This window comes from Rhizobium sp. SRI_017 (assembly GCF_057586295.1).
Genome location: NZ_JBYCZP010000013.1, coordinates 1 through 57,671, shown reverse-complemented (window position 1 = coordinate 57,671; position 57,671 = coordinate 1). Strand labels below are relative to the sequence as shown.

Genomic DNA, 57,671 nt, shown 5'->3' with positions numbered 1-57,671 from the left:
GCGCATGGCCACCCGTCGGCCAGCCGCCAGAGGCGGATTTCCGAACTGCTCGAAATGGTGCAGTTGCCGGCCAACTTTGCCGAGCGCTACCCGCACGAACTGTCGGGCGGCCAGAAACAGCGCGTGGCGATTGCCCGCGCGCTGGCCGTGGCGCCGAAACTCGTCGTGCTCGATGAGCCGACATCGGCGCTCGATGTGTCGGTCCAGGCCCGCGTCATCGACCTGCTGGTCGATCTCGGCCGCAAGCTCGACTTGACCTTCCTGTTCATCTCGCACGACCTCAGCCTGATGCGGAATTTCGCCGGCCAGGTGGGCGTGCTCTATCGCGGCAAGATCGTCGAGACCGGACCGACGTTCGAGGTCTTCGTCAATCCGCAACATGATTACACGCGTCTGCTCCTCGCCTCCGTTCCGGTCATTTCGGAAGAGGAAGAAGCGATGCGACCAAAAATTCCGCTGATCGACGGTGAGATTCCAACGGCCGAGAAACTCACGGAACTTCGAGAAGCGTCGAATGCCAAAAAGGCTTCAAGTGAGGAATATCAAGGATGATTAGAATTGGGATCGACGTCGGCGGCACCAATACCGACGCAGTCGTGATGGACGGCAACACCGTCGTTGCCGGCGTGAAGTCGGCCACCACGGCAGATGTGATGACCGGCGTGGTCAACGCCCTGAAGGACGTTCTCGCCGAATCGAAGATGGATGCGAGCGCGATCGATGTCGTGATGATCGGCACCACGCATTTCACCAATGCAGTCGTGCAGCGCCGCGATCTTGCACAGACCGCGGCCGTGCGCCTCGGCCTGCCGGCGACGGCCTCGTTGCCGCCGATGGTCGATTGGCCGGAGGACCTCAAGAAGGCGATCGGCAACCACACCTATCTCGCTCACGGCGGCAATGAGTTCGACGGGCGCGTGATCTCGCCGCTCAACGAAGAAGAGTTGCTCGGCATCGCCAAGGATATCCAGTCCAAGGGCATCAACACGATCGCCATCACCTCCGTCTTCTCACCGGTTTCGAGCGATTTCGAGAAGCAGGCCGGCGAGATTTTCGCTCGTGCGATCCCCGGCGCCCATATCACGCTGTCGAACGAGATCGGCCGTATCGGCCTGCTCGAGCGCGAGAATGCAGCGATCATGAATGCCTGCCTGCGCGATCTCTCGGCCCATGTCATTGCGGCTTTCCGCAAGGCAATCTCCGAGACCGGCATTCGCGGCCGTTTCTTCCTGACCCAGAATGACGGCACGCTGATGGATGCGGCCTTCGCCGAAAAGTTCCCGGTCCTGACCTTCGCCTCCGGCCCGACCAATTCAATGCGAGGCGCCGCCTTCCTGTCAGGCGTGCACGACGCCATCGTCGTCGATATCGGCGGCACGACCTCCGATGTCGGCTCGCTGCAGAAGGGCTTTCCGCGACAGGCGACTGTTGCTGTCGAAGTCGGTGGCGTGCGTACCAATTTCCGCATGCCCGACGTCTTCTCGATCGGCCTCGGCGGCGGCTCGCTCGTCGTCGATGGCGATGCCGGCATGAAGGTCGGCCCGACTTCGGTGGGTTACCGGATCAAGAGTGAAGCGCTGATCTTCGGCGGATCGACATTGACCACGACCGACGTGGCGGTGGCCGCCGGCGGCTTCGATCTCGGCGACAAGACAAAGGTGTCCCATCTCGGCCGGGACCTGATCGACCGGACGCAGGCGAAAATTCTCGCCATGCTGGAAGATTGCGTCGAGCGCTCACGCCTCTCGCCTGACCCGCTGCCCGTCATCGTCGTTGGTGGTGGATCGATCCTCGTGAGCGGCCCGATCGGCGGCCTCGAAGTCATCAAACCGAACCATTTCGGCGTCGCCAATGCCGTCGGGGCGGCCATCGCCCAGGTCTCCGGCGAGATCGACCGCGTCTATGCGCTGGCCGAGATCGGCCGCGACCAGGCGCTCGACGATGCCAAGTCGCGCGCCATCGACGCCGCCGTCGCCGCTGGCGCACTGCGCTCCAGCGTCGAGATCGTCGATGTCGAGGACGTGCCGCTTGCCTATCTTCCCGGCAATGCGACGCGCGTGCGCGTCAAGGCCGTTGGTGAACTGCATGTTGCCGGAGCCAAAAATGCCGCGTGATTTCAAGATATTGGAAGAAGCCGACCTGCAGCCGCTCGCGCTCGGCGCGGCGCTACTGGGCACGGGCGGCGGCGGCAATCCGTATATCGGCATGCTGCGCACCCGCGAACTGATCCGCAAGGGCGCTAGGATCGAGATCATGCCGCTCGAAGCATTGCCCGAGGATGCCTGGGTCGGCGAGGTTGGCGGCATCGGTGCGCCCGTCGTCGGCGTCGAGAAGGTCGAGGAAGGCGGCGAATGCCACCGCGCCATGATGGCGGTCGAGGAGACCGCGGGCGTCAAGATGTCGGCCGTCATCTCGGCCGAGATCGGCGGCGCCAATTCCATGGAGCCGATCATCGTTGCGGGGCTCGCCGGCCTGCCTGTCGTGGATGGTGACGGCATGGGCCGCGCCTTCCCCGAAGTGCAGATGACCACCTTCTTCATCTATGGCGCCAAGCCCGCGCCGGCGGCGATCGCCGACGACAAGGGCAATGTCGTGGTGTTCAAGGAGATGGTCGACATGTTCTGGCTGGAACGCTTCGCCCGCGATGTCTCTGTTGGAATGGGGGCAGGGGCCGGCTTCGCGGTGGCGCCGATGCGCGGCGATTTCATCCGCAAGACGGCAGTGCCGGGCACTGTCAGCCAGGCGATCAGCATCGGTAAGACCGTGCTGAATGCCCGCGCCAAACACCAGAACGTGGTCGAGCGGATCGTCGAGGAGACGGGCGCCAAGCTGTTCTTCACCGGCAAGATCACCGACATCGAGCGCAAGCTGGTTGGTGGATTCGCGCGGGGCAAGGCAAAAATATCAGGTGTCGGCGACTGGGCCGGCTCGGAAGCCGAGATCGCCATCCAGAACGAGAATCTCGTGCTCTGGGTCGATGGCGTGCCCGTGATCATGGTGCCCGACCTGATCATGAATCTCGAGCTAGAGACCGGCGAGCCGATCACGACGGAAATGCTGCGCTACGGTCAGCGGGTGGCGGTGATCGGCCTTCCCGTCCACGACCTGATGAAGACGCCGCGGGCGCTCGAAATCGTCGGCCCGGCCGCTTTCGGCTATCCCGACCTCACCTTCAAACCGCTCTGACGAGGATTATCATGCAGATCCTGCGCACAGTCTATGCCGAAGACCTCGAAGACATTGCCATCGGCGGCGCGATCCTCGGCACCGGCGGTGGCGGCGATCCCTATGTCGGCAAGCTGATGGCCCAGCAGGCGATCCGTAAGCATGGCCCGGTGAAGATCATCGATGTCGAGGAACTCCCCGACGACGCGCTGGTCGTGCCCGTCTGCATGATGGGCGCGCCGACCGTGATGACCGAGAAACTGCCACAGGGCGACGAGCTGATGACCGCCTTCCGACAGCTCGAGCAGCTGCTCGGCCGCAAGATCGACGCGGTGCTCTGCGGCGAGGCAGGCGGCGTGAACTCGACGACGCCGTTCGTGGTCGCGGCCGCCAGCGGTCTGCCGCTGGTCGATGGCGACGGCATGGGCCGCGCCTATCCCGAGCTGCAGATGGTGACATTCACCATGCATGGCGTCTCGGCGACGCCGATGGTGCTCTGCGACGACAAGGGTAATTCGATCGTGCTCGAAACGGTCTCCAATGCCTGGACCGAGCGGCTCGCCCGTGCTGCGACCGTGGAGATGGGTGGTTCGGCCCTGCTCGCCTTCTACCCCATGGATGGCAAGACGGCGAAGAAGGCGGTGGTGCGCGGCACGCTGAGCCTGTGCGCCAATCTCGGCCTCGCACTCCGCGAGGCGCGTGCGGCCCATGCCGAGCCGGTCGATGCCATTGTCGAGATGCTCGGCGCCAAGATCATCTTCCACGGCCGGGTCAAGGATATCGACCGCCGCACCATCGGCGGCTTTGCCCGCGGCAGCGCCTGGTTCGATGGGGTCGAGAACTGGAAGGGCCATTCGTTCAAGCTCGACTTCCAGAACGAGTTCCTGATGGCCGAGCGCGACGGCGAGATCCTGGTGACCACGCCCGAACTGATCACGCTGCTCGAAGCCGACAGCGGCAATCCGGTCACCGCGGACTCGCTGAAATACGGCCTCAGGCTCGTGGCGCTTGCCTTCCCCTGCAATCCGCAATGGCGCTCGCCAGAAGGCATCGCCCTCGTCGGTCCCCGCTATTTCGGCTATGACGTGGATTATCGGCCGTTCGATTTCACTTGAATAAGAGAGGCGCGGCAGAGTTTCCGCCGCGCCCTTATGTCTTACAGGCCCAGATGCGGGACCACTTCGAAATAGCCACGCCACATCATTTCGAGCGCGACATAGAGGATGACGGCGAGACCGACATAAGCGATCCAGCGGTGCTTCTGCAGCAGGTTGGCGATGAAGCTTGCGGCGATGCCCATGAGAGCGACCGACAGGATCAGGCCGAAGATCAGGATCTCAGGATGCTCGCGGGCCGCGCCGGCGACAGCCAGCACGTTATCGAGCGACATCGAAACGTCGGCGATGACGATCTGCCAGACCGCCTGACCAAAGCTCTTGCGTGGCGCGCTTCCGGCCACTGTCCCGTCCTTGTTGAGGTCCGCATCCTGCAAGGCCTCGTTGGCTTCGGCCTCCTGCGCATGCGGCGTCCGCAACTCGCGCCACATCTTCCAGCAGACCCAGAGCAGCAGCACGCCACCGGCAAGCAGCAGTCCGACGATCTGGAGAAGCTGTGTGGTTGCCGCCGCGAAACCAATGCGCAGCACCGTCGCCGCGATGATGCCGATCAGGATGACCTTGGAGCGCTGCGCCTTTGGCAAACCCGCAGCCGCAAGGCCGATGACAATTGCATTGTCACCCGCCAGGACCAGGTCGATCATGATAACCTGCAGGAGGGCGGACAAAGCCTCCTGCGTGAAGAATTCACCCATATGCACTCGCTCCCTTAAGCGAGGGCGCCGAGCTTTCTAAGGACCTGCCGGGGAAGCATGTGCCGAAGCACAGAGGCAACGCGACCGAGAAATGGCTTGAATCCAGTAGAACCAGGCACCCGTGTTGAACTTCCCAGTCCGACATCGCAGCTTTGGGAGCTGCCAGAGGGGCCCGGCCCTGGTGGGTGTCTCCTAGCCTGATCGCGGCCGGCGATCAAGGGCCGATCGAAAATTTGCCAACTCGCCATGACATTATCTCAATCCTTCAGGAGCTCCCTGGCGGTTCTCTCGTCGGTGATGAGGCCTTGGATTCTGTGGCTGTGCAGTACGGCGCGGATCGCATCGGTTTTCGCGGGGCCGCCTGCGATCGCGACGATCCTGTCCTTGCCCGTGTCGGAGAAGGAGGCGCTCAGCGTCCGCGCGGTCACCGATGTCTCGAGCATCCGGCCCTTCCGGTCGAAGAAATGGCCGAGCACTTCGCCCACGCCGCCGAGGCCCGCGATCTCGTCGATTTCCTCCGGCTGCAACATCCCGGTCTTCACGAGATGCGCCTGCGGGTCGACGGTGCCGATGCCCACCACCTTCAGCGAGGCACCGCGGGCGAGGTTGAAAACCTCGCTGACCCCGCGCTGGCTGAGAAGTACCTCGCGATCCTCCTCGGTATTGGCGAAGAAAGGAACGGGCATGACATAGGCCTGTGTCGCGGTCTTCTCGGCGAGGCGATGCATGACGTCATAGGGATTGGCGGCATAGTGCCGGGTCAGGCCGCCGAGCAGCGAGACGAATTTGATGCCGCTCGCATTCAGTCGTGGCAGGTGGTGCACGGCGGCCGAAAGCGTGCGGCCATGGCCCAGCCCGATGACGGGCGACTCGCCGAGCTCAATCTCGCGTTTCAGGAACGCCGCCCCGGCATGGCCGAGTGTCGTGAGCGCGAGAGGGTCGTCGTCGATATCGGGCGCAACCTCGCAATAGGTCAGGCCATAGCGGTTGGAGAGTTCAACCTCGAGATTGGCGCATTCGGCGATCACGCCGTCGATGCTGACCTTCACCACGCCCTCGGCCACCGCCTTGGTGATCAGGCGATGCGCCTTGACCGACGGAATGCCGAGCCGTTTGGCGACGGCGGATTGCGTGAAGCCGCCGACGTAATGCAGCCAGGCCGCCCTGATGGCGAGGGACTCTTCATTCTCGGTCATGTCAGCATCCTGCGGTCAACATTCTGTCCCCATCCTGGTTGGAACTTGCAAGGCGTCTTGTCCCTGAGTCAGCCGACCTTCAGATCGGCTGCACCGGTATCGATATGCGGCGCCCAGAAAGCGACGCTTTCGGCAATCTGCGCGATGACCTGCCGGTCGTTCGGCTCGCGCTCCTTGAAGGAGAGTTCGAGGCAGATCTCGTTGTCGATGGCGCCACCCTCTGCGAAGGCCTTAAGCAACGGCTCGGGATGGATGCGGCCGCGCGCATTGAACTCGGCGGTAAAGGGCCGGTGGCCGCCCTTGTCCATCAGGCTCTGCTTGATGTGGATGATCGGCGAAACCTTCGGCACGGCGCGCGCCCAGGCATAGGGGTCGAAGTCATCGGGATTGTCCGACGTCACGTCGCCGTGGTCGATATCGGCCATCATCCACATCGGCACGGAAAAGTTTACGGCCGTCAACCTCTCCTGCAGTTCCATGCAGGCGGCGATGGTTTCGCCGAATTCGCGGCCGATGCTCATCGGTTCCCAGAAGATGTAGGAGAGACCCGCGGCCTTGGCATGCTCGGCGACTTCGGCCCAGCAGTCGATCGCGATCTTGATCAGTTCCTCACGCCGCGCTGGGTCGTCGTAATCCTTGTAGGTGAAGATCGCAAACTGCGTGCCGACCGAGTGGCCGCCGAGATCGCCTGTGATGTCGGCGAAGGTCTTGAACCAGTCGATATAGTAGCGCCGGACATCAGGGTCGGGATGACCGAAATGGTTGAGGCGGCCGTAGGGGCCGGTCATGCCCGACGTGACACGGACGCCGGTGCGATTGAGCGCGGCCTTCAACTGGCGGGTCAAGCGGCGGATCGTCTGGGCCTGCCAACTCGGATTGATGAATTCATGGGTGAGTTGCAGGTCGCGAAGTCTCAGGTCTCGCGCGACCATGTCGATCAGATCATCGGGATCGGCGAAGCGGTTGACGAGCGGATTGGTGTTGAGAGACAGCGTGAGCGCCATGTCTTCCTCCGGGAAATTCGGTTGGCGGATCAGGCGGCTTGCTGGAAGGACTGCTGGAACCAGGCTTCGAATTCAGCCTTCTGCGCGTCCGTCATGCGCAGGCGTTCCTTGGTCCGGCGCCAGATCACATCCTCCGCCGTCTGCGCCCATTCCTTGCGGACTAGATAGTGAACCTCGGCCTCGTAGAGATAGCCGCCGAAATGGCGGCCGAGGCCGGCGAGTGATGTGGCATCGCCGATCACATCCTTGGTCCGCGCGCCATAGAGCCGGCCATAGTGGGTGGCGAGATCGCGTGGTATCCAGGGATAGGCTGACCGCAGCGTATCGAAGAAGGTGACGTAGTCGGCGTTTGGGATTTCGCCGCCGGGCAGGGTTGCATTGGCCGTCCAGTCGCCCTTCATCTGCGGAAAGAAGCCGGCAAGGCGCTGGATGGCGTGTTCCGAGAGCTTGCGGAAGGTGGTGATCTTGCCGCCGAAGACATTGAGCAGCGGCGCGCCTCCGGTCTCGTCGAGGTCGAAGACGTAGTCGCGAGTGACCGCCGAGGGGTTGCCCTTGCCGTCGTCGAAGAGGGGGCGGACGCCGGAGAAACTCTCGCTCACATCCGAGCGGCGCAGCTTTTCCTTGAAATAACGGTTCACGACCTTGATGAGGTAATCGATCTCGCTCTCGTCGGCGGCGACATTTTCCGGCGCGCCCTCATAGGGGATGTCGGTGGTGCCGATCAGCGCCATGTTGCCTTCATAGGGGTTGATGAAGATCACCCGCTTGTCGCTGTTCTGGACGAGATAGGCATTCTGCCCCGACCAGAATTTCGGAACGATGATATGGCTGCCCTTGACCAGCCGCACCGAGCGTCGGGAATTGGTGCCGGCGACTCTGCCGATGATGTCGTTGACCCAGGGGCCGCCGGCATTGACCACGGCCCGTGCCGAAACCTTGGTGATGACGCCGGTGCGCATATCGCGCATCTCGATGGCCCATTTGCCGTTCTCGCGGCGGATGCTGGAACAGGCGGTGCGTGTGAGGATCTTCGCGCCGCGCTCGGCGGCATCGACGGCGTTGAGCACGACGAGGCGGGCGTCATCGACCCAGCAATCGGAATATTCGAAGCCCTTGGGATAGTCGTCCAGAACTGCAGCGCCCTCGGGGTCGCGCCGCAGGTCGAGCGTGCGAGTGCCGGGCAGGCGCTTGCGGCCACCGAGATTGTCATAGAGAAACAGGCCGAGGCGGACGAGCCAGGCGGGGCGGTCGTTCGGGCTGTGCGGCAGGACGAAGCGCATCGGCCAGATGATATGGCTCGCTGAATTCAGGAGCACCTCACGCTCGATCAGAGCCTCGCGCACCAGCCGGAACTCGTAATATTCGAGATAGCGCAAGCCGCCATGGACAAGCTTGCCGGAGCGCGACGACGTACCCTGCGCAAGGTCATCCTTTTCGCACATGATGACGCTGAGGCCCCGGCCAGCCGCGTCGCGCGCGATGCCGGCGCCATTGATGCCGCCGCCGATCACGAACAGATCACAGGTCTGAGGTTCGGTCATCATCTGCTCCTTCAGGCGTCGAACCGGCTGGGAAGCCGGGCCGCCGCGTTGATCTCCTATCGTGCGGCCAGGATGTCCCATGCAGGGGCGATGCCCCTACGGATATCGGCATAGGCCGCGAAAAGCCGTTCCATGCGTTCAGTGTCGGCCTGTGCCGGCGGTTCGGCGGCGCCAAGCTCGGGCGTCACCCAGTCTTCGATGCAATCATCCATGGTGCGGTAGGCGCCGATTGCCACGGCCGCCATCATCGAAGCGCCAGCCGCGCCCGCTTCCTCGCGCGAGCTGACGCGCACGGCGCCGCCAACGGCCGCCCCCAGCGTGTTGCGCAGCGCTTTGGAGCGCGCAGCACCGCCGCTGACACGGAGTTCATTGGGCAAGTGGCCCATGGCCGCGTAGCAGTCACGCGTTGCCATGCCGAGGCCCTCGACGACGGCGCGGACGAGATCGGGGAAGCGGTGGCGACTGGAAAGGCCGCTGAAGTTGGCCCGCGCCCGCGCATTGACGAAGGGACCGCGCTCGCCGGCTTCCGAGATGTAGGGGTGGTAGACGATATTGCCTGGCTTGCTCGCAGCAAACCAACCGTCGACGCGGGCAATCATGTCGTTGAGGCCAACCTGCGCGCCGAATTCGCCGAGCAGGTCGGCGCCCATCTGCAGCAGCCAGTCGAGATTGATCGTCGCGCCCATATTGGTCTGGACCTGGGTGACGACGCCGGGGATGGGGAGAGCGATGACATAGCCCGTTCGCTCGCTGTTGAGCATTACCTCGCTGACCGGCTTGGCGAGAAGGTGGACGCCAGTCGAACCGATGGCGGAGACCGCCGCGTTGCGGCCCTCGCTGCGGACGCCGGCGCCGAGCGCCGACATCACCATGTCGACATAGCCGAGGCAGACAGGGGTGCCAGCGCGCAAGCCCGAGGCCCGTGCGGCGTCGGATGTCAGTGGATGGGTCGTCTCGGTGCCCTCGATGACCGGGGGCAGCAGCGAGCGGCGATGCGCGAGCCCGAGTGCGTCGAGCACGGTGTCGTCATACTGGCGGGTGCGGAAATTGCCGAAGGTGAAGCTGACTTCCGAGGGATCGGTCGCTCGAATGCCGGTCAGGTTCAGATAGAGCCAGTCCTTGCAATGCATGGCCGTTTCTGCGCCGTCGAGCATTTCGCTATTGTGCTTGTCCATATGGGCGAGCTGCGAGCCCTGCTGGCAGGTGTTGAGGCCGGTGCCGGTCGCCTCGAAACGCCGCCGATCTGCGCCGGTCGCGGAAAGGTGCTCGACAGTCGGCGCCGCACGCGCGTCGAGCCAGAGCCAGGCATCGGTCACCGGTTTGTTGTCTCGGCCGACGAGCCATGTGCCGTCGCCCTGAGCTGTGACAGAGATCGCGGCGGTGCGTCCGGGCAGGTTTTGGACCTTTTCACCGAGTTCGCGTAGCGCGCGGGCGCAGTCGAGCCAGGTCTGTTCGAGCGATTGGGTCACGGCGCCGTCATCGCCTGTATGATAGGAATTGCGCACGGAAGAGCTGGCGATCTGGCGGCCGGACAAAGTGAAAGCGACGGCCTTCATGACCGACGTTCCGGCATCGATGCCGACGATCAGATCCGCGCTGTCAGCCATCCAGTTCCTCCACCTGCTCACGCAACTCGGTTCATCGAGATGGGCGCAGCTTACTCCTCCACAGGCTTGATCGCGATGGACCCCTCCGGTCCTCGCCACCTCTGACGGCGGCAATCTCACAACCCAGCGGAGTTGCGATCAGCAATATATCATAGAGATACCATATGTCTCGCAAAATTTTTCTGTGCCTGAATTTTTTTTCAAATCATATCTTAGTGGACGGCGCGGGCATCTTTCGTTTCGCGAGAGATTGAAGGAGGGGCTGGCTCTGCAGGCGCCGTGAAAGCTCGCCCAAGGGTCGGCGTTGACAAATTCGGATATTAAAGTAACATAAACAATTAGATAATGAACTAATGCGGGCTCGATCAGGACTTTTTCGCAAGCGCAAAAATACTTCGCTCACTCCTTAGCAGTCGCAAAATCTCTACCAGGCTGTGCCCGATCTTGGTCAGGATTGGTGACCTTTCGGCTCTGCATGTCACGACAGGCTGACCAATTACCCAGTTGACAGTTGGTGTTAAATTAACATACATATCGCACTAGTTATCGCGTAGATCGCTGAAATAGCGGTTCCGTGATGTTGTGGGTCGCGAGAGGAGATCGCGTCTGCATTGCGAGGGAGGAGGCCATGAGGACATCAGCCATTTGCCGGGTCGCCCCAGCTGCCACCTCGTTCCGTCCTATCGCGGGTCTGTTGGTCGTGGAGGTTCGCCACCATGGCTGACACCGTCACCGCCGCTTCCTCTCGTCCGAAAAGCTACCGCTGGGTCGGCATTGCCGCCGTCGTCGTGCTGGTCGCCGCGATGGCGCTCGACACCACCGTCGTCCGGATCGGATCCGAGCATGACGTGCGCGAGAAGAAATTCTCGCCGGAGACTTTCGGCGCCGAGCAGTTCCCGATCATAAAGCAGAGCATCGAGACCCGCGCCGTCGACGCCATCGAAATCGCCACCGCGATTGCCGCCGACAAGAAGGCTGCGGGCGAGAAATACGGCGTCAAGACGACGACCGGCCCCGTCATTCCGGTGACGCTGACCGGCGTCGTCGGCGAGCGCAAGTCCAACTACAATGTCGTGGCTGTCGAAGGCTTGCCGCCCGAGGTCACCGTGCGTGTGCAGACCGGCCCGGCGCTGAACGGCACCGATCTCCGTGACGCCACCGGCCAGATCGAATTCGGCCAGTTTACCAACCAGATCGAGTATCAGGATGCCGGTTCGGCGATCAACAACGAGGTCAAGAAGCAGGTTCTCGCAGGCATCGATCCGACGACGCTTACTGGAAAGACTGTATCCGTGGTCGGTGTCTTCAAGCTGGTGAATCCCAAGAACTGGATCGTCACGCCGGTGAGGCTCGACGTCAAATGAACGAGATCGTCGAACCCGGCCGCAAGGGCGAAACGGTGCTCGCTGCCCGCAACGTGGCAAAGTCCTATGGCAGCATTCATGCCCTCAAGGGTGTGAATTTCGACATCCACCGCGGTCAGGTCACGACCCTTTTCGGGGAGAACGGCGCCGGCAAGTCGACGCTGATGAAGATCCTCTCCGGTGTCGTGCAGCCGACCTCGGGCGAGATCATCCTCGATGGAGAGCCTGTCATCTTCGCGTCATCCTCCCAAGCACGCGATCATGGCATCTCCATCATCCACCAGGAGCTCAGTCTCGCGCCCAACATGAATGTTCGCGACAATATATTCATGGGCCGCGAGATCATGACGGCGACAGGCGTCGACTTCGCAGAGGAAGAGCGTCAGACGCGCGCTCTGCTCGCGGAACTGGAAGAGGATATCGATCCGCTGACACTCGTCGAGGATCTCCGTCTCGGCCAGCAGCAGATCGTCGAGATCGCCCGGGCGCTTTCAGTCAATTCGCGCATCCTGATCATGGATGAGCCGACCTCGGCGCTCTCGGCGACGGAGGTCGAAGTCCTGTTCAAAGTCATCCGTGACCTGAAGGACCGGGGCGTTTCCATCGTCTATATCTCGCATCATCTCGAGGAAGCGCTGCAGATCACCAATCATGCGGTGGTGCTGCGCGACGGCGCGATGACCGCCTCTGCCGAGCGCCAGGATATCGACCTCGAATGGATCGTCCGCAACATGGTGGGCGACAATTTCGATCTCGGCTCGCCACCCGATGGCTATGAAAAGGGCGGCGTCGCGCTCTCGATCGAGGGCATCACGGTGCCCGATCCCTCGGGCGCAGCCTATTCCGTCGTCGACAATCTTTCGCTTTCTGTTCGGTCGGGTGAGATCGTCTGCATCTATGGCCTGATGGGTGCGGGTCGCACCGAGCTCCTCGAATGCGTCGCCGGTCGCCTGCGCCCGTCGAAGGGCAGGGTGGTGCTCAAGGGCCGGGACGTGACCGGCCGATCGATCGCCCAATGCATCGACGACGGCCTGGTCCTCGTGCCCGAGGATCGGCAGCGGGATGGATTGGTCCAGACCATGACCGTCGGGCGCAACCTGTCGCTCGCCAGCATCGGCAGCTTCACGAAGCGGATTTTCACGTCCGGTTCCCGTGAGAATACGCTGATCGGGGATGCGATCCGCAAAGTCCATATCAAGACCGACGGTGGCAACGCGCCGATAGGTTCGCTCTCGGGCGGCAACCAGCAGAAGGTGGTCATCGGCAAGATGCTGGCAACCGACCCCGAAGTGATGCTGCTCGACGAGCCCAGCCGCGGCATCGACATCGGTGCCAAGGCGGAAGTGTTCAAGCTCCTGGCGGAGCGCGCCCGGCAGGGACTGGCGGTCATCTACACGACATCGGAAGTCGGCGAATGCCTGAGCATTGCGCACCGCATCGTGGTCATGCGGCGCGGCAAGATCTCGGCCGAGTTCGGACCTGACGTCACCAAGGAACAGATAATGGCGGCTTCGGGCGAAGCGCTGGTTGCGCATTAGCCCGGATGGAGGAGCGCTAGTATGGCAGTGACAACAACAATCGACAGCAAGCCGGCCGTGGCCGGCGGCAAGCGCAGGAAGAGCGTCATCGAACTGCTGTTCGAGGGCCGAGCCTTCTTCGCTCTCATCGTCATTGTCGTCGTTTTCTCCCTGATGTCGCCGAACTACTTCACGGTCAGCAATTTCCTGATCATGGCCTCACATGTGGCCATCTATGGCCTTCTGGCGATCGGCATGCTGCTGGTCATCCTCAATGGAGGCATTGATCTCTCGGTCGGCTCGATTCTGGCGCTCGCCGGTTGCGTGGCCGGGTTCATGATGAAGGGCGTGACGCTCGATTACTTCGGCATAATCCTCTATCCGCCGGTCTGGACGGTCGCGATACTGACCTGCGTCCTGGGCGGCGTAGTCGGTGCCGTCAACGGCGTGCTCATTGCCTATCTCCGCGTGCCGGCCTTCGTGGCGACGCTTGGCGTCCTCTATGTCGCCCGCGGGATCGCTCTCCTGATGACCAATGGCCTGACCTACAACAATCTCGGCGGCCGCCCCGAACTTGGCAATACCGGCTTCGACTGGCTCGGCTTCAACCGCCTCGCCGGCGTGCCGATCGGCGTCATCATGCTGGCCGTCTTCGCTGTTGTCGCGCATATACTGCTGGCGCGCACCGCCTTCGGCCGCTGGCTCTATTCGTCCGGTGGCAATGAACGTGCTGCGGAACTCTCGGGCGTTCCGGTCAAGCGTGTGAAGATCACGGTTTATGTTCTCTCCGGAATCTGCGCGGCAGTCGCCGGCCTGGTCCTGTCCTCCCAGTTGACCTCGGCCGGCCCCACCGCAGGCACCACCTATGAACTGACGGCGATTGCCGCCGTCGTCATCGGTGGTGCCGCTCTTACTGGTGGCCGCGGCACGGTGGTGGGCACCATGCTCGGCGCCTTCGTGATCGGCTTTCTCTCCGACGGTCTCGTGATCATCGGCGTGTCGGCCTACTGGCAGACGGTCTTCACCGGCGCGGTGATCGTGATGGCGGTCCTGCTCAACAGCTTCAAATACGGCCGCCGCTAGAGATAGCGCGACCGAAGGCATCGAACTTTACTGCGATCGGGTGAGGCGGAGCTACGATTGGCTCGGTCGCGGAAAGCATGGCCGTGAGAACGGCAAAACTCAGCTCAACGAAAGGGAGTGAGACTATGTTTAAAAGAGGAATGCGCGTACTTCTCGCCGCCGCAGCCGTCGCACCGCTGCTCATCAGCAGTGCATGGGCCGATGGCCTGATGACGATCATCGTCAACGATCCGGCCAACCCCTACTGGTTCACCGAAGGCGAAGTCGCCAAGGCAACCGCCGAGAAGCTCGGCTACACCGCGACAGTGGCTGCCCACAAGGGCGACACCAATGTCGAGAGTAACCTGATCGACACCGCAATCACCAACAAGGCCGTTGCGATCATCCTCGACCCCGCCAATGCCGACGGTTCGATCGGCGCGGTCAAGAAGGCAGTTGCCGCCGGCATTCCGGTGTTCCTGGTGAACGCTGAAATCAACCAGGAAGGTCTCGCCAAGGCGCAGCTCGTTTCCAACAACGCCCAGGGCGCCGCACTCGGTGCGCAGCAATGGGTCGAGGCTGTTGGCGACAAGGGCAAGTATGTCGAACTTTTCGGCAACCCGGCCGACAACAACGCGGCGACCCGCTCCAACGGCTACGAGACGGTGCTGACCCAGTATCCCGACCTCGTGAAGGCCGCCAAGGAAGTCGCTGATTGGGACCGCACCAAGGGTCACGACAAGATGCAGTCCATGCTGCAGGCCAATCCCGACATCATCGCCGTGATCTCGGGCAATGACGAAATGGCGCTCGGTGCGATCGCTGCCCTCAAGGAAGCCGGCAAGCTCGCCCAGGTGAAGGTGGGTGGTTTCGACGGTTCGCCGGATGCGGTCGCCGCCATCAAGGCCGGGGAGATGCAGTATACCGTCCTCCAACCGGTCGCCGTGTTCTCCGAGGAAGCCGTCAAGCAGGCCGACAGCGTGATCAAGACCGGCAAGACCGGTGCTGACAGTGAGAAGCAGCTCTTCGATTGCCTCCTGATCACCAAGGACAATGTCGACAAGTACACCGCTCCCTTCGTCCTGAGCGAATAAGCCATAAGCGGGGCGCCGTCATCCGGCGCCCCGCCCCTTTGCCACACTGCCCGATCCGCGATACGAGACTGAAAACACTCGATTTCAAGGCAGGGATCACGACGGTGAACAAGAAAGTCGATGTCAAGGAACTGCTTTCCGAAGAGCTGCCCAGCGACTCCAGGCACGCCCGCCAGATGGTCAGGCGCCAGCTGATCGCGGAAACGGTGATCGCGGAAGGCTCCATCCGGATCGAGGATCTGACCGAACGCTTCGGCATCAGCCTGATGACGGCGCATCGCGACGTCGATGAACTGGTCAGCCGAGGGCTGTTCCGCAAGACGCGTGGCATCGTCTCGGCGGCGCCGACCAGCCTGATCGAGTCGAGCGACGTCTATCGCGTGACGCGGCAGGCTGCAGAGAAGAAGGCGATCGCCAGGGCGGCCATGAGTTTCGTGGAGCCCGGTCAGGCGATCTTCCTCGATGACGCGACCACGGTTCACCAGATGGCGGGCATGCTGCCAGGCAAGGTGCCGCTCACCATCATCACCAATTCGCTGGTGATGATCAACGATCTGAAGGACGTGATCGACCTCAATCTCATCTGCCTCGGCGGGCAGTTCCACAATTGGTGCAATGCTTTCATGGGGCATATCACCACGGCCGAGATCAGGGCCTTGCGCGCCGACACTGTCTTCATGTCGCTCTCGGCCATCGTCGACGATGCGGTCTACCACCAGTCACCCGACACGATCGAGGTCAAGCGGGCGATGTTCGAAAGCGCCTCCAGGCGGATCCTGCTTTCGGACCACACCAAATTCGAGCGCCGCGCACTGCATCGCTTCGTGGGGCTCGAGGAATTCGACGTCGTCATCGTCGACGAGGATACGCCCATCGCGCATCTCTCGCGGCTGCGGTCGAAGGGCATCAACGTCGTCGTGGCGGAAGCGGCAAAGGCCAACTAGAGGCAGCGCATTCCTGGCGTTCCTCCGAAGGCCCGTCGCCCGATAGGACAAGGAGAAACGCATGCCCTCGCTGTTAGGAATCGATAGCGGCTTGACAGTGACCAAGGCGGTCGTCTTCGACGCCGATGGCACGGTTCTCTCCGTCGCCCGGCGCCGCGTGCCGCAGCTTATCCCCGAGCCACGTCATGTCGAGCGCGACATGGATGGTCTTTGGGTCGCGACAGCCGATGCGATCAAGGAAGCCGTCAGCAAATCCGGCCGGCCCGCCAACGATATCGTCGGGATCGCCGCGACGGCGCATGGCGACGGCATCTATCTTGTCGACCGTGCCCTCAATCCGCTCGGCCCAGCGATCACGTCGCTCGATACAAGGGCGTTTGGAGTTGCCGCAGACTGGAACGAAGGCGATATCGGCGATCGCTCGCTCGAAATGACAGGCCAGAAGCCACATGCGTCCGCCCCCTCGGCGGTGCTGCGCTGGATCCGCGATCTCCAGCCGGAACGCTATGCCCGCATCGGGCACATATTGGCAGCCAAGGACTGGCTGTGCTTCTGCCTCTGCGGCACTGTTGGCACGGATCGAACCGAGGCCAGCACATCCTTCACCAATGTCCAGACCCAGGACTATGACGAGGAGGCGCTCGGACTTTTCGGTTTGGAGGCACTCACGGCATGCCTGCCGCCGATGGCCGCCTCGACCGAGATTGTCGGAAAAGTGACGCGGCTGGCGGAACTTGAAACCGGCCTCGCCGAAGGCACGCCCGTCATGGCGGGCCTGCATGATGTCACCGCCTCCGCGCTTGGCATGGGCGGCTATCGCGAAGGCGTCGTCGCCGTCATCGCCGGGACCTATTCCATCAACGAGACCGTCTCCCGCGCGCCCAAGATAGACGCGCGCTGGTTCTGCCGAAACGGCATCCTGCCCGGCGAGTGGAACAGCATGTCGATCTCGCCGGCATCGACGGCGAACTACGACTGGTTCCTGGAAAAATTCTTCGCGCTTGAAGCCGGTGAAGCGGAAAAGGCGGGCCAGAGCATCCACGACCTCGTCGCCCGCGAATTCGATGCCGCGAGTGCCCGGCGGTCAAGCGCGGTGTTCCACCCCTATCTCTTCGGCTCCCCCTTTGGCGGGGCGACGAGTGCGAGCATCTTCGGGCTCAATGCCTGGCATGACCGCGGCGATGTCATCCGCGCGGTCTTCGAAGGCATCGCCTTCAATCATCGCATTCATGTCGATGCACTGAGGGACGGCTTTGCGCCGAAGATGGCGCGGTTGACCGGAGGCATATCGCGCAACCCCGCGATGGCCCGTCTCTTTGCTGATATTCTCGGGCTGCCGGTCACAGCCACGGCCACGGAAGAAGCTGCTGCCTGGGGTGCTGCGCTTTGTGCCGGCGCCGGCGCCGGCCTCTTCGCATCCCCAACCGATGATCCCCGCGATCTGGAAAGCATCGAAACGATCTGTCAGCCGGATCCCGGCCGGAGGCAGATCCTCGACCAGAAGTATCAAGTGTTCTTGGACCTTGCCGAAGCCATCAGGCCAATCTGGCCGCGGCTTCAGGATCTGGGTTCGGCCGGACAATGACAGGACAAGTGAAATGAGCATCGAGAACACAGGCGCTGTCGGCGCCGGTGGCCCGGAAAAATTTGACGTCGTCATCCTCGGCGCGGGCATCAATGGCGCCGGCCTGTTCCGTGATCTCTGCCTGCAGGGCCTGAAATGCCTCATCGTCGACAAGGCCGATTTCGGCTCCGGCACCAGCGCTGCACCCTCGCGCCTCATCCATGGCGGCGTCAAATATCTCGAGACGGGTGAACTCCGCCTTGTCGCTGAGTCGACGCTGGAGCGAAACCTGCTCCTCCGCAACGCGCCGCATTGCGTCGAGCCGCTCCCCACCTTCATCCCCTCCTTCTCGCTAATGAAGGGGGCCTGGGCTGCACTGCGCACGCTGTTCGGCTCAACCACAGCGCCAAGAAGCCGCGGTGCACTGCTGATCAAGATCGGGCTCACGATGTATGATCTCTATGGCGCCCGGCATCGGGTGATGCCGAAACACCGCTTCCTGTTCCGCAAGTCGGCGCTCGCCGAGATGCCCGAGGTCACGCCGCGGATCGTCGCCGGCGGTATCTATTACGACGCCAAGATCAGCCGGCCCGAGCGCCTCGTTTGGGAACTGGTCAAGGATGGCCTTGATGCTGCGCCGGACTCCCGAGCCATAAACGCCACTGCACTGGTCGGCCGGGACGGGAGCACCCTTCGGTTCCGCGATGCGGAGGGCGAGAGACAGCACTTCACGGCCGAGTTGGTCGTGAACGCGGCCGGCCCCTGGATCGACCAGGTCAATGCCGGGCTTGGGATAAATCACAAGCTGATCGGTGGCACCAAGGGCTCGCATATCCTGCTGCGACATCCGGAGCTGGTCGAAAGCCTCAAGGGCCGGATGATCTATTTCGAGGCCGATGATGGCCGCATCTGCCTGGTCTACGAATATCTCGGGCTCGCGCTGGTCGGGTCGACCGATACCAAGGCCGATGACCCCGATACGGTGCGATGCGACGAGGACGAGATCGACTATTTCCTGGCCAGCCTCCGTTCGCTCCTGCCGCGCCTCCGCTTCGATCGTGACCAGATCGTCTATGCCTATAGCGGCATCCGCCCGCTGCCGGCCTCGGATGCCAGCCAGCCGGGGCTGATCAGCCGCGATCACTCCTCGCCAGTCTCGGAGCCGTCGGGCGACCGGCCCTTCGCCGTCATCTCGCTGGTGGGCGGCAAGTGGACGACGTTCCGCGGCTTCGCGGAGGAGGTCACGAATGCGATTCTGGTTCGGCTCGGCGGCAAGCGCAGAACCGACACCAAGCTGCTGGCAATCGGCGGCGGCCGGCACTTCCCGACAGATGCGGCGGCCCGCAAGCAGTGGATCGACAAGCGTATCATTCGCGCTGGGCTCACCGCAGCGCGTGTCGAGACGCTTCTCGGCCGCTATGGCACCACTGCGGATGCCGTGCTCGCGCACATCGCTCAGGCCGGCGGCGAGACGATGCTCGCCCACGTCGATGACTATAGCGACGCTGAGATCGAGTGGATCGCCAGCAATGAAATGATCAAACATCTCGCCGACATCGTCATGCGCCGGACGACACTGGCAATCGAGGGCAGGCTGAGCACCGCTTCGCTCGAAGAAGTTTCGGCAGTTGCAGCGAAGGCGCTGAATTGGGACGAGGCGAGACGGAGAGAAGAAGTGAGCGCCGTCACCGGACAACTCCAGAATTTCAATCGGGCACGGTTTTAGGGACGCCAGCCGCTCGTCAACCCCAAGCCCAGCAAATGGGTCAGATCGGTGATGTCAACAGAGACGGATCGACACATGCCGGCGCCATTTTGATTTGCTCACGCTCATCCAGCACCTATAATCGAGTTCGTAGTTTGCAGCAGATACCGAAGAACGCGCTCAACGGTAGGAGGCTCACTTGGTGAAGAGTTTTGATATCCAAGGCTATAATTTCACTGGCTACGGGACGGATGTCTTTGGAACGGGGACATCGGCCAACGAGCTGAAATTGCTGGCCAACTCCGGAGTGAATTCGGTCGCGATCGTGCCGAACTACTACATGGACACGATCAATTCGAGCAGCGTATTCGCCGACGAGATCACACCGACCGATGCAGATGTGATCGCCGGGATAAAGGCTGCACAGGCAGCCGGCCTGGACGTTCTGCTGAAGCCTCATGTCGACCCGCTCGACGGCATCTGGCGTGCCTATCTCGATCCGGCGGATCCCGCGGCATGGTTTGCCAGCTACAAGGCAATGCTGGTCAATTACGCACAGATCGCCCAGCAGACGGGCCTCAAGACCATGTCGATCGGCACCGAACTGGCATCGATGACCGGCGCGAACTATCGCGCGGAGTGGCTCGATATCATCGACGCCGTCCGCGGCGTCTTCGACGGCGAGCTGACATATTCCGCTGAGTGGGGCGAGGCGAAAACCCTGTCGTTCTGGGACGAGCTCGATGTCATCGGCATCGACGGCTACTTCCCACTCTCGGTCGACGACAAGACCCCCACGGTCGCCGAGCTCAAGTTTTCCTGGATGCACCCTTCGGCAAACGACTACATCCAGGACCTGCTCGGTGGCCTCTCGCCCGTAGAGTATCTTCGCGACCTCGCCGAGCAATATGGCAAGAAGGTCATGTTCACCGAAATCGGTTATCGACCGATTGAGGGCGCCGCGACATCGCCGGGCGATTGGGAAATGAACGGGGCGTTCAACGAAAAGGCGCAGACCAATCTCTACAAGGCGCTGTTCGACGTTTTCGGCAGCCAGGGTGGCGATTGGTTCTCTGGCTTCTACATCTGGGATCGTCGAGCTGAGAACCAGGAGGGCCGCAAGGATTACCATACCGAGGGCCGGGCCGCGCAGAAGATCATCGATCGCTGGTATGGCATGGACGATGACGACAGCGCCGCGCCCAATACGGGAACGACGCTCTATGGCAGCGTGCGCGACGACGCGCTCGTGGGAGGCATTGGCGGCACCAGGATTCTTGGCGGCGACGGAAACGACACGCTGACCGGTGGCGACGGCAAGGACACACTGGTGGGTGGCAGAAGCGAGGGCGCCGCGGGTGGCACGTCGATCATAAGCCTCGCCGCCTATAGCGACTTGCTCGACGGCGAGGGTGCGCGCTTTGAGGTCCTGGTCAACGGTGACGTGGTCGGCAAGGGCGAGGCAGGTGCGGGCGGCAAGGAGAATTGGGATTTCGACCGCTTCAGCTTTTCCTTCGACACGCCGGCCCAGTTCCAGAGCGTGAAGATCGTGTTCACCAACGATGATAGCAGCGGCAACAAGGATCGGAACCTCTATGTCACCGAGATTGCGGTGAATGGCGAGACGATTGACCTTGCCGAGGCCGACAATGATCAGGAACCCAATACCGGGGCCCTCTATGCGAACGGCAGCTTCACGCTCGATCTCACACCATACGATGCCCAGCTGACGCCATCCGAAGCCGACAACGATACACTCGCGGGAGGGCTCGGAGCCGACCGGCTTTCGGGTGGTGTGGGCAAGGACATTTTCCTCTTTGTCAGCGTCGACGAAGTCATCGGCGACGTAATCACCGACTTCGTCTCGGGAGACGATATCGTCAATCTCGATGCGATCGACGCCGACGAAGATGCGGTCGGCGGCCAGGACTTTACCTGGCGCGGCGATCAAGGATTGAGTGGTGCGGCTGGCGATCTCGCCTTTCGCTTCAAGCGCGACATGACGCTCGTCTCCGGCGATACCGATGGCGACGGCGTTGCCGACTTCACGTTGAGGCTTACAGGCAAGCTGACGCTACAGGCGACGGATTTCGACCTGTAACGTCTTCTCCTGCCTTCAGGCAATCATGCCCATTTCCTTGGCGACATGATAGGTGTCCAAGAACTGGTCGTATTCCACGATCCGGCCATCTTTGAAGGTCAGTTTGTCGACAAGCTCGGTGTCGAACTTGATGCCCGTCGTCTTGTGGAGAACCGTGCCTTTGCGCTGGATCACCGCGGTATTCTGTTGTTCGTCGATGTAGATGTTTAGGTTCTGCAGGCCAGACAGATCCCAGTCGCCAACCAGGCTATCGACGGCCTTGCGCAGGGTCTCCTCGTCGCCGCGATTGACTTGGGTGAATGGCGCCAGGCTGTCGGTTCCAACGATCCGGTGACAGCAGTCCGGATGAATCGTCGCCAGCACCTTGGCCGGGTCTTCGGTGTTTCGCATCGCGTAGTGATTTTCGACTGCGGCGAGAATGGCCTGTCTGTCCGTCATGCACGTACCCTCCCCATGGTTGAGGCAATGTGCACCCGCTTCGCGATATGCGCAACGAAAAGATGCATGCGACATTGGTATGCAAGTCGGATGACAAGCGCCCGAAGGCCCTCATTCGCCCGAAATTCACCGTTCGTGGCCTCCCATCGGGAACGCTTGATTAGAAAAGCGTAATCATCCACTGGCGCGTCGGCGCAGTTCAAGGCATCCTGTCATCGAGGAAAATCGTGCTTTTGGCAGTTGGAGGAACGCCCGATGCGCTGCTTTACCGTAGTTGGACCCTCGCAGACGGGAAAAACCACCGTCGTCGACAAGCTCGGGTCGCTGGAAGGCATACCGAAAAAATCCAGTTCGCCCCATGGACTCAACTTCACGGAATTCACCTTCCTGAACGAGCCCTGGTGTGCGCTGGATGCGCCGGGAGCGATAGAGTCGCTGCCGCATGCGCAGCATGCGCTGTTGGCGAGCGATGCCTGCATTCTCTGTGTTTCGCCGGTACCGGAGGAGGCGGTGCTCGCCGCCCCCTACCTGCGGATGATCGAGGCTTCGGGGACGCCTTGCATCCTGTTCGTCAACCGCATGGACGAGCCGAGAGGGCGGCTGCGGGACGTGATCGCAGCACTCCAAGATTATGCGAGCCACACGCTGCTCTTGCGACAGATCCCGATCCGCGAGGGCGACAAGGTCGTCGGCAGTTGCGACCTGATATCGGAACGAGCCTGGCGCTACCGCGAGGGCCAGACCTCGGCGCTGATCGCGATCCCTGAAACCGTCGTCGAGCGAGAGCACGAAGCGCGTGCGGAACTGCTCGAACACCTGTCCGAATTCGACGATTGGCTTCTGGAGGAACTGGTCGAAGACCGCGAGCCGCCGAGCGATGCGCTCTATGCCATCTCTGCCCGGGTTCTTCGGGAAAACAAGATCATACCGGTCATGATCGGCGCGGCCAGCCATAATAACGGCATGATGCGCCTGATGAAGGCGCTGCGCCACGAAGCGCCGCCGGTTGAAAGCCTGCGGAAGCGTCTCGCCGAAGCGAGTGCCGTGGCGGCAGGAAAGCTCGCTGCGGTGAGCTTTCACGCCTATTATCGCCAGAGCGTCGGCAAGACGGTGTTCGTCCGGGCGCTCGGCGACGGTCTGAAGCAAGGCGCTCCTCTGGCCGGCTCCAACCTCGGCATGCTGCAGGACATCGCGAATGGCCGATCCGGCACACCGCTGGCGCCAGCGGCAGGCGATGTGTTTGCGGCGGTCAAATCCGATCACCTGCAGGTGCCAGCACTGTTGACCGCTGATCGTGCGGTCGACCCGCCGGAATGGACGGAGCCGCCGACGCCGATGATCGAGAGGATCCTCGTGCCGGCGAGCGAGCGCGACGAAACCAAGCTCTCCGAAACGCTGGCTAAGCTCTCCGATACGGATCGCGGTCTGAAAGTACTGCAGGAGGAGGGGACCGGCGCCCAGCTGGTCTGCGCCCAGGGGCCCGTGCATCTGCGCGCGGTGTGCAAGACGCTCGCCGATGTCTTCCATATCACTGTGACCGACCGCACGCCCAACCCGATCTATCGCGAGACGATCTCCAAACCGGCTGACGTTCACTATCGCCACCGGAAGCAGACCGGCGGCGCCGGCCAGTTCGCGGATGTGAAGCTGAGCATTCGCCCCAACGAGCGCGGCCAGGGTTTCACCTTCGGCGAGACCGTCAAGGGCGGCACCGTTCCGCGCAACTACTTCCCGGCGGTGGAAGCGGGGGCGCGTGAAGCGATGGAGAAGGGACCGCTCGGCTTCCAGGTCCTGGATGTCGGTGTCACCCTCTCCGACGGGCAGCATCACGCCGTCGACAGTTCGGAACATGCCTTCCGCACCGCGTCGAAGATGGGCGTGCGACAGGCGCTGTCCGATGGCGCAGCTGTGCTGATGCAGCCGGTGTTCCGCAGCGAAATCCATATCCCGTCGATCTATTCGGGCAATCTCGTCCAGATCGTCTCCGCCCTCAAGGGCCAGGTGCTTGGCTTCGACCGGGATGACGGCGCCAAGGGGTGGGACATCTTCCGCGCGCTTGTGCCCGGCGGCGCGCTCGACGAACTGGCGCGGGCGCTGCGCTCGGCAACGCAGGGCATCGGCTATTTTTCCAAGACCTTCGATCATTTCGAGGAGCTCTACGGCAAGGAAGCAGATGCCATCGTCAAGGCCCATGGCCAGCAGCGTGCGGATGTGGCCTAGATGTGAACCTTTCCACTCGGCATGATAGCCCCGGCAAGATCACTGCCGGGGGCTTTGGCTTTCAAGCATCGCTACTCTATCGTCATTCGCCGAGTTCCCTGGCCGCGGCGTCGATGACGTCGGCGACCTTCTCCGGCTGCGAGGCGAAGACGGCGTGGCTGGCCTCGATCTCAGTCACCTGGCTTCCCGCACGCTTGGCCATGTCGCGTTCGAGCTCCGGATTGATCGAGCGGTCGCGGGTAGCAACCACTGACCAGCTCTTCTTTACCCGCCAGGCCGGATCACTCGCCTTGGCCGTGAAAGCCTTCTTGGCGGCGAAGACCTGTGAGCGGGCGAGGAAGGCGGCCTCGTCCTTCGGCAGGTCGGCGGCGAAGTCGTTGGGGAAGGCTGCCGGGTCGATGTAGAGATATTCACCGTCCTTGGTCTCGCGGATATTCATGCCGCCGGCCGGCTTGGAACTCGCCAGACCGAGCAGGCTCTCGCCCTTGTCGGGCTGGAAGGCCGCGACATAGACAAGGCCCGCGACATCGGGCCGATTTCCAGCTTCGCTTATCACCATGCCACCATAGCTATGACCGACCAGCAAGATTGGCCCAGTCTGCAGGTCGAGCACGCGATTGGTCGCGGCGACATCGTCGGACAGCGAGGTAATCGGCTGCTGGACGATGGTGACGTTGTAGCCGCGATCCTGGAGGATCTCGGTCGCCTTGCGCCAGCCGGAGCCGTCGGCCAAGGCGCCGTGGACGATGACGATGTTGCGAACTTCGGCGGCCTGGGCGGCGAAGGCGATAGCGCTGGTGAAGACGGCAATGGCGAAAGTGGATATGCGGTTCATGTTAGTCTCTCCTTGGTTGCGTTGTAGATTTGGGAAATGGGCGTCTAGCCGAAGGTGAAGGCGTAGGCTTCAGCGCCTGGATCCAGGAAACGGATCTCGAAATTGCGGGCTTCAACCTCGCCCGCCTGGCGGACGAGCTGATAGAGGCGGGTCTTGGTAATCGTGCCGTTTCCGTCAGCGGCGGTGTCCGCGCCATGGTGCTTGCCGGGTGCCTTGCCGTCGACGGTCACCTTGAAGCGAACGGGCTTGCCGTCGGCGCGGGGCGCGAGCACGAGGTGCAGGTCGCGGGCACTGAAGCGGTAGGCGATGCCGCCGCCGGCCCGATCGAGGACCGCCTTTTCCGCTGCGATGGTCCAGCGGCCGGAAAGGCCCCATTCGTTGAGACCGGGCTCGGTCACCGAATAGTCGCGGGAGGTATCCGACAGGATGCCTTCGGGCGAGACGAAGCCGGCAGCGCGCTGGTAGCCGAGATAGGTCTCGCCCGAGCCGAGATTGACGAGATCGGGGGCCATCTCGGCGCCCTTGGTATCGGGCCGAACGGTCGCCTCTGTGGCCATCTTGCTGCCGGCCTCGCGCAGCAGGTCCTGAATCGCTTGCTCGGTCTGGGCATGATTGCCCTCGCCGAAATGGTGGTAGCGGAGCTGGCCCTTGGCATCGATCAGATAGTGCGCAGGCCAGTAGCTGTTCTCGAAGGCGCGCCAGATGCGGAAGTCGTTGTCGATGGCGACGGGATAGCGGATGCCGAAATCGGCCACTGCCTTGCGGACATTGTCGATCTGCTTTTCGAAGGCGAATTCCGGGGCATGCACGCCGATGACCAGCAGGCCCTGGTCTTTGTACTTCTCGGCCCAGGCGCGGACATAGGGGACGGTGCGAATGCAGTTGATGCAGGAATAGGTCCAGAAATCGACGAGCACGACCTTGCCGCGGAGATCGCTGGCCGTGCGTGGCTTCGAATTCAGCCACTCGACGGCGCCATCGAACCCGGGAGCGACGCCTTCGATCGGGAGGTCGCTGACGAAGGGCCGCTTGCCCGTCGCGTCGGTCATCGTGGTCGTATTGCTCGCAACCAGCGAGGATTCGCGGGCATGGAAGCGGTCGAGTACTGCCTGCTCGAAGACCGACGTGCTTGCATAGGAGAGCCGCGCCAGCAGGCCGGTATCCGCACCGAGCGCGATCGCGGTCACGCCGGCCAGCACGGCCACGCCGAGGCCCTGTCGCAGGCGTTCGCTAAGATGAAGCGATTGCTTCATGCGGGAAAACACCCTGCCACCGGCAAAGAGGGCGATGGCGAGCGAGGTCGCGGCACCCATGGCATAAGCGAGCAGGAGGAAGGTCGTTAGGAGATTGGCGCCTTGAAGTGCGGCGCCTGTGAGCACAAGGCCAAGGATCGGGCCGGCGCAGGGTGCCCAGAGCAGGCCGGTCGCGACACCCAGGACAGCCGAACCGGCCACTGTCGGCGCTGCAGGATTGCCGGCCGCAGATGTCAGCCGGTTGCCGAGATCGACCACCGGTCGGGTGAGAGAGCTGGCGATGCGCGGTGAGAGTAGGCTGAGGCCGAAGATCGCAAGCAGGGCCAGCGCGGCGAGGCGGCCATATTCATTGGCATGCACTGCCCAGCTTCCGCCGACCGCGGCCAGCGACGCGATAGCAGCGAAGGTAACAGCCATGCCGGCCAGCATAGGCAGCGTGCTCTTGATGAAGGGCTGGCCGGCGCGGGCGAATACGAAGGGCAGAATGGGGAGGATGCAGGGGCTGAGGATCGTCAGCGCGCCTCCAAGATAGGCTATGATCAGGAATGTCATCGTCGTTTCCTTTTGCCGTTGGGCAGAGTTGCTCCGGCGAGGACCGGCGCAGGCAACGAGATGCATTTGGCTGGGGTGACGTATCCCGGATGTGTCCTGAGACGGGTCGAAATGTATCGGAATGTAGCAGCCGATCCTCGACGATACAGAACGACACAAATCGGGTGAGAGCGGACATAGAGGGGATACATGCGGCCGGCTTTCTCTCAGTCGTGATCAAATCGATGGAGAGACCGATGACCGCCGAAATCAATCTCGAACGCCGACGCCTGTTCGGCATGGCCGCCCTGGGTGCCGCCGCCGTGGAATTCGGCATTGTCGGCAGCGCGCGTGCTGCGACCAGCAACGTCACCACCACGGCCTCATCCGTGGCGAGCCATACCAACTTCGAAATGTTCCGCAGCGTGAAGGCAGGCGACCTGGAAATCGGCTACGCCGAGGCCGGTCCGCCGGATGGTCCGGTCGTGCTGCTGCTGCACGGCTGGCCCTATGACATCCACAGCTATGTCGATGTCGCGCCCATCCTCGCGGCCGAAGGTTATCGGGTGGTCGTCCCGCATTTGCGCGGTTATGGAACCACGCGCTTCCTGTCGTCTGCTACTCCGCGCAACGGCCAGCAGTCGGCACTTGCAGTGGACATGATCGCGCTCATGGACGCGCTCGGCATCAATTCGGCGATCATCGCCGGCTATGATTGGGGTGCCCGCACCGCCGATATCATAGCCGCACTTTGGCCCGAACGCTGCCGCGCTCTCGTCTCGGCCAGCGGCTACCTCATCGGCAGTCAGGCCATCAACGCCACACCGCTGCCGCCCAAGGCGGAACACGCCTGGTGGTACCAGTTCTATTTCGCCACCGAGCGGGGCCGCCTGGGTTATGAGGCCAACACCCGTGAATTCGCCCGGCTGATCTGGCAGACGGCGTCGCCGGCCTGGACGTTCGACGACGCAACGTTCGAGCGCTCGGCCAGGTCGCTCGACAATCCCGACCATGTGGCGATCACCATCCATAACTATCGCTGGCGTCTGGGCCTGGTTGAGGGCGAGGAGCGCTTTGATGCCTATGAGGAAAAGCTCGCCATGGGGCCAAAGATTTCGGTGCCCACGATCACCATGGAAGGCGATGCCAATGGCGCTCCTCATCCGGACCCGGCAACCTACGCAGCCAAGTTCACCGGCAGGTATCAGCACCGCACGATATCAGGCGGCATCGGCCATAATCCGCCGCAGGAAGCGCCAGGTGAATTTGCCCAGGCGGTGCTTGACGTGGTCCGCTTCTGACAGGCCGCTTGCCTCTTAGCGAGAAGCGCGGGAAGGTCTAAGGAGAGTAAGCGCCGCCTGGCCCGCCGATCATCAGAAACAGCCCGGAATGCCACATGGAACATGTCGACCACGTCCTGATCGTCGATGACGACCGCGAGATTCGCGAGCTGGTCTCGAGCTATCTGACCAAGAACGGGCTCCGTACCGCGGTCGCGGCCGACGGCCGCCAGATGCGCAAGTTCCTCGAGGCCAATACGGTCGATCTCATCGTGCTCGACGTGATGATGCCGGGTGACGATGGCCTCGTGCTTACCCGCGAGCTCAGGGCCGGCAAGCACAAGGCGACGCCGATCCTGATGCTGACGGCGCGCAGCGACGAAATGGACCGGATCATCGGCCTCGAAATGGGGGCCGACGATTATCTGCCGAAGCCGTTTGCAGCGCGTGAACTGCTTGCCCGCATCAAGGCGGTACTTCGGCGGACACGAATGCTACCGCCGAATCTGCAGATTTCGGAAGCCGGCCAGTTGCTGACCTTCGGCGACTGGCAGCTCGACACTGTCGGGCGTCACCTGATCGACAAGGAAGGCACCGAGATCGCGCTCAGCGGTGCGGAGTACCGCATGCTGCGCGTCTTCATCGACCATCCGCAGCGCGTGCTCAACCGCGACCAGCTGTTGAACCTGACGCAGGGCCGCGACTCCGAGATCTTCGACCGTTCGATCGACCTCATGGTCAGCCGGCTGCGCCAGCGGCTCGGCGACGATGCGCGCGAACCGACCTATATCAAGACGGTGCGCAGCGAAGGCTATGTCTTCGCGGTGCCGGTCGAAATCTCAGAGCAGCGGCAATGACGGCTTCCCGCTTGTGGCCACGGTCACTCAGATCCCGGCTTTTCGTCATCCTGTTCGCCGGCCTCGTCGTCGCCTATGGGCTCTCGTTCAGCATCCTGTTTCTCGAGCGCTACATGTCGGCAAAGGCAGTCATGCTCGGCACGCTGGAGACGGATGTCGCGACCTCGATTGCCATCCTTGATCGCCTGCCGGCGAATGAACGGCCAGATTGGCTGGATCGCCTGAGCCGTGGCAGTTATCGTTTCGTGCTTGGTCCGGGGACCCCGGGCGTACCAGATCTCTCGCCACGCGTGGCCGAGATTGCGAGCCGCATCGAGGAAGCGGCCGGGCATCGCTTCGCGCTACGGGTCGAGTCGATCCCCGGCGATGGACAGCGGCTCCAGGCACATTTGACACTCAGCGATGGCTCGCCGTTGACCCTCGATGTGACGCCCCGCGGCGTGATGCCGATCGCCGAATGGCTGCCCTATGTGCTGACGGTCCAGATGGCGCTCATCATCCTTTGCGTATGGTTTGCAGTGCGGCTTGCGACACGCCCGCTCGCCCAACTCGCCTCTGCCGCCGATGCGCTCGACCCGAACCGGAAGGGCGCGCCGATGAGCGAGGAGGGGCCGAGCGAAGTGGCACATGCCGCCCGTGCCTTCAACGCCATGCGCGAGCGGATCGCGCATTATCTCGAGGAGCGGGTGCAGATCCTGGCCGCAATCTCGCATGACCTGCAAACGCCGATCACCCGCATGAAGCTTCGCGCCGAGATGGCCGATGAGTCGACCGAGAAGGACAAACTGGTCCGCGATCTCGGCGAGATCGAGCGGCTGGTGCAGGACGGCATCGCCTATGCCCGCAGTGCGCATGGCAATGTCGAGAAGGTGTCGCGCATCGACATCGCCTCCTTTGTCGAGAGCATGGTCTATGATTATCAGGACACGGGGAAAGCGGTGGCTGTCATCGACAAGGCGGAGGGTACCGTACAGACCAAGCCGCATGCGCTTCGCCGCATCCTCTCGAACTTCATCGACAATGCGCTGAAATTCGCGGGCAGCGCAGAGATCAGCGTCGTGCGGCGGAATGGAGACACCTTTGCCATTACCGTGATGGACCGCGGCCCGGGCATTCCTGAAGACCAGCTTGAGGCTGCGATGCAGCCATTCTATCGCCTGGAACAGTCGCGCAACCGGGAAACTGGCGGCACCGGCCTTGGGCTCGCGATCGCCCAGCAACTGGCCTCCGCTATCGGCGGCTCGATCCGCCTCTATAACCGGGAAGGTGGTGGCCTGGCCGCCGAGGTCATCATCCCCTGATCAGCGCCGGCCCCGAAATTTCGGGGCCTCTTTGTGTCCGATCATATCGACACCATCAGGCGCTACATCCCGATACAATTCAGCCACTTTCCGAAACATCGCGGATACGTCGGCTCGTCAAACCACTCCTCGTCAAACACGTCGCGCGAAACGCGACCCAACAAGGAGTGATCCCATGACCAAGATCGACAAGGTTCTCTATACCGGCAAGACCCACACGACAGGCGGTCGCGACGGCGTCTCGAAAAGCAGCGACGGCGAACTCGACGTCAAGCTTTCGCCTCCCGGCAGCGCGAAGGCCGGCACCAACCCGGAGCAGCTCTTCGCCGCCGGCTGGTCGGCCTGTTTCCTTGGCGCCATCGGCATCGCCGCTGCCGGTCGCAAGATCAAGCTGCCTGAAGACACCGCCGTCAACGCCGAGGTCGACCTCGGAACGGCCGAAGGTGGATATTTCCTGCAGGCACGCCTGAATGTCAGCCTACCCGGCATCGAACGCGATGTCGCGCAGTCGCTGCTCGAGGAAGCACACCAGACCTGCCCCTATTCCAAGGCAACCCGTGGCAACATCAATGTCGAACTGACGGTCGCCTGAGAAGCGGCCCGGCCGGCAAAACCAGGAGACCGTCGTGCATCGCATCGTAGCTGTCGTCCTGTCCCTGATCGTCCTCGCGACACCCTGTGTCTACGATCTTGCGTCCAGCGAGCCTTCGCCACTGTGGGTGATGCTCTCGGCATTGGGCCAGTTTGCCTGGCCCTGAAATGGCTGGAAATGGCAGCGGCGGCGACCCGGGTTGCCGCCGAAATCTCTGTTCCTGACATGTCTTGAAGAGCGGCAGGGGACGCCTACTTCAGTGAAACTCTGCTGTGCGTCGCGTCGGGGTAGTTGACAACAGTCAATTGAACGCAGAGCATTCTGATACTGAAACCGGGGGCATGAGAATGCGGAACAGGCTGCTTTCAGCAATTGGCACTTCCCTTTCTTCTCTCTTCACCGTCACGACGATTCTTCTTTCATCCAATGCCATGGCACAGGACGCGGCGGCACCGCCGCCGGTCACCGTCGCCAAGCCGCTGGTGCGGGAGGTCGTCGACAATGACGAGTTCGTCGGCCGCTTCGAGGCCGTGGATGAAGTCAGCGTCCGCGCCCGCGTCGGCGGGTATCTCGACGAAGTCCATTTCACCGATGGCGCGCTGGTCAAAAAGGGTGACCTGCTGTTCGTGATCGACCAGCGGCCCTACAAGATCGCGCTTGAACAGGCCGAGGCGCAGCTCCAATCGGCGGTGGCGACGCAGACTTATGCCGAGGCGCAGCTCAAGCGCGCCGAAGGGCTCGTAAAGAGCGGCGGCCAGTCGGTGCAGACGCTAGAGGACCGGCGCCGCGAATGGATTACGGCACAGGCGAGCGTCCGGGCTGCGCAGGCGACGGCGGATCGGGCCAAGCTCGATCTCGACTATACCAAGATCACCGCGCCGATCGACGGCCGGATCGACCGTAACCAGATCTCGGTCGGCAACCTCATCCAGGCCGACCAGTCCGTGCTGACGACGATCGTGACGCTCAACCCGATTGACTTCTATTTCGATGTCGACGAGCGCCGCCTTCTGAATTTCGCACGGACGGCTCGCGGGCGCGGTGACGACTTGCAGCTCGGCGGCGGTGGCGTCGACGTGAAGGTCACGATTGTGGATTCGAACGAGAAGCCCTTTGTCGGCAAGCTCGATTTTGCCGAGAACCGGATCGACAAGGAGACCGGCACGATGCGGCTCCGGGCGCGGTTCGATAATCCGAAGTTCATCCTGCAGCCCGGCCTTTTCGGCCGCGTCGAAGTTGAAGCGTCGAATAAATACAAGGCGACGCTGGTGCCTGACGAGGCCATCGGCTCGGATCAGAATGTGCGCGTCGTCTATGTTGTGGGCGCTGATGGCACGGTCTCGACCAAGCCGGTTCGCCTCGGCACCCGCGTCTATGGCTACCGCATCATTCACGAAGGGCTGGATGGAAGCGAATCCATCATCGTCAACGGCCTGATGCGGGCGCGGCCGGGTTCCAAGGTGACCCCGCAGATGATCGAGTTGCCGCCGACGCGCGAGAGTGCTGTGCCTGATGCTGTCGACCTGGAGCTGGCGCAATGAGGTTTGCGCATTTCTTCGTCGACCGTCCGATCTTCGCCTCGGTCCTGTCCATCGTGCTGTTGATCGTCGGCGGGGTTGCCTATTTCCAGCTGCCGGTGGCGCAATATCCCGAGATTGCACCGCCGACCATCGTGATCCGTACGGCCTATCCCGGTGCCGACGCCGAGACGATCGCCAGTACCGTGGCGACGCCGCTCGAGCAGGAGGTCAACGGCGTCGAGGACATGCTCTACATGTCCTCCTATTCGACGGCGGATGGCTCGATGGCGCTGACCGTTACCTTCAAGCTCGGCACTGATCTCGACAAGGCGCAGGTGCTGGTTCAGAACCGCGTCGCGATTGCCGAGCCGCGCCTGCCCGAAGAGGTGCGCCGCATCGGCGTCACTACGGCCAAGAGTTCGCCCGACCTGATGATGGTGATCCATCTCCTGTCGCCCGACGGTCGCTACGACCAGCTCTACGCCTCCAACTATGCGCGCAGCCGCATCCGCGACAAGCTGGTGCGCCTCGACGGCGTCGGCAATGTCATCCTGTTCGGCGAGCGCGAATATTCGTTGCGCATCTGGCTCGATCCGGAAAAGCTCTCCGCCTACGGCATGACGTCGAGTGATGTTGTGCAGGCCCTGCGTGACCAGAATGTGCAGGTCTCCGGCGGTTCGATCGGCGCGCCCCCGGCCGCCGATGGCAATGCGTTCCAATACACGGTCACGACAGAAGGCCGCTTTTCTGATGCGCGCCAGTTCCGCTACGTCATCGTCAAGGCATCCGATAACGGTCGCCTGGTGCAGCTGCAGGATGTCGCCCGTGTCGAGCTCGGCGCCAAGGAATATGTGACCAACAGCTATCTCGACGGCAAGCCGGCCGTCGCGCTCGGCATCTTCGCCCGGCCCGGCACCAATGCGCTTGCCGCAGCGGAATCGATTCAGCAGACGATGGCGGAGGCCGCGAAGGAATTCCCGCCCGGCCTCGGTTACGAGATTGTCTACAACCCGACCGAGTTCATCGCGGAATCGATCAACGAGGTCTACAAGACCATCATCGAGGCGGCCGTGCTCGTCGCCATCGTGGTGCTGATCTTCCTGCAGTCGTGGCGCACGGCGATCATTCCGATCGTCGCGATTCCGGTCTCATTGATCGGCACCTTCGTCTTCCTGCTCGCCTTCGGCTTCTCGCTCAACATGCTGACCCTCTTCGGCCTCGTGCTGGCGATCGGCATCGTGGTCGACGACGCGATCGTCGTGGTGGAGAATGTCGAGCGCAATCTGGCGCTCGGCATGAAGCCCAGGGATGCGGCGCATGTGACGATGGACGAGGTGGGCGTCGCCGTGGTCGCGATCTCGCTGGTGCTGGTCGCCGTCTTCGTGCCGACGGCCTTCATTCCTGGCATCACCGGCCAGTTCTACCGGCAGTTCGCCGTGACGATCGCGGTGGCGACGGTGATCTCCGCGCTGAATTCGCTGACGCTGTCGCCGGCGCTTGCCGCGGTGTTGCTCAAGCCGCATGACAAGGATCATCAGCCGCGCAATCCGATCTCGCGGATGACGGCGGCGCTGTCGCATGGATTCAACGCCGGTTTCGACAAGTTGAGCGCCGGATACGCCTGGATCGTTCGCCGCATGGTGCAGACGGGATTCGCCATAGCGGCCTCGCTCGTGGTCTTTGCCGGGCTGCTTTACGCGACCTACTACATGGCCAATGCAGTTCCGCGCGGCTTCGTGCCGAACATGGATCAGGGCTATGCCATCGTCGTTGTGCAGTTGCCCGACGGTGCCTCGCTCGAACGCACCGACGCGGTGATCAAGAAGGCGTCGGACGTTGCGCGCTCGGTGCCCGGTGTCCGCAACGCCGTCGCCTTCGCCGGCTTCAGCGGTGCCACATTTACCAATGCCTCGAATTCCGGCGTGATCTTCACGGCCTTCAATTCGTTCGAAGACCGCCTGGAACATGGCCGCAGCGCCAACGCCATTGTCGGCGAGCTCTATATGAAGCTGCAGAGCATCCAGGAAGCCTTCATCATCGCCATTCCACCGCCGGCGATTGCCGGTATCGGCAATGGCGGCGGCTTCAAGATGCAGATCATGGATCTCGAAAGCTCCGACATGCGCCGGGTGCTGGGATCCGCCTATCAGATGATGGGCATGGCGGCCCAGACACCGGGCCTGCAGGGGGTTTTCACCACCTTCTCGGCTTCGAGCCCGCAATATTTCCTCGCGATCGATCGCGACAAGGCGCGGGCGCTGAATGTCCCGATCCCCAATATCTTCGACACGTTGTCGATCAATCTCGGCACGTCCTATGTCAACGACTTCAACGCCTTCGGCCGCGTCTACCAGGTGCGGGCGCAGGCCGATAAGCAGTTTCGCGGCGACAGGGACAGTATCCTGGCGCTGAAGGTGCGCTCGGCCACCGGCGCGCTCGTGCCGCTGGGAACGCTGGTCGATATCAAGGACACCAGCGGTCCGTCGCTCGTCCAGCATTACAACATGTATGTGTCGGTTCCGCTCCAGGGCAATCCGGCGCCCGGTGTCTCCACCGGCACCGCGCTCGCCACGATGGAGGCGCTTGCGAAACAGGTGCTGCCGGCCGGCACGACCTTCGAATGGACCGAGCTTGCGTTGCAGGAGAAGAATACCGGCAATACGGCGCTCTATATCTTCGCGCTGTCGGTCATCTTCGTCTTCCTGGTGCTGGCCGCGCAATATGAGAGCTGGGTGCTGCCGCTCGCGATCATCCTGATCGTGCCGCTCGCCATCCTTGCGGCGCTCTTGGGCGTCTATTTCAGGGGAATGGACAATAATATCCTGACGCAGATCGGCCTTGTCGTGCTGATCGGACTCGCGGCGAAGAATGCGATCCTGATTGTGGAATTCGCGCGGCAGGCGGAGGCCGTCGAGGGCATGAGTCCCGTCGAAGCGGCGGTCCAGGCCTGCTACCTGCGCCTGCGCCCGATCCTGATGACCGCCTTCGCCTTCATCTTCGGCGTGGTGCCGCTGGTCATCGCGACGGGTCCAGGTGCTGAAATGCGCCAGTCGCTCGGCACGGCGGTGTTCTCCGGCATGCTCGGCGTCACGCTGTTCGGTCTCTTCCTGACGCCGGTCTTCTACGTGATGCTGCGCGGCCGCCGCCGTTCAAAGACGGAAGCGCCATCGCCGGAGGTCACTGAGGAGCCTCAGCCGAGCGAGGCTACCTGAGGTGTGAAGAATAATGTTCAACGAATTTCAATTTCGTTGAACATCTGCTATGCTCAACGAAACTGAACTTTGTTGAGCACGTCGGTGATCGCGCATCATTCTCCCATAGCCCACTCCGCCTACCACGATCTGCTGGCCTCCTTGCGGGACGAGACCGTTGCGGAAATCCGCGGCACGCCGACCCGCATCGAACGCAAGGGCCGCGTTTACTGGTACGATACCTATCGCGTCGGATCCGACGTCAAGAAGACCTATATCGGCGAAGACAGCGAGCAATTGCGCGCCCGCATGCAGCGTATCGAGGCGTTGCGCGATGACCGCGAGAACCGCCGGCGAAACCGGTCCCGGCTCATTCGTCTCCTGCGTGCCGAAGGCTTTCTCGGCGTCGATGCGGCCACCGGCAGCCTTCTCAATGCCATGGCTTCTGCAGGCGTGTTCCGGCTTGGCGGCACCATCGTCGGAACGCAAGCTTTCCGGCTCTACGAAGGCGAACTCGGCGTCCGCTTCGCCTTCGATCAAACCGCCCAAACCCAGGATATCGATATCGCCAGCTTCGAGCGCCTGTCAGTCGCGCTCGAGGATACGGTTTCCGAACCGCTCGGAACCGTCCTCCAGGATTTTGCCTTCGAGCCCGCGCCATCACTCGACCACAGCAAGACCTGGCGCTGGAAGCAGACGCGTAACGAGACCCTGGTCGAGTTCCTCACGCCGTCCTTCTCCGAAGCGGAGGATCTGAGGCCTTTGCCAGCGCTCGGCGTGCACGCCCAATCGTTGCACTATCTCAACTATCTCCTCGCGGAACCGATCTTCGCCGCCGCGACCTACCGCGACGGCGTTCTCGTGCAGATCCCCCGGCCCGAGCGGTTTGCGATCCACAAGCTCATCGTGGCGAACCGGCGGCTTGAGGGGCCGGACAGCCTCAAAGCGATCAAGGACCTGCTTCAGGCCGAATTCCTGGTGAAGGTTCTCGCCGCCGACCGACCGGATGATCTCCGCGATGCGCTCGAGGAGGCCCTTTCTCGCGGCAAGCGCTGGCGCGAGCGCATAACTGCCTCCATCGCAAAAAAGCCGTCGCTGCGGGCTGCGCTGGAAGCCCATCTCTAGGGGTACGCGACCCGGATCGGCGGCACAATCGCTCACGTCCTGCCCGAGAGCAGGCTGCAGCCTATTCCGTCAGCGCCATCAAGCAATTGTGAGACAGAGAACTGTGGCTAATTGCCCTCTTCGCTACGCTTGTTCTCGCAATTTCGACATCTTTAAATTAGACTTTGCAAGGAACGAACTGAATTTAGATTCGTTTAATTTAACAGCGGCCGTCACGACGTTCGCAAATCCCAGCGCGGCCGCGGGAGAGTTTCATGCGGGCCACTGACAGTGACGTTTTCGATCTCTTTTCAAAAACTTATGCAAGCGGTGCACAGGAAGAGCTAAGCTTACAGGAATATCTCCTGGCCTGCCGCGACGATAAAGGCATGTACGCGACTGCACAGGAGCGTATGGTCAAAGCGATCGGTGATCCCAAGCTGATCGATACCAGCGGCGATGAACGGCTCGGCCGGATTTTCGCCAACCGAACCATCAAAATATATCCTGCCTTTGCAGACTTCTACGGAATGGAAGACACGATCGAACGCATCGTGGGCTATTTCCGCTATGCGGCGCAGGGTCTCGAAGAGCGCAAGCAGATCCTCTACCTGCTCGGCCCCGTTGGCGGCGGCAAATCGTCCCTCGCCGAACGCCTCAAGAAGCTGATGGAAGAGGAGCCGATCTACACGCTGGCCATCGACGGCAAGGTGAGCCCGATCTTCGAATCGCCGCTCGGCCTGTTCCATCCTGACCGGATGGCCGATCTGCTCGAGGACAAATACGGCATTGCCCGGCGACGCCTCACCGGGTTGATTTCTCCCTGGGCGGCCAAGCGGCTCGACGAGATCAACGGCGACATCTCAAAATTCAGCGTCGTCAAACTCATCCCGTCGCGGCTCCGGCAGATCGCCATCGCCAAAACCGAACCTGGCGACGAGAACAACCAGGACGTCTCGGCCCTGGTCGGCAAGGTCGACATCCGGCAGCTCGAAAACTTCAGCCAGGCCGATCCCGACGCCTATTCCTATAGCGGCGGCCTGAACCGCACGACGCAGGGCCTTCTCGAATTTGTCGAAATGTTCAAGGCGCCGATCAAGGTTCTGCATCCGCTGCTGACGGCGACCCAGGAAGGCAGCTATAACGGCACCGAGAACTTCGGGGCCTTCCCCTATCAGGGCATCGTGCTAGCCCATTCCAATGAATCGGAATGGCTGCAGTTCAAGCACAACAAGAACAACGAGGCTTTCCTCGACCGCATCCTGGTCGTCAAGGTTCCCTATTGCCTGCGCGTCACCGAGGAGCGGCTGATCTATGAGAAGCTGCTGCGCGAGAGCGAACTCTCGAGCAGCCCCTGCGCACCGGAAGTGCTGGAAAATCTTAGCCGCTTCACGGTGGCCACGCGCCTGACACCGCATGAGAATTCGCCGACCTATACCAAGATGCGGGTCTATGACGGCGAGAATCTCAAGGACACCGATCCCAAGGCGAAATCGCTGCAGGAATATCGCGATGCCGCCGGCGTCGACGAGGGCATGACCGGCGTCAGCACCCGCTTCGCCTTCAAGGTGCTGTCGGAAACCTTCAACTACGACACCAAGGAGGTCGCCGCCGATCCCGTCCACCTCATGTATATCCTCGAACAGGCGATCCGCCGCGAGCAGTATCCGAAGGAGATCGAAGCGGCCTATATCGACTTCATCAAGTCGGAACTCGCGGCGCGCTATGCCGAGTTCATCGGCCACGAGATCCAGAAGGCCTATCTCGAATCCTACAGCGAATACGGCCAGAACCTGTTCGACCGCTATATTTCCTATGCCGATGCCTGGCTGGAAGACCAGGACTTCAAGGATCCCGATACCGGCCAGATCCTCAACCGGGAAATTCTCGACAGCGAACTCTCGCAGATCGAGAAACCCGCCGGGATCGCCAATCCGAAGGACTTCCGCAACGAGGTGGTCAAGTTCACGCTCCGCGCCCGCGCCAAGAACAGCGGCCGCAATCCGGGCTGGACGAGCTACGAGAAACTCCGCGAGGTGATCGAGAAGCGCATGTTCGGCCAGGTGGAGGACCTGTTGCCGGTCATCAGCTTCGGCTCCAAGAAGGACAGCACCACCGAGAAGCAGCACGCGCAGTTCGTCCAGCGCATGACGGAGCGGGGCTATACGGCGCGGCAGGTCAGGCGGCTGGTGGACTGGTACATGCGGGTGAACAAGGCCGGCTAGCGCTGTCCAGGGGAGACAGGCTCATGCCGAACTTCATAGACCGTCGGCTCAATCCGAAGGATAAGAGCCTGAGCAACAGGCAGCGCTTCCTCAAGCGCGTGCATGCCGATGTCAAACGTGCGATCCGCGACCAGGTCAAATCCGACAAGATCGCCGATGTCGACAGTGCGCATGGCATACCCATGCCGAAGCGCGATGCCGACGAGCCAAGCTTCCGGCCGTCCTCCGGCACGGGTGACCGGCAATATGTGCTGCCGGGCAACCAGGACTTCTCGCCCGGCGATCGCATCAAGAAGCCCGAAGGCGGCAATGGCAACGGGAGAGGTCGCGGCCAGCCCGGCATGGGGGAGGACGGTGATGACGAGTTCATCTTCGTGCTTTCCCGCGACGAGGTGCTCGATCTCTTCTTCGAGGATCTCGAACTGCCCGACATGATCAAGCTGAGCCTCAAGGAAACCGTGACCTTCAAGCCGCGCCGCGTCGGCTTCACGACCGCGGGCACGCCGACCAACATCAATGTCGGGCGCACCATGCGTAACAGCTTCGGCCGGCGCGTGGCGCTGCGGCGGCCCAGCGATCGCGAATTCCAGGTGATCAACGACGAGATCGGCGACCTTGAGAAGCTGGAGAAGCCGTCGCAGACCCAGCGCCGGAGGCTCACGGCGCTGCGAGAGGAACTGGAACTGCTGCAACGCCGGCGCAGGCGCATCGCCTATGTCGACCCCGTCGATGTCCGGTTCAACCGCTTCGAAAAGCAGCCGGTGCCGAACGCCAATGCGGTGATGTTCTGCCTGATGGATGTCTCCGCCTCGATGGGTGAGCGTGAGAAGGATCTCGCCAAGCGCTTTTTCGTGCTGCTCCACCTGTTCCTCAAGCGGCGCTATGAGCGGATCGATCTCGTCTTCATCCGCCATACCGACCAGGCACGGGAAGTGGACGAAGAGACTTTCTTTTATGACAAGCAGACCGGCGGCACGGTGGTCTCGTCGGCGCTCGAGGAAATGCTGCGGATCATCGAGAGCCGATACCCCTCGAACATATGGAACATCTACGCCGCCCAGGCCTCAGATGGTGACAATGCCACGGGCGATTCCGAGCGCTGCGCCCATCTCCTGCGCGAGTCGCTGATGAAGCTCTGCCAATACTACGCCTATGTCGAAATCATCGACGAGCGGGAGAGTGACATTTTCGGGACGACGGACAACGGCACGTCGCTCTGGCGCGCCTACCGCTCCGTCCATGGAAACATCCAGAACTTCCAGATGACGCGCATATCGAAGCCTTCGGACATCTATCCCGTGTTCCGGAAACTTTTTGCCCGGCACCAGCCGGTGGCAATGCGCAAATGAAGGGCAAGCAAATGGCGACGCGCGCAGCATCGAGCCTGCTCTTCGACACGTCCGAATGGAGCTTCGACACCATCTCGCGGACTTATGACGCTATCGAGGCGATAGCAATCGGCGAGATGGGCCTCGATGTCTACCCCAACCAGATCGAGATCATCTCTTCCGAGCAGATGCTGGACGCCTATTCGTCCGTCGGCATGCCGCTGATGTATCAGCACTGGTCCTTCGGCAAGCGCTTCGTCTTCGAGAACCAGCTCTACCGCAAGGGCCGCCGCGGTCTCGCCTATGAGCTGGTGATCAATTCCAATCCCTGCATCACCTATCTCATGGAAGAAAACACCATGCCGATGCAGACGCTGGTCGTGGCGCATGCCTGCTTCGGCCACAACCACTTCTTCAAGAACAACTATCTGTTCCGCCAGTGGACGGACGCGGCCTCGATCCTCGGCTATATGGATTTTGCCAAGAAATACATCGCCAAATGCGAGGAGCGGCACGGGCCTGCCGCCGTGGAAGACATACTCGATTCCGCCCATGCCCTGATGAGCCACGGCGTCTTTCACTATCGCCGTCCACCCCGGCTGTCGTCGGAGAAGGTCCGTGAGCGGACACGCGAACGGCTGGAATACGAGGAACAGACCTTCAATGATCTCTGGCGTACACTGCCCGTGACCGCGGGCACCTCCAACCGGGAGGAGGCTGAGCGCGAGGCTTCGGAACGCAAGGGCAAGCTCAATCTTCCGGAGGAAAACCTGCTCTATTTCCTCGAAAAAACCAGCCTTATCCTGGAGCCCTGGCAGCGCGAGATATTGCGCATCGTTCGCGTCATTGCCCAGTATTTCTATCCGCAGGCCCAGACGAAGGTGATGAACGAGGGCTGCGCGACCTTCGTCCACTACACCATCATCAACAGGTTGTTCGACCAAGGCAAGATCAGCGAAGGTGCTATGCTGGAACTGCTGGCGAGCCACGCCAATGTGGTCTTCCAGCCGAGCTTCGACGACCCGCGTTTTTCGGGGATGAACCCCTATGCGCTTGGTTTTGCGATGATGCAGGACATTGAGCGCATATGCACCGCGCCCACATCGGAGGACCGGGACTGGTTCCCCGATATCGCCGGCAATGGTGACTGGCGAGGCACGCTGATAGACGCATGGGCGAACCATCGCGACGAGTCTTTCATCCTGCAATATCTCAGCCCCGCCGTGATGCGCCGGTTCCGGCTGTTCCAGCTTTCGGACCGATCAAGCGACAAGTTCTGCGAAGTCAGGTCGATCCATAACGAGCGCGGCTATTCGTCCGTGCGCTCCGCCATGGCCCGCAGCTACGACCCCGGAACAAGCAAGCCGGACATTCAGGTCATCGACGTGGACCTCCTCGGCGATCGCCAGCTTCGACTGCGCCATACGGTGAAGGACGGCGTCGAACTTGACGGTGCCACCCGTGATGCGACCTTGGGCCATATCCGCCGGCTCTGGGGATATGATGTCAGCCTGGTGGGAGTCGGAGCACCGGGCGACAAGATTTTGTACGAGTGCTCGACGGCCAAGACCGGATGATCAGTCTTGCGGCTCAAGCGCCAGGCCGAGTCTTCGGCGTCGCGCACCCGGTCGAGCAGCTTTCGTCCCCGAGAAAAGATTTCCTATCTGTTCACTGACCCAATCCATCCCTATCGGGTGTTCTTTGCCCAGACCACGGCATGGGCGGCCAGTCCCTTGCGACGCGGGCACCGTGGTCATCAAACACACATTCAAATCCTCTGCCCATTTGACAAATGACGATTTATCATTTACGAGTGACGAAAATTGAAATTCGTCACTCGTAAATCGAAAGCGACTCGCAATGGTCGAGACCCTCGAAACCCCCGCGGAAACGCAGCGTCAGGAGACGATCACACGCATCCTCGACAGCGCGGAAAAGCTGTTTCGCCACTACGGCTACGCCAAGACTAATGTCGCCGATGTCGCCAAGGACCTCGGCATGTCGCCGGCCAATATCTATCGCTTCTTCGCCTCCAAGGTTGAAATCCATCAGGCGATTTGCGCGCGGCTGCTGCACACCGTCCGGACGCTGGCTGAGCTGATCCTGAGCCAGGACGACGTGAGCGTGGAGCAGCGTCTGCGCCAGTGGATCCACGCCATGCACAAGATTACTGTCGAGACCATGATGGACCAGGAGAGGGTCCACGAGATGGTGATCGTCGCGCTTGAGCGCGACTGGCATGTCGTCGATGCTCACATCGACCGGCTTAATCTCATCGTCGCCGACGCGATCCGCGAAGGCATCCTTGCCGGCGAATTCCCGGAACAGGATCCGGATTCGGCCGCCCGTTGTTTCGGCGCCGCGACCGTGCTGCTCTGCCATCCGCAGATGGTGGCGCAGTGTCTCGCCAAGCCCAATCGTGCAACCCCCGAAGAGCTGGTCGAATTCGCGATCCGCGCTCTCAAGCATTAGACCGGAGACGGAAATGTTCTCGCTCAATCGCAATATCAGGAACCTGTCCGCCACCGGCATGGTGCTCGCGGCAGCGCTGGCACTCTCTTCCTGCACGGAAGAGAAGGCAGAGACGAAGCCGGACATCCGTCCGGTCAAGGTGGTCGAAGTCGCCAAGGCGACCAATGTCCGCGCCCTCGAATTCTCGGGCTCGGTCAAGTCCCGCACCGAAATGAACCTCGGCTTTCGCATAGCCGGCAAGGTCACGGAGCGGCTTGTCGATATCGGCGACCGCGTGCGGCCGGGCGATGTGCTATCGCGCATCGACCCGACCGACTACAAGCTGGCGGTCGACTCGGCTGAGGCCAATCTCGCCGCCACCGAAAAGGCCGTCGAGACTGCCAAGCTCGTCAACGATCGCGCGCATGCCCTGTTCAAGAAGGACGCCGTGCCGAAGGCTCAGGTCGAGCAGGCGCAACTCGCCTATGATCAGGCTCTGTCCACCCGCGTCGCTGCGGCCTCCTCGCTTGAACAAGCGAAGAACCAGCTGAGCTATGCCGAGCTGAAATCCGATCGCGACGGCATCGTCACGGCGATCAATGCCGACCGCGGCCAGGTGGTCAGCGCCGGCACACCCGTCCTGACCGTTGTCGCCGAGGACGAGAAGGAAGTGCAGATCGCGGTGCCGGAAAACGACATCGCGGAGTTCAAGCCCGGCAAGGCGGTGAAGGCCCGCTTCTGGTCCGACGATACGCTGGTGTTGGCGGGCAAGGTCCGTGAAGTCTCGGGCAGCGCCGATCCGCAGTCGCGCACCTTCTCCGTCCGCGTCAGCCTGCCCAATGATCCCCGCGTGCTGATCGGCATGACCGCGACCGTCGAGGCACAAACGGCGGGTGGTGCCGATACGATCACCGTTCCGCTCAGCGCACTCGCGGAGAAGGATGGCAGCAAGATCGTCTGGACGGTCGACCGCAAGGCTGCCACCGTGCATGCCCGCCCGGTCGAGGTCGCAGACTTCACCGCCGACGGCGTCGGCGTGGTCGAGGGCCTTGCCCCGGGCGACCTCGTCGTCTCGGCCGGCACCCAGTTCATGACCGAAGATCTGAAGGTCAAGCTGCCCGCCATTATCGGCCAGGTCACCGCCGACCTTATGAACTAAGCGCCCGCCGCTGCAGGCGGGCCGAGAGCCAAGCATCACATGACGACGGAGACGTGTCGGGCATCGGCCCTGACGCGGCCGATACCCTCATTCCCGAGCACGGAACCTGACGATGTCCAACACCACTGAAGCCAAGCAGTCTTTCAATCTGTCGCGCTGGGCGATCGGTCATCCGAGCATCGCGCGGTTCCTGTTCGGGCTGATCGTCCTGACCGGCGTCTTCGGCCTGATGAATATGGGTCAGAAGGAAGACCCGGACTTCACCTTCCGCGTCATGGTCGTGCAGGCCGTCTGGCCGGGTTCCTCGATCCAGGAGATGGAGGACCAGGTCGTCAACAAGATCGAGCGCAAGTTGCAGGAAGTGCCGGATCTCGATTTCGTGCGGTCCTACACCCGCGCCGGCAGCGCCATCATCACCGTGCAGATCAACGGCGATACCAGTGGCCGCGACGTGGCCGACGCCTTCTACCAGGTGCGCAAGAAGGTCGGCGACATCGACAGCGAGCTGCCTCAGGGGCTGCTCGGCCCATACTTCAACGACGAGTTCGGCGACACCTATATCACGCTGCATTCACTCTCGGGCGAGGGCTACTCCTATCCGGAACTCAAGAAGCAGGCGATCCAGGCGCGCGACATGCTGCTTGCCACGCCGGGCGTAGAAAAGGCCGTGATCCTCGGCGACCAGCCCGAGAAGATCTTCATCGATGTTTCCTCCAAGGCGCTGGCCGAACGTGGCCTGACACTGACCGACCTGCAGAATGCCATCCGTGGCCAGAACAATGTCGATCCATCAGGCACGGTGGATACCGGCACGCGCTCGGTCCGCATTTCAGTCGAGGGCGCGGTCGATCGCGTCGAGGATATCCGCAATCTCCGCCTCACCGCGGGCGGCCAGGTGACGCGGCTCGGCGACATCGCGTCCGTGGCTGCGGGTCTTGAGGATCCCTATCAGCGCAAGTTCCGCTTCAATGGCGCCGACAGTGTGCAGATCGGCGTCGTCATGGCACCCGGCTTCAAGGTGACCGATGTCGGCCATGCCGTCGAGGAAACTTACAAGCGCTTCCAGGCGGCGCTGCCCTATGGCATCGAGGTCAAGCAGATCTCGAATCAGCCCGAAGTGGTGACGGAAGCCGTCGGCGAGTTCATGAAGGCGCTTGGCGAAGCGCTGATCATCGTTCTGGTGGTCTCCTTCCTCTCGATCGGCTGGCGTTCGGGTCTCGTTATCGCCATCACTATCCCGCTGGTGCTGGCCGCCACCTTTGCGATCATGTACGAGCTCGGCATCGACCTGCAGCGCATCTCGCTCGGCGCGCTGATCATCGCGCTCGGCCTCTTGGTCGACGATGCGATGATCGTCGTCGAAATGATGGAACGGAAGCTCGAGGAGGGCCTCGAGAAGGTCGATGCCGCGAGTTTCGCCTATTCCTCCACCGCGTTTCCGATGCTGACCGGCACGCTGATCACCACCGCTGGCTTCATCCCCGTCGGCTTCGCGGCCTCGACCGCTGGCGAATATGTCCGATCGCTGTTCTACGTCGTCGGCATCGCGCTGATCGTATCCTGGTTCGTGGCAGTCTATTTCACACCCTGGCTCGGCAACATGATCCTCAAGCAACGGGCCCATGCCGGTACCCATCACGACGTCTTCGACACCCGCTTCTATCGCGGCCTGCGTGGTACGGTCGGCTGGGCGGTGCGCCACCGCGTCATCGTACTGGCGCTGACGATCATGACCTTCGTAACGAGCTTGTGGGCATTCCAGTTCATCCCGCAGAACTTCTTCCCGCAGTCGTCGCGACCGGAAATCCTCGTCGACATGTGGCTGCCCGAAGGGACCAGCATCAAGGAAGTCGAGACCCAGGCCAAGGCGCTGGAAGCCAAGATGATGGCGGACCCGGACAAAAAGTTCATCGCCACCTATATCGGTGAAGGCGCGCCGCGCTTCTTCCTGCCGCTCGACCAGCAGCTTCGCAACCCGAACTATGCACAGCTGCTGATCATGGCCAATGACGAGCCGGCGCGCGAGCGGCTGATCACCAAGCTGCGCACCATCCTGGCACAGGACTTCCCCGATGTGCGCGGCAAGGTCGACCGCCTGTTCCTCGGTCCGCCCACAGGCTGGCCGGTGCAGATGCGCGTCATGGGCACCGATCGTGTCGAGGTCCGCCGCATCGCCGACGAGGTCAAGGCACGCTTCCAGCAAAACCCGCAGCTCGGCGCCATCCATGACGATTGGCTGGAGCCAGTGACCTCGATGAAGCTGGTCATTGACCAGGACCGCGCCCGGGCGCTGGGCGTCAGCTCGCAGCGCATCCGCCAGATGCTGCAGGCCGCCATGTCCGGCGCGCCGCTCGACAATTTCCGTGACGGCGAGGAGACCGTGTCGATCGTCGCCCGCGAGCCGGAGGCGAGCCGCAAGCTGCTCTCGGCGGTAGATTCGGTCTATATCCCGACCGATCTCGGCACCTTCGTGCCGCTGTCGCAGGTCGCCAAGGTCGTACCGGTGCTCGAACAGGGAATTGAATGGCGCCGCGACCGCCTGCCCACGATCACTGTCCGGGCCACGCTGCCTGACGGTATTCAGCCGAATGACGTCGCCACGAAGATGTATAACGACATGGCCGATCTCCGTGCGACGCTCCCCGCCGGCTACAAGGTCGAGATCCAGGGCGGCGCCGAGGATGCGGCCGAGAGCCAGATGTCGATCGCGGCCAAGGCGCCGGTCATGCTGGCGATCATCGTCATCCTCTTGATGATCCAGCTGCAGCATTTCGGCAAGGCGATGCTGGTGCTCGCCACCGGTCCGCTCGGCATCATCGGCGCGGCTGCGGCACTGCTGATATCAGGTGCACCCTTCGGCTTCGTCGCCATCCTCGGCGTGATCGCGCTGCTCGGCATCATCATGCGCAACTCGATCATCCTCGTCGATCAGATCGACCAGGATATCGCTGGTGGCATGGAGCGCTCCGAAGCGATCATCGGCGCAGCCGTCCGCCGCTTCCGCCCGATCATGCTCACTGCGATGACGGCGGTGCTGGCGCTGATCCCGATCTCGCGCGGCGTATTCTGGGGTCCGCTCGCCTATGCGATGATGGGCGGCATCTTGGTCGCAACCGTGCTGACGATCCTCGTCCTGCCGGCGGCCTATGCCCTGTTCTTCGGCCGCGAGCCGAAGCGCAAGGAGGAGGCGCAGTCAGAGGTCGCCGAGGACGTGCTCGAGGAACTGCCCGACAATGTCAGGCACCTGCCTCTCGCAGCGGAATAGCGGAGCCATATCAAGGACGGGCGGCAATCTGTTGCCGCCCGCCAGCATGTCGCGGAGCGGGCCAAACAGGTAACTCGCCTCAGATCCCGCCCATGCAGAGATACTTCATCTCGAGATAGTCCTCGAGGCCATGGCGCGAGCCTTCCCGGCCGATGCCCGACTGTTTCATGCCGCCGAAGGGTGCCGCCTCCGAGGACATGCGGCCGGTATTGATGCCGACCATGCCATATTCCAGCGCCTCGGCGACCCGCCAGACGCGCTTGAGGTTGGAGGCGTAGAAATAGGCCGCGAGCCCATAGATCGTGTCATTGGCCTCCCGCACCACCTGGTCCGGATCGTCGAAGCGGATAACCGGCGCCAGCGGCCCGAAAGTCTCTTCCTGCGCGAGCCGCATGGCACCGGTGATGCCGCTCAGCACGGTCGGTGCGAAGAAGGTGCCGTCTCTGCCGATCCGCTCGCCGCCACAGCGAATCGCGCCGCCCTTGTCCAGCGCGTCGGCGATGTGGCCTTCGATCTTGCTCAGCGCCCGCGTATCGATCAGCGGGCCGATCGCGATGCCGGGTTCGAACCCGTCGCCGACCGAGAGTTCCTGGACCCGCGCGGTGAACTTCTCGACGAATTCGTCATGCACGCCGGACTGGACATAAAGCCGGTTTGCAGAGACGCAGGTCTGGCCGGCATTGCGGAATTTCGCCTGGATCGCGCCATCGACCGCGGCATCCACATCGGCATCGTCGAAGACGATGAAGGGCGCATTGCCGCCGAGCTCCAGGGCGACCTTCTTGATCTGCTCGGAACATTGCCGCATCAGCAGCCGGCCGACCTCGGTCGAGCCGGTGAAGCTGATCTTTCGGACCTTGAGGTTCGAGCAGAGTTCGCGGCCGACGGCGTCGCCCTCCGAGGTATAGATCAGGTTGACCACGCCCTCGGGAAAGCCGGCCTCCTGGGCGAGCGCGAACATGGCGCCGGCGACCAGCGGCGTCTGCTCGGCGGGCTTGAGCACGATCGTGCAGCCTGCTGCCAAGGCGGGCGAGATCTTGCGCGCCACCATCGAGGCTGGGAAATTCCACGGCGTGATGGTGCCGACGACCCCGATCGGCTGCTTGATGACCAGCATGCGCCGATCGGTCGAGGGCGCGGAGATCGTCTCGCCATAGATCCGGTTGGCTTCCTCCGCATACCATTGCAGATAGGCAGCGGCATGCGACACTTCGGATTTCGCCTCGGCCAGCGGCTTGCCCATTTCCGCGGTCAGGATGGCGGCGAGATCGTCGGTGTGAGTGATGATGAGCTGGTGCCAGCGCCATAGCGTGTCGGAGCGATCGCGCGCCGTGAGCGCCGCCCATTCCGCCTGCGCCGCATAGGCACGGTCGATCGCCGCCCGTGTCTCCTCGACACCCATGTCAGGCAGTTCGGCCAGCAATTCGCCGGTCGACGGATTGAAGACCTGAAACACCTTCTTGGTCACAGGCGTTCCGAGCGCCGGCACGCGGTCCAGCGCTTCGAAAAGTCCCGGCTCCTTGAGGTGACGGGTCAGCGCAGACAAGATCGTCAAAGTGGAACCTCCTCGCATGTTTGCGGAGTTCCTACTTCAGAATGACGGGCGTCTCAATCTCGCACTTTGCCGCCTCACGGCGCGACTGCGCCACCTTCACCCGACCTTGGCCTCTGCCGGTCCCGTTCCCGCGACGGCACGCCGGAAGGCCTGTTCCAGGTCGCGGATCAGGTCATCGGGATGTTCGAGGCCAACCGACAACCGGATCAGCCCTTCGCTGACGCCCGTCTGCGCGCGCGCCTCGATCGGTACACCGGAATGGGTGGTCGACGCCGGATGGCAGGCGAGCGACTCCGAGCCGCCCAGCGATACGGCCAGCTTGAAGATGGTGAGGTTGTTGAGGATGCGGAAAGCGAGTGCCCGGTCGTCTGCGATGACGAAGGAGAAGGTCGAACCGGCGCCCGAGCACTGGCGGGCATGAATGGCCTTCTCGGTCTCCGGCATGTCGTAGTCAATGTGCAACACATTTGCCGGAATGAACGGGTTATCCGCCAGCCAGGCCGCCACCTTGCTAGCGGAATCGGCCGCCCGTTCCATTCGGAGCGCGAGCGTTTCCATCGATCGCGACAGCATCCAGCACGAATGCGGATCGAGCTGGAAGCCATAGGCCGAGCGGGTCTGCCGCACCGGCGCCAGAAGCTCGCGCGAACCGGTGATGCCACCAGCCACCAGGTCGGAATGCCCGCCGACATATTTCGTCAGCGAGTAGACGCAGATATCGATGCCGAAATCGAGCGGCTGCTGGAAGACCGGCCCGAGCATGGTGTTGTCGACGACGATGATCGGCTTCTGGCCGCTCATCCGCGACCAGTCGTCGACGGTATGGCGGATCAGTGCGAGATCGAGTGTCGCATTGGTCGGGTTGGCTGGAGTTTCCAGATAGACCATCTTCACCGGACCGTGGCGCGCCGCCTTTTCGAGCGTATAGACCAGCGCCTGATCCTCGGTGCCGTCGATGAACGGGATCGGCTTGATGCCCCATTGCGTGAAGACCTTGCGGAACAGCGTCTCCGTGCCGCCATAGAGCGGCGTGGAGTGAACCAGGGCGTCGCCCGGCCGAAGGAAGGCGAGCGCAACGGCGCTGATCGCCGCCATGCCCGAAGATGTCACGAGCGCCTTTTCGGCATGGTCATAGATCGCCAGGCGATCCTCGACGATTTCAAGATTGGGATGGTTGAACCGCGAATAGACCAACCCGCCGGCGCCCATGCCCTCAGGCGCAGGCTTGCGGCCGGCGACCACATCGAAGAAGTCGGCGCCTTCCTCGGCGCTGGCGAAGGCGAAGGTGGAGGTCAGGAAAACGGGCGGTTTGACCGCACCCTCGGAGAGCGAGGGGTCATAGCCGAAGGCCGTCATCTGGGTGGAGGGATGCAGCGGGTGACCGTCGATATGCGTGCGGCGAAAGTTCTTGGCCATCGTGAGCTCCGGTTCGGGATTTCCGATTGCATCATCCCGCGCCGCTTCTGGCAAAATCCTACTTGTTTCGGCACGATTGAAGGGATTAATGGTGGAGAATGACTACGATCGACAAAACAGACGTCAAAATCCTCCAAGTCCTCAGCCAGGACGCGCGGCAAAGCGTCGAACGCGTCGCCGAACAGGTCAACCGATCGGCCACGCCTGTCCGCCGCCGCATCCGTCGTCTCGAAGAAGAAGGCATCATCCGGCGATACACATTGGACGTGGACATGAAGGCCTGCGGCTTCGGCCTGCAGCTCTTTGCCTTCATCAAACTGCAGAGCCGCGATCGGGCGACGATCGCCGATTTCGAGGACCGGGTCCGGCGGCTGCCCGAGGTGACGAACTGCAATCTGGTGACCGGCGCACACGACTACATGCTCCAGATGCAGATGGCCGATATGGACACCTACAATCATTTCCTTCGCACCACGCTCGCAGAACTGCCCGGCGTCTTCGGCATCGAGACGAGCGTCGTCATCGGCCCGGTCAAAGACGAGGTCGCGCTGCCCTATTGATGCAGGAACGGGCGACGCCCGGAGGATCAGAACAGGAAACTGTCGCGGTCGAGATCATCGAGATCGACGCGCCTGAGGACCAGCATGGAACCGTCGTCGGCGGTGATGACCAAGTTCTTGCCGACATCCTCGATATGGTTCCGCATCAGGTCGTTGAAGTTCGTGATTCCGACAGCATCGGAGAGGTCGATGCGGTCCCCGTCCTCGGGCTTGAAGTCGACGATCGTGTCGCGCCCATAATCGGCGCCGAAGACGAAAATGTCGGCGTGCTTGCCGCCCTTCAGGATATCGTCGCCGCCGCGACCATCGAGATTATCCTTGTTGGCAAGACCGAGAATCCTGTCATCACCACTGGTGCCAATGAGGGTGTCGCGCTTCGCCGTACCTCTGAATATGTCAGGCGAAACGCCTTCGACAGTGATATCGATCTCGTCGGTGGTCTCCCCGCCTTTGCCGTCGGAAACGGTGTAGCTGATCGTCACCGTCTTGCTCTCGCCCTCGGCGATATCCTGATTAGGCGCGTTAGTCGGGTCGTAGGTGAGGGTGCCGTCCTTGTTGACGGTGAGCTTGCCGAAGCCGGTGACGATTTCGGCGCTCTTCACGGACAGAGTGCCGCCATCGATGTCGCTGGCGCCCGAGAGCACATCCATCTTCAACTTGGCATTCTCCAAAGTCGTCGTTGCTCCGTGGTAGTCCAGCACCGGCGCATCGTTGACCGCCGTCACGTCGAACTTCAGCGTGTAGGTACCACTCGTATCGACGCCGCCATTGGCAACGCCGCCGGTGTCCTGGACCTTGAATGTGAGAGATGCGAGATTGCTGCCGTTCACGTCGGTCGGCGGCGTCCAGACCAGCTTGCCGGCAGCGATGTCCTCGGCCGTGATCGACTGGCCGGCGGTCACGACCTGGCCATTGAGGGAGAGAGTGCCCGCGGCCGGAATCGAGCTGATAGTGATGGTCTTGAGGACATCGCCATCTCCGTCCGTGAAGCCGAAGCTTGCGGCGGAAAAGACATAGGCCACGTCTTCCGGCGTGGTCCGGGTCAGGTTGGCGGCGGTCGGCGCATCATTGATCCGCGTCACATTAAACGTGATCGAATAGGCGTCGCTCGTGTTGGAGTCGCCCGCTGCAACAACACCATCGTCGATCAGTTTGTAGCTGAGCGACCCAAGGCCGTTGCCGCTCGCTCCGATGGCCGGCGTCCAGACGAGATTGCCGATATCGGCTGGCAGGATCGTCTGCCCGGCGGTGACGGCAACGCCGCTGAGCTTCAATGTGCCGTTGGTTGGAAGGCTGGTGATCTGGATCCCGGTCAGACTGTCCTGCTCGGCGTCGCCGAAGGGGAAATTGGAGAGCGAGAATGTGTAGGAGGAACTTTCCAGGAGGGTGACGGTGGAACTGGAACTTGTCGGTCCGTCACGGGTGATGTCGAAGACCTGGCTGTAGGTGCCCGTGTAGAGCGCTGAACTCAGCACGAAGCCGCCATTGTCGAGGGCGGCTATTTCCAGCTGCGCTCCACTGAAAATGTCGACGCTGTCATCGAGATCGACGTCTTCGGAATAGCGCAGCGATCCGTCTTCGTTGAAGACGCGGACCGCAAAGCCCAGATCGTTGTTTATAGTGTCGCCGAAGGCCCAGGCAGCAACAAAGCTGCCGTCCGCCAGAACCTTGACTGTCGGGATCGTGTCGGAATTGGCGTCGAGACTGACCTCGGCCCGGCGGACCGTGCCGTTATTGTTGAAGACGGCGAGTGCCGAGCCGGAACCCGAACAGCCACAGGCGCCCCATGCGACCACGAAGCCACCGCCGGGACCGTTCAACGCGGTGACGCTGCTCAGCATCTGGACGCCACTGGTGGACGTATTGGCCTCGACGACGCCCGAGGTTACCTCGTCTCCATCTTCCTCAAAGATTTTCAGGGCGATGCCGCCATTGGCATCTCCCGTGGTCTCACCTGACCAAGCCGTAACGAAGTTGCCGGACGACAGTCGAGCCATGCCGATGATGCCGATGTCGTTGGCCGGATCATCGTTGACGAGCAGTTCGGGGGCTGTCGTGGCGCTGCCGTTATCGTCATAGATTGCAATATAGACATCGCTCGTGTCGTCATCGAACCAGGATACGACGAAGCCGGCGCTCAAGCCCATGACGTTCGAAAAATACTGGTCGCCGACGGTGTTGAGAGTGTTGACGTCAATGTCGGCGACGGCGGCGCCGGTCGTAAATGCACGCACGGATACGTCATAGGTGCCGGAGGTGCCGGTGGCGGTATCACCGAACCAAGAGATGGCGAAGCCGCCAGTGTCGATGGCTGCGATCTGCGAAAAGCCCTGAGAGTCCGATCCATAGACGCTTACCGGTGCCGGGACGGACAACTGCGGGACGAGGCTGCTGTCAAAGACCTGCAACAGCACGTCCGTCTCCGCCGCAGTTGCGGACAGCGATGTCCACGTGATGGCGATCTCGCCGGTCGAAAGCACGGCCATGGTCGGGGCGAAGAATCCGTCATAGAGAACGGTGTCCATGACGATCTCGCGTGACCCCAGAAGTGTCCCGTCGTCACTAAATTTTTGCACATGCAGGTCATTGTCGCCATCGATCCAGGTGACGACGAAGCCGCCCGTGGGCAGTGCAAGAGTCGACATTACCGGCATGAAAGTCGAGGGCGTTTGCCCATCAAAGGTCAGGTCTTGGCCGACGACGATGCCCATGGCGCTTCTCTCCCCTGCAAATGCCCGATGAATTGCTGCCGCCGGAGGAACACGGAGGCATGTGTCCGAAGCGGGGCTGCATGATCGAGCGGTCTAAAGAGCTACGGGCAAGCTAGGCAAAATCCTCGCGCAACGCACGGAAGTTCCTGACCATTTTTGGGATCATCGCCTTTGGACGCCTTGTCCGGCGTCATCTCGCCGGGCCCGCAATGATCTCGGATCAACCACCACAAACATGAATCGACCCACCGCGATCGATTCAAACATGTCGTTGGACGCTTGAGCAGCACTTGGCGATGCTGCCGCCATGACCACGCAGCCCTATCAAATCTACATCGAGCGAACCGATGCCGCGAGAAACATGGCCCGGTTCTACGCCTTGGTAATCTCGACGACTCTTTTCGGTGAGGCCTGTCTGACGCGGCGCTGGGGCCGCATCGGTGCGTCCGGCCAGTTCAAGACCCATCGTTTCGCCGAGGAAGATGAGGCGGTCAGGCTGTTCCTCCGCATCCTCAAGCGGAAGCGCGCTCGCGGCTATCGACCCAGACGGTGCGGAACCGTTTGAGACACTGACTCATTGGAAAGACCATAGCAGCGCACTTGGAGAGGCAGCCTTGGCCGAGTTCGACTTTGGACCGTGCATTTCAACGGATGGGGTCTTGTTTCGGCTCTGGGCGCCAAGGCAACCGGAGGTGATGCTCAAGATCGACGGTCACTCGCCGCGTCTGATGGACCGAGACAATCGGGGGTGGCACACACGCTTCGTCGATAGGGCAGGGCAGGGCACGCGCTACCACTTCGTCATGCCTGATGGGCTCGAAGTCCCGGACCCTGCATCGCGCTATCAGCCTGAGGATGTCCACGGAGCGAGCGAGGTGGTCGATCTTGCCGCCTATGGGTGGAAGCAGGCGGGCTGGATGGGTCGCCCCTGGGAGGAGACGGTCCTCTACGAATTGCATGTCGGAGCGTTCACTGCGGAGGGCACGTTCCGCGCGGCGATCGATCGGCTCGACCATCTCAGGGATATCGGCATCACGGCCCTGCAGATCATGCCGGTCGGCGATTTCCCCGGCCGCTATGGCTGGGGATATGACGGCGTGCTGCTCTACGCGCCGGAAAGCAGCTATGGGCGGCCTGAAGATTTCATGGCCTTTATCGACGCCGCACATGCCCGCGGCATCTCCGTGTTCCTCGATGTCGTCTACAATCACTTCGGGCCGGACGGGAATTATCTTGCCGGGTATGCGCCGCTCTTCAACGAACGGCATACGACGCCCTGGGGCGCGGGAATCAATTTCGACGGCGAGGATTCCCGGATGATCAGGGAATTCGTGATCCAGAACGCGATCTACTGGATCACCGCCTTTCGTCTGGATGGTCTTCGTCTGGATGCAGTCCATGCAATCCGGGACGACAGTGACGAGCACTTCCTGCAGGAACTGACCCGGCGGGTGAGGGACGCCGCCGGCGAACGATTCGTCCACATCATCGCCGAAAACGAGAATAACGACGCCTCGCTTCTGGAACGAGGAGAGGGGGGAGCGCCAGCATACTTCACCGCCCAATGGAACGATGATGTCCACCATGTGCTGCATGTCGCCGCGACCGGCGAACGCTTCGCTTATTATCAGGATTACCAACCGGGGCCTGCGCATATCGGACGCGCACTGGCGGAAGGCTTTGTCTTCCAGGGCGATCACATGCCCTATCGCGGCGAGGTGCGAGGAACGCCGTCGGCCCATCTGCCGCCGACCGCTTTCATCTCCTTTACCCAGAACCACGACCAGATCGGCAACAGGGCGATGGGCGACCGGATGGCGGCCAGCCAGCCCATCGAGGCGCAGAAAGCGATTGCCGCCGTCTACATCCTCGCACCGCAGGTGCCGATGTTGTTCATGGGGGAGGAGTGGGGTGCGACGGAGCCCTTTCCCTATTTCTGCAATTTCGACGAAGAGCTCAACCGCAAGGTCCGCGAAGGCAGAAAAAAGGAACTGTCGCGGCTGCCAGGCTTCGACGCGGCCCATGCCCTGGACCCGACGGCAGAAGCAACATTCCTGGCTGCGAAGCTGGATTGGGATCGCGTGGCTGAGGGACCGGAGATGCTGGGATTCTACCGCGCACTGCTGCAACTTCGACATTGCGAGATCATCCCGCGACTGAAGCAATTGAACGGTGGCCGCCGCCGCTATGATGTCGATACGCCTCACGTGAAGGTCGAATGGCGACTGGGGGACGGATCGCGGCTACGGCTGGCAGCCAATCTCTCTGATGAGTCGGTGGCGAATGCCTCGACAGGACTTGGCGCACCCATGTTCGCGCTGGGCGACCTAAGCCGGGAACACCTGGCACCATGGACGGTCGGGTGGTGGCTGGAGACGCCGTCAGCCGGGTAGGCGGACCTTCTCCGTCAGGCCTCGACGCAAACCGCTCCGCCCGTGGCCGGGCGATCTCGCCCTCCATCGCCCTGTCGCGAATGCGCTGCAGGTTGGCGGCATGGGCGAAGGAGAGCTCGAGCGTCTCTCTTTGCCGGATGCGCGGATGAAACGCTCGGCGTTGGTCTCGACCGGTGTGAGGGCGAAGTGCCGCCATGTCTGTGTTTCGATGTCCTCGCCGAGGCCGACGTCCAGGCGTGTGCCCGAGACAGGCGCCACAGCCACCGGCTCTCCGTCCGCCAGTCGCCCCAGCATCGGCTTGCGAGCCAGCTCTGCAAGTAAGGCGCCTTTGATTGGCACCGGCACGACAAGGAGTCGAGCTGGACGCTAAAGCGGCAGCTCAGTCGAGAATTTCAGCTCGCGCAGCACGAAACTGGAAACGACCGTACGGACATGGGGATTTCGCATGAGGTAGCGCGTCATGAAGGCATCGTAGCTCTCGACATCTTTGGCGCGGATCTTGAGCATGTAGTCGAAGGTGCCTGACAGCGCGTAGCACTCCATGATCTCCGGCCTTTCCTGCACCACTTGTGCGAAAGAGGCGACCGCTTCCTCGTGATGATCCTCCAGCGTGACATGAGCGATAACGCAGAGCTTGAGGTCGAGTTTCCTGGCGTCAAGGAGGGTGACGCGCTTGCGGATGACGCCATCTGCTTCGAGTTCCTGGATTTTGCGCCATGCGGAGCTTTGCGACATGCCAGCCCTTTCGGCCAATTCCGCAAGCGAGAGGCTGCTGTCCGCCTGGATCAGTTGCAGGAGCTTGCGTTCGGCTATCCCAGTTTCTTTCATAAATCTCATCCGTGGCGAGAAAATCTTCCAACATCATGCCGAAAAGTGGCAGGAAAGAAAAGAAAATCCGCGCTGTCGGGTGTATGATTGCCAAACCTGCGTAACGCCCGGGAGAATTCAGATGGCCAAGGAAAGCAGCTACGTCGCGAAATTGCCCGGTCCGAATGGTCTCTATCACTACACAGCCGAGGAAGACGCGGTCTGGGGCGAACTTTATGCGCGCCAGATGAAGCTGCTGACCGGCATGGCCTGCAAGGAATATCTCGATGGGGTCAGGACGCTGGGGCTCGGAGCCGATAAGGTGCCGCAGCTCCTTGATGTCGACAGGCGGCTCCACGAGACCACCGGCTTCGGGGTTGAGGGCGTGCCCGCGCTCATTCCGCCCTCAAAGTTCTACGAACTGCTGTCGCAGGGCAAGTTCCCGCTCGCAACCTTCCTCCGCCGACGCGAACATATCGACTATATCGAGGAGCCGGACCTGTTCCACGAAGTCTTCGGCCATTGCCCGCTTCTGACCAATCAGAGCTATGCCAATTTCGTCAAGCGCTTCGGCGAGGCAGCGGTCAAGCTCGGCAAGGGCTTCTCCTGGCACCTGTTCCGTATCTTCTGGTTCACGGTTGAGTTCGGCCTGATCAATACATCGGAAGGTCGTCGCTGCTTCGGCGCCGGCATTGTCTCCTCACCGAGCGAGGCGAAGGCGGCGATGGACGGCAGCTCTTGCGAATTCCGACCGTTCGACCTGATGACAGTGCTCAGGACGCCCTATCGGATCGATATCGTCCAGCCGATCTACTATGTCATCGACAGCTTCGCCGAGCTCGAAGCCATCGTCGACCAGGATATCGGGGCGATGATCCTCAAGGCCAAGGCATTGGGCGACTACCCGCCGGCATTTGAAGCGAAGGCGTCGTAGCGGGCGGCGGTTGATCGCGGCATCATTCGCAAGTCGCACCTGGAAATGGAATCTGACCCCCGGCCACGCCA

General features: G+C 62.1%; 43 protein-coding genes (1 of these 43 running past the window's edge). 31 read left to right on the top strand and 12 right to left on the bottom strand.

The features are described 5' to 3' along the window. The 4 genes in view from AC2YI2_RS24500 to AC2YI2_RS24485 are tightly spaced (at most 11 nt apart) and all read left to right on the top strand, a layout consistent with a single transcriptional unit that may run on beyond the window. Positions 1-552: the 3' portion of an ATP-binding cassette domain-containing protein gene (locus tag AC2YI2_RS24500; RefSeq protein ID WP_487389132.1), read on the top strand. Its footprint begins 354 nt before the window's first position; 552 of the gene's 906 nt are visible here — the last part of the coding sequence; the start codon falls outside the window, past its left edge; it ends in the stop codon at positions 550-552. Next, on the top strand, positions 549-2,114 hold the full coding sequence (locus AC2YI2_RS24495) for a hydantoinase/oxoprolinase N-terminal domain-containing protein (RefSeq protein ID WP_487389131.1): 1,566 nt from the start codon (positions 549-551) through the stop codon (positions 2,112-2,114). Before AC2YI2_RS24500 ends, AC2YI2_RS24495 begins: the two co-directional genes overlap by 4 nt. Then, entirely contained in the window at positions 2,104-3,186 is a 1,083-nt protein-coding gene (locus AC2YI2_RS24490; protein ID WP_487389130.1) for an S-methyl thiohydantoin desulfurase family protein, read from the top strand. Before AC2YI2_RS24495 ends, AC2YI2_RS24490 begins: the two co-directional genes overlap by 11 nt. 11 nt (positions 3,187-3,197) lie before the next feature. After that, complete coding sequence (locus AC2YI2_RS24485) at positions 3,198-4,280, top strand: S-methyl thiohydantoin desulfurase family protein (RefSeq protein ID WP_487389129.1); 1,083 nt, start codon at positions 3,198-3,200, stop codon at positions 4,278-4,280. A gap of 41 nt (positions 4,281-4,321) precedes the next feature. On the opposite strand, the gene AC2YI2_RS24480 is transcribed toward AC2YI2_RS24485, so the two are convergent. The 5 genes from AC2YI2_RS24480 to AC2YI2_RS24460 all read right to left on the bottom strand — a co-directional run bounded on the left by AC2YI2_RS24480 (position 4,322) and on the right by AC2YI2_RS24460 (position 10,323). After that, positions 4,322-4,975 carry a TerC family protein gene (locus tag AC2YI2_RS24480; RefSeq protein ID WP_487389128.1) on the bottom strand — a complete coding sequence of 218 codons (654 nt, stop codon included), beginning with the start codon at positions 4,973-4,975 and terminating at the stop codon, positions 4,322-4,324. Positions 4,976-5,232: 257 nt separating this feature from the next. Continuing rightward, entirely contained in the window at positions 5,233-6,171 is a 939-nt protein-coding gene (locus AC2YI2_RS24475; RefSeq protein WP_487389127.1) for a sugar-binding transcriptional regulator, read from the bottom strand. A 68-nt stretch (positions 6,172-6,239) separates the two neighbouring features. Further along, the gene (locus tag AC2YI2_RS24470) at positions 6,240-7,175 is read right to left on the bottom strand and encodes a sugar phosphate isomerase/epimerase family protein (protein WP_487389126.1); all 936 of its coding nucleotides are present in this window, start codon (positions 7,173-7,175) and stop codon (positions 6,240-6,242) included. Between the two features lie 29 nt (positions 7,176-7,204). Beyond that, complete coding sequence (locus tag AC2YI2_RS24465; RefSeq protein WP_487389125.1) at positions 7,205-8,716, bottom strand: glycerol-3-phosphate dehydrogenase; 1,512 nt, start codon at positions 8,714-8,716, stop codon at positions 7,205-7,207. A gap of 56 nt (positions 8,717-8,772) precedes the next feature. Next, on the bottom strand, positions 8,773-10,323 hold the full coding sequence (locus tag AC2YI2_RS24460) for an FGGY family carbohydrate kinase (RefSeq protein ID WP_487389124.1): 1,551 nt from the start codon (positions 10,321-10,323) through the stop codon (positions 8,773-8,775). Between the two features lie 716 nt (positions 10,324-11,039). Here AC2YI2_RS24460 and AC2YI2_RS24455 point away from each other — a divergent pair. The 8 genes from AC2YI2_RS24455 to AC2YI2_RS24420 all read left to right on the top strand — a co-directional run bounded on the left by AC2YI2_RS24455 (position 11,040) and on the right by AC2YI2_RS24420 (position 21,674). Next, positions 11,040-11,687: a DUF2291 domain-containing protein gene (locus AC2YI2_RS24455; RefSeq protein ID WP_487389123.1), complete on the top strand. Its 648-nt coding sequence runs from the start codon at positions 11,040-11,042 to the stop codon at positions 11,685-11,687. After that, complete coding sequence (locus AC2YI2_RS24450; protein WP_487389122.1) at positions 11,684-13,225, top strand: sugar ABC transporter ATP-binding protein; 1,542 nt, start codon at positions 11,684-11,686, stop codon at positions 13,223-13,225. The genes AC2YI2_RS24455 and AC2YI2_RS24450 overlap by 4 nt, the downstream gene beginning before the upstream one ends. Positions 13,226-13,246: 21 nt before the next feature. Then, complete coding sequence (locus AC2YI2_RS24445) at positions 13,247-14,287, top strand: ABC transporter permease (protein ID WP_487389121.1); 1,041 nt, start codon at positions 13,247-13,249, stop codon at positions 14,285-14,287. Between the two features lie 125 nt (positions 14,288-14,412). Beyond that, positions 14,413-15,360, top strand: coding sequence for a substrate-binding domain-containing protein (locus AC2YI2_RS24440; protein WP_487389120.1), 948 nt, complete (start codon positions 14,413-14,415; stop codon positions 15,358-15,360). 95 nt (positions 15,361-15,455) lie between these two features. Further along, entirely contained in the window at positions 15,456-16,304 is an 849-nt protein-coding gene (locus AC2YI2_RS24435; protein ID WP_487389239.1) for a DeoR/GlpR family DNA-binding transcription regulator, read from the top strand. A 61-nt stretch (positions 16,305-16,365) separates the two neighbouring features. Continuing rightward, entirely contained in the window at positions 16,366-17,889 is a 1,524-nt protein-coding gene (locus tag AC2YI2_RS24430) for an FGGY-family carbohydrate kinase (protein ID WP_487389119.1), read from the top strand. 13 nt (positions 17,890-17,902) lie between these two features. Beyond that, positions 17,903-19,594 carry a glycerol-3-phosphate dehydrogenase/oxidase gene (locus AC2YI2_RS24425; protein WP_487389118.1) on the top strand — a complete coding sequence of 564 codons (1,692 nt, stop codon included), beginning with the start codon at positions 17,903-17,905 and terminating at the stop codon, positions 19,592-19,594. A 181-nt stretch (positions 19,595-19,775) separates the two neighbouring features. Further along, a complete protein-coding gene (locus tag AC2YI2_RS24420) occupies positions 19,776-21,674 on the top strand; it encodes a glycoside hydrolase family 113 (protein ID WP_487389238.1) in 1,899 nt (632 codons plus the stop codon). A gap of 15 nt (positions 21,675-21,689) precedes the next feature. Here the strand turns inward: AC2YI2_RS24420 and AC2YI2_RS24415 are convergent, their stop codons facing one another. After that, on the bottom strand, positions 21,690-22,112 hold the full coding sequence (locus AC2YI2_RS24415; RefSeq protein WP_487389117.1) for a nuclear transport factor 2 family protein: 423 nt from the start codon (positions 22,110-22,112) through the stop codon (positions 21,690-21,692). A gap of 255 nt (positions 22,113-22,367) precedes the next feature. Between AC2YI2_RS24415 and AC2YI2_RS24410 the strand changes: the two genes are divergently transcribed. Continuing rightward, a complete protein-coding gene (locus AC2YI2_RS24410) occupies positions 22,368-24,332 on the top strand; it encodes an elongation factor G (protein WP_487389116.1) in 1,965 nt (654 codons plus the stop codon). Positions 24,333-24,414: 82 nt separating this feature from the next. Here AC2YI2_RS24410 and AC2YI2_RS24405 read toward each other — a convergent pair whose 3' ends face one another. Together AC2YI2_RS24405 and AC2YI2_RS24400 are read right to left on the bottom strand one after the other, a co-directional pair. Beyond that, positions 24,415-25,167, bottom strand: coding sequence for an alpha/beta fold hydrolase (locus AC2YI2_RS24405; protein ID WP_487389115.1), 753 nt, complete (start codon positions 25,165-25,167; stop codon positions 24,415-24,417). Between the two features lie 44 nt (positions 25,168-25,211). Further along, positions 25,212-26,972, bottom strand: coding sequence for a cytochrome c biogenesis protein DipZ (locus AC2YI2_RS24400; protein ID WP_487389114.1), 1,761 nt, complete (start codon positions 26,970-26,972; stop codon positions 25,212-25,214). A gap of 236 nt (positions 26,973-27,208) precedes the next feature. Between AC2YI2_RS24400 and AC2YI2_RS24395 the strand changes: the two genes are divergently transcribed. The 14 genes from AC2YI2_RS24395 (at position 27,209) to AC2YI2_RS24330 (ending at position 47,224) form a co-directional block, all read left to right on the top strand. Next, on the top strand, positions 27,209-28,252 hold the full coding sequence (locus tag AC2YI2_RS24395; protein ID WP_487389113.1) for an alpha/beta fold hydrolase: 1,044 nt from the start codon (positions 27,209-27,211) through the stop codon (positions 28,250-28,252). A 95-nt stretch (positions 28,253-28,347) separates the two neighbouring features. After that, positions 28,348-29,088: a response regulator gene (locus AC2YI2_RS24390; protein WP_487389112.1), complete on the top strand. Its 741-nt coding sequence runs from the start codon at positions 28,348-28,350 to the stop codon at positions 29,086-29,088. Beyond that, the gene (locus tag AC2YI2_RS24385) at positions 29,085-30,389 is read left to right on the top strand and encodes a sensor histidine kinase (protein ID WP_487389111.1); all 1,305 of its coding nucleotides are present in this window, start codon (positions 29,085-29,087) and stop codon (positions 30,387-30,389) included. The genes AC2YI2_RS24390 and AC2YI2_RS24385 overlap by 4 nt, the downstream gene beginning before the upstream one ends. A 175-nt stretch (positions 30,390-30,564) precedes the next feature. Further along, a complete protein-coding gene (locus tag AC2YI2_RS24380; RefSeq protein ID WP_487389110.1) occupies positions 30,565-30,981 on the top strand; it encodes an organic hydroperoxide resistance protein in 417 nt (138 codons plus the stop codon). A 34-nt stretch (positions 30,982-31,015) separates the two neighbouring features. Continuing rightward, positions 31,016-31,147, top strand: coding sequence for a hypothetical protein (locus AC2YI2_RS24375; protein ID WP_487389109.1), 132 nt, complete (start codon positions 31,016-31,018; stop codon positions 31,145-31,147). 175 nt (positions 31,148-31,322) lie between these two features. Beyond that, complete coding sequence (locus AC2YI2_RS24370; RefSeq protein WP_487389108.1) at positions 31,323-32,522, top strand: efflux RND transporter periplasmic adaptor subunit; 1,200 nt, start codon at positions 31,323-31,325, stop codon at positions 32,520-32,522. Further along, complete coding sequence (locus AC2YI2_RS24365; RefSeq protein WP_487389107.1) at positions 32,519-35,713, top strand: efflux RND transporter permease subunit; 3,195 nt, start codon at positions 32,519-32,521, stop codon at positions 35,711-35,713. Before AC2YI2_RS24370 ends, AC2YI2_RS24365 begins: the two co-directional genes overlap by 4 nt. Positions 35,714-35,782: 69 nt before the next feature. Next, a complete protein-coding gene (locus AC2YI2_RS24360; protein WP_487389106.1) occupies positions 35,783-36,817 on the top strand; it encodes a nucleotidyltransferase family protein in 1,035 nt (344 codons plus the stop codon). A 254-nt stretch (positions 36,818-37,071) separates the two neighbouring features. Then, positions 37,072-39,021 carry a PrkA family serine protein kinase gene (locus AC2YI2_RS24355; protein ID WP_487389105.1) on the top strand — a complete coding sequence of 650 codons (1,950 nt, stop codon included), beginning with the start codon at positions 37,072-37,074 and terminating at the stop codon, positions 39,019-39,021. A 23-nt stretch (positions 39,022-39,044) separates the two neighbouring features. Further along, entirely contained in the window at positions 39,045-40,370 is a 1,326-nt protein-coding gene (locus tag AC2YI2_RS24350) for a YeaH/YhbH family protein (protein ID WP_487389104.1), read from the top strand. Positions 40,371-40,381: 11 nt separating this feature from the next. Next, a complete protein-coding gene (locus AC2YI2_RS24345) occupies positions 40,382-41,926 on the top strand; it encodes a SpoVR family protein (RefSeq protein ID WP_487389237.1) in 1,545 nt (514 codons plus the stop codon). Between the two features lie 283 nt (positions 41,927-42,209). Next, positions 42,210-42,821 carry a TetR/AcrR family transcriptional regulator gene (locus AC2YI2_RS24340; RefSeq protein WP_487389103.1) on the top strand — a complete coding sequence of 204 codons (612 nt, stop codon included), beginning with the start codon at positions 42,210-42,212 and terminating at the stop codon, positions 42,819-42,821. Between the two features lie 13 nt (positions 42,822-42,834). After that, positions 42,835-43,959, top strand: a complete 1,125-nt coding sequence (locus AC2YI2_RS24335) for an efflux RND transporter periplasmic adaptor subunit (RefSeq protein ID WP_487389102.1) — start codon at positions 42,835-42,837, stop codon at positions 43,957-43,959. Positions 43,960-44,071: 112 nt separating this feature from the next. After that, a complete protein-coding gene (locus AC2YI2_RS24330; RefSeq protein WP_487389101.1) occupies positions 44,072-47,224 on the top strand; it encodes an efflux RND transporter permease subunit in 3,153 nt (1,050 codons plus the stop codon). Between the two features lie 79 nt (positions 47,225-47,303). Here AC2YI2_RS24330 and AC2YI2_RS24325 read toward each other — a convergent pair whose 3' ends face one another. Together AC2YI2_RS24325 and AC2YI2_RS24320 are read right to left on the bottom strand one after the other, a co-directional pair. Continuing rightward, the gene (locus AC2YI2_RS24325; RefSeq protein WP_487389100.1) at positions 47,304-48,797 is read right to left on the bottom strand and encodes an NAD-dependent succinate-semialdehyde dehydrogenase; all 1,494 of its coding nucleotides are present in this window, start codon (positions 48,795-48,797) and stop codon (positions 47,304-47,306) included. Between the two features lie 78 nt (positions 48,798-48,875). After that, positions 48,876-50,195 (bottom strand): cystathionine gamma-synthase family protein, encoded by a 1,320-nt coding sequence (locus tag AC2YI2_RS24320; protein WP_487389099.1) that lies wholly within the window; start codon positions 50,193-50,195, stop codon positions 48,876-48,878. A 98-nt stretch (positions 50,196-50,293) separates the two neighbouring features. On the opposite strand from AC2YI2_RS24320, the gene AC2YI2_RS24315 reads away from it, so the two are divergent. Further along, entirely contained in the window at positions 50,294-50,755 is a 462-nt protein-coding gene (locus AC2YI2_RS24315; RefSeq protein ID WP_487389098.1) for an Lrp/AsnC family transcriptional regulator, read from the top strand. Positions 50,756-50,781: 26 nt separating this feature from the next. Here AC2YI2_RS24315 and AC2YI2_RS24310 read toward each other — a convergent pair whose 3' ends face one another. Then, positions 50,782-53,466 carry an Ig-like domain-containing protein gene (locus tag AC2YI2_RS24310; protein ID WP_487389097.1) on the bottom strand — a complete coding sequence of 895 codons (2,685 nt, stop codon included), beginning with the start codon at positions 53,464-53,466 and terminating at the stop codon, positions 50,782-50,784. A gap of 307 nt (positions 53,467-53,773) precedes the next feature. On the opposite strand from AC2YI2_RS24310, the gene AC2YI2_RS24305 reads away from it, so the two are divergent. Both AC2YI2_RS24305 and treZ read left to right on the top strand, forming a co-directional pair. Further along, complete coding sequence (locus AC2YI2_RS24305) at positions 53,774-54,031, top strand: WGR domain-containing protein (protein WP_487389096.1); 258 nt, start codon at positions 53,774-53,776, stop codon at positions 54,029-54,031. A 49-nt stretch (positions 54,032-54,080) separates the two neighbouring features. After that, the gene (treZ, locus tag AC2YI2_RS24300; protein ID WP_487389095.1) at positions 54,081-55,859 is read left to right on the top strand and encodes a malto-oligosyltrehalose trehalohydrolase; all 1,779 of its coding nucleotides are present in this window, start codon (positions 54,081-54,083) and stop codon (positions 55,857-55,859) included. A gap of 366 nt (positions 55,860-56,225) precedes the next feature. Here treZ and AC2YI2_RS24295 read toward each other — a convergent pair whose 3' ends face one another. Further along, entirely contained in the window at positions 56,226-56,687 is a 462-nt protein-coding gene (locus tag AC2YI2_RS24295) for an Lrp/AsnC family transcriptional regulator (RefSeq protein ID WP_487389094.1), read from the bottom strand. A gap of 121 nt (positions 56,688-56,808) precedes the next feature. Between AC2YI2_RS24295 and AC2YI2_RS24290 the strand changes: the two genes are divergently transcribed. Then, positions 56,809-57,600 (top strand): phenylalanine 4-monooxygenase, encoded by a 792-nt coding sequence (locus AC2YI2_RS24290; RefSeq protein ID WP_487389093.1) that lies wholly within the window; start codon positions 56,809-56,811, stop codon positions 57,598-57,600. Positions 57,601-57,671 lie beyond the last annotated feature (71 nt).

Excerpts from the sequence above, each read along its gene's own strand:
- AC2YI2_RS24305 (WP_487389096.1), top strand. The coding sequence starts at position 53,774 with ATGACCACGCAGCCCTATCAAATCTACATCGAGCGAACCGATGCCGCG.
- AC2YI2_RS24350 (WP_487389104.1), top strand. The coding sequence starts at position 39,045 with ATGCCGAACTTCATAGACCGTCGGCTCAATCCGAAGGATAAGAGCCTG.
- AC2YI2_RS24290 (WP_487389093.1), top strand. The coding sequence starts at position 56,809 with ATGGCCAAGGAAAGCAGCTACGTCGCGAAATTGCCCGGTCCGAATGGT.
- AC2YI2_RS24380 (WP_487389110.1), top strand. The coding sequence starts at position 30,565 with ATGACCAAGATCGACAAGGTTCTCTATACCGGCAAGACCCACACGACA.
- AC2YI2_RS24415 (WP_487389117.1), bottom strand. The coding sequence starts at position 22,112 with ATGACGGACAGACAGGCCATTCTCGCCGCAGTCGAAAATCACTACGCG.
- AC2YI2_RS24495 (WP_487389131.1), top strand. The coding sequence starts at position 549 with ATGATTAGAATTGGGATCGACGTCGGCGGCACCAATACCGACGCAGTC.
- AC2YI2_RS24315 (WP_487389098.1), top strand. The coding sequence starts at position 50,294 with ATGACTACGATCGACAAAACAGACGTCAAAATCCTCCAAGTCCTCAGC.
- AC2YI2_RS24310 (WP_487389097.1), bottom strand. The coding sequence starts at position 53,466 with ATGGGCATCGTCGTCGGCCAAGACCTGACCTTTGATGGGCAAACGCCC.
- AC2YI2_RS24370 (WP_487389108.1), top strand. The coding sequence starts at position 31,323 with ATGAGAATGCGGAACAGGCTGCTTTCAGCAATTGGCACTTCCCTTTCT.
- AC2YI2_RS24295 (WP_487389094.1), bottom strand. The coding sequence starts at position 56,687 with ATGAAAGAAACTGGGATAGCCGAACGCAAGCTCCTGCAACTGATCCAG.
- AC2YI2_RS24460 (WP_487389124.1), bottom strand. The coding sequence starts at position 10,323 with ATGGCTGACAGCGCGGATCTGATCGTCGGCATCGATGCCGGAACGTCG.
- AC2YI2_RS24450 (WP_487389122.1), top strand. The coding sequence starts at position 11,684 with ATGAACGAGATCGTCGAACCCGGCCGCAAGGGCGAAACGGTGCTCGCT.
- AC2YI2_RS24330 (WP_487389101.1), top strand. The coding sequence starts at position 44,072 with ATGTCCAACACCACTGAAGCCAAGCAGTCTTTCAATCTGTCGCGCTGG.
- AC2YI2_RS24355 (WP_487389105.1), top strand. The coding sequence starts at position 37,072 with ATGCGGGCCACTGACAGTGACGTTTTCGATCTCTTTTCAAAAACTTAT.
- AC2YI2_RS24405 (WP_487389115.1), bottom strand. The coding sequence starts at position 25,167 with ATGAACCGCATATCCACTTTCGCCATTGCCGTCTTCACCAGCGCTATC.
- AC2YI2_RS24345 (WP_487389237.1), top strand. The coding sequence starts at position 40,382 with ATGGCGACGCGCGCAGCATCGAGCCTGCTCTTCGACACGTCCGAATGG.
- AC2YI2_RS24470 (WP_487389126.1), bottom strand. The coding sequence starts at position 7,175 with ATGGCGCTCACGCTGTCTCTCAACACCAATCCGCTCGTCAACCGCTTC.
- AC2YI2_RS24395 (WP_487389113.1), top strand. The coding sequence starts at position 27,209 with ATGACCGCCGAAATCAATCTCGAACGCCGACGCCTGTTCGGCATGGCC.
- AC2YI2_RS24445 (WP_487389121.1), top strand. The coding sequence starts at position 13,247 with ATGGCAGTGACAACAACAATCGACAGCAAGCCGGCCGTGGCCGGCGGC.
- AC2YI2_RS24440 (WP_487389120.1), top strand. The coding sequence starts at position 14,413 with ATGTTTAAAAGAGGAATGCGCGTACTTCTCGCCGCCGCAGCCGTCGCA.
- AC2YI2_RS24385 (WP_487389111.1), top strand. The coding sequence starts at position 29,085 with ATGACGGCTTCCCGCTTGTGGCCACGGTCACTCAGATCCCGGCTTTTC.
- AC2YI2_RS24340 (WP_487389103.1), top strand. The coding sequence starts at position 42,210 with ATGGTCGAGACCCTCGAAACCCCCGCGGAAACGCAGCGTCAGGAGACG.
- AC2YI2_RS24430 (WP_487389119.1), top strand. The coding sequence starts at position 16,366 with ATGCCCTCGCTGTTAGGAATCGATAGCGGCTTGACAGTGACCAAGGCG.
- AC2YI2_RS24485 (WP_487389129.1), top strand. The coding sequence starts at position 3,198 with ATGCAGATCCTGCGCACAGTCTATGCCGAAGACCTCGAAGACATTGCC.
- AC2YI2_RS24425 (WP_487389118.1), top strand. The coding sequence starts at position 17,903 with ATGAGCATCGAGAACACAGGCGCTGTCGGCGCCGGTGGCCCGGAAAAA.
- AC2YI2_RS24320 (WP_487389099.1), bottom strand. The coding sequence starts at position 50,195 with ATGGCCAAGAACTTTCGCCGCACGCATATCGACGGTCACCCGCTGCAT.
- AC2YI2_RS24390 (WP_487389112.1), top strand. The coding sequence starts at position 28,348 with ATGGAACATGTCGACCACGTCCTGATCGTCGATGACGACCGCGAGATT.
- AC2YI2_RS24400 (WP_487389114.1), bottom strand. The coding sequence starts at position 26,972 with ATGACATTCCTGATCATAGCCTATCTTGGAGGCGCGCTGACGATCCTC.
- AC2YI2_RS24455 (WP_487389123.1), top strand. The coding sequence starts at position 11,040 with ATGGCTGACACCGTCACCGCCGCTTCCTCTCGTCCGAAAAGCTACCGC.
- AC2YI2_RS24410 (WP_487389116.1), top strand. The coding sequence starts at position 22,368 with ATGCGCTGCTTTACCGTAGTTGGACCCTCGCAGACGGGAAAAACCACC.
- AC2YI2_RS24325 (WP_487389100.1), bottom strand. The coding sequence starts at position 48,797 with ATGCGAGGAGGTTCCACTTTGACGATCTTGTCTGCGCTGACCCGTCAC.
- AC2YI2_RS24365 (WP_487389107.1), top strand. The coding sequence starts at position 32,519 with ATGAGGTTTGCGCATTTCTTCGTCGACCGTCCGATCTTCGCCTCGGTC.
- AC2YI2_RS24490 (WP_487389130.1), top strand. The coding sequence starts at position 2,104 with ATGCCGCGTGATTTCAAGATATTGGAAGAAGCCGACCTGCAGCCGCTC.
- AC2YI2_RS24475 (WP_487389127.1), bottom strand. The coding sequence starts at position 6,171 with ATGACCGAGAATGAAGAGTCCCTCGCCATCAGGGCGGCCTGGCTGCAT.
- AC2YI2_RS24480 (WP_487389128.1), bottom strand. The coding sequence starts at position 4,975 with ATGGGTGAATTCTTCACGCAGGAGGCTTTGTCCGCCCTCCTGCAGGTT.
- AC2YI2_RS24465 (WP_487389125.1), bottom strand. The coding sequence starts at position 8,716 with ATGACCGAACCTCAGACCTGTGATCTGTTCGTGATCGGCGGCGGCATC.
- AC2YI2_RS24335 (WP_487389102.1), top strand. The coding sequence starts at position 42,835 with ATGTTCTCGCTCAATCGCAATATCAGGAACCTGTCCGCCACCGGCATG.